The sequence below is a fragment of the Kerstersia similis genome, from assembly GCF_965139615.1.
In the GTDB taxonomy this organism is placed as follows: domain Bacteria; phylum Pseudomonadota; class Gammaproteobacteria; order Burkholderiales; family Burkholderiaceae_B; genus Kerstersia; species Kerstersia similis.
Genome location: NZ_CBCSIQ010000001.1, coordinates 1 through 57,671, shown reverse-complemented (window position 1 = coordinate 57,671; position 57,671 = coordinate 1). Strand labels below are relative to the sequence as shown.

46 protein-coding genes, 1 tRNA gene and 1 other RNA gene (1 of these 48 running past the window's edge) are annotated in these 57,671 nt (G+C 62.7%); 21 read left to right on the top strand and 27 right to left on the bottom strand.

From position 1 onward, the window contains the following. Both pstS and ppk1 read right to left on the bottom strand, forming a co-directional pair. Positions 1–243, bottom strand: the beginning of a protein-coding gene (gene pstS / locus ACNA1V_RS00240; RefSeq protein WP_415831557.1) for a phosphate ABC transporter substrate-binding protein PstS. Its footprint begins 801 nt before the window's first position; only the first 243 of its 1,044 coding nucleotides appear in the window; its start codon is at positions 241–243; its stop codon lies off the left edge, out of view. 93 nt (positions 244–336) lie between these two features. Beyond that, the gene (gene ppk1 / locus ACNA1V_RS00235) at positions 337–2,421 is read right to left on the bottom strand and encodes a polyphosphate kinase 1 (protein ID WP_415831556.1); all 2,085 of its coding nucleotides are present in this window, start codon (positions 2,419–2,421) and stop codon (positions 337–339) included. 266 nt (positions 2,422–2,687) lie between these two features. Here ppk1 and ppx point away from each other — a divergent pair, with 266 nt between their 5' ends. After that, positions 2,688–4,178, top strand: coding sequence for an exopolyphosphatase (gene ppx / locus ACNA1V_RS00230; RefSeq protein WP_415831555.1), 1,491 nt, complete (start codon positions 2,688–2,690; stop codon positions 4,176–4,178). A gap of 76 nt (positions 4,179–4,254) precedes the next feature. Here the strand turns inward: ppx and ACNA1V_RS00225 are convergent, their stop codons facing one another. The 5 genes from ACNA1V_RS00225 to ACNA1V_RS00205 all read right to left on the bottom strand — a co-directional run bounded on the left by ACNA1V_RS00225 (position 4,255) and on the right by ACNA1V_RS00205 (position 10,164). Continuing rightward, entirely contained in the window at positions 4,255–5,085 is an 831-nt protein-coding gene (locus tag ACNA1V_RS00225) for a GNAT family N-acetyltransferase (RefSeq protein WP_415831554.1), read from the bottom strand. Positions 5,086–5,147: 62 nt separating this feature from the next. Next, positions 5,148–6,497 carry a phosphoglucosamine mutase gene (gene glmM, locus ACNA1V_RS00220; protein ID WP_415831553.1) on the bottom strand — a complete coding sequence of 450 codons (1,350 nt, stop codon included), beginning with the start codon at positions 6,495–6,497 and terminating at the stop codon, positions 5,148–5,150. Beyond that, entirely contained in the window at positions 6,494–7,336 is an 843-nt protein-coding gene (gene folP / locus ACNA1V_RS00215) for a dihydropteroate synthase (RefSeq protein WP_415831552.1), read from the bottom strand. Before folP ends, glmM begins: the two co-directional genes overlap by 4 nt. Positions 7,337–7,361: 25 nt before the next feature. Then, positions 7,362–9,293 (bottom strand): ATP-dependent zinc metalloprotease FtsH, encoded by a 1,932-nt coding sequence (ftsH, locus tag ACNA1V_RS00210; protein WP_415831551.1) that lies wholly within the window; start codon positions 9,291–9,293, stop codon positions 7,362–7,364. A 235-nt stretch (positions 9,294–9,528) separates the two neighbouring features. Beyond that, entirely contained in the window at positions 9,529–10,164 is a 636-nt protein-coding gene (locus tag ACNA1V_RS00205) for an RlmE family RNA methyltransferase (protein ID WP_415831550.1), read from the bottom strand. Positions 10,165–10,182: 18 nt separating this feature from the next. On the opposite strand from ACNA1V_RS00205, the gene ACNA1V_RS00200 reads away from it, so the two are divergent. Continuing rightward, positions 10,183–10,740, top strand: a complete 558-nt coding sequence (locus tag ACNA1V_RS00200; protein ID WP_415831549.1) for a YhbY family RNA-binding protein — start codon at positions 10,183–10,185, stop codon at positions 10,738–10,740. Positions 10,741–10,847: 107 nt separating this feature from the next. Here ACNA1V_RS00200 and greA read toward each other — a convergent pair whose 3' ends face one another. The 4 genes from greA to carA form a co-directional block, all read right to left on the bottom strand. Further along, a complete protein-coding gene (greA, locus tag ACNA1V_RS00195) occupies positions 10,848–11,324 on the bottom strand; it encodes a transcription elongation factor GreA (RefSeq protein WP_415831548.1) in 477 nt (158 codons plus the stop codon). 484 nt (positions 11,325–11,808) lie between these two features. Beyond that, positions 11,809–13,131, bottom strand: a complete 1,323-nt coding sequence (locus ACNA1V_RS00190; protein WP_415831547.1) for a solute carrier family 23 protein — start codon at positions 13,129–13,131, stop codon at positions 11,809–11,811. A 266-nt stretch (positions 13,132–13,397) separates the two neighbouring features. After that, the gene (gene carB, locus ACNA1V_RS00185) at positions 13,398–16,646 is read right to left on the bottom strand and encodes a carbamoyl-phosphate synthase large subunit (protein WP_415831546.1); all 3,249 of its coding nucleotides are present in this window, start codon (positions 16,644–16,646) and stop codon (positions 13,398–13,400) included. A 13-nt stretch (positions 16,647–16,659) separates the two neighbouring features. Continuing rightward, the gene (carA, locus tag ACNA1V_RS00180) at positions 16,660–17,814 is read right to left on the bottom strand and encodes a glutamine-hydrolyzing carbamoyl-phosphate synthase small subunit (protein ID WP_415831760.1); all 1,155 of its coding nucleotides are present in this window, start codon (positions 17,812–17,814) and stop codon (positions 16,660–16,662) included. Positions 17,815–18,047: 233 nt separating this feature from the next. Between carA and ACNA1V_RS00175 the strand changes: the two genes are divergently transcribed. Beyond that, positions 18,048–18,512, top strand: coding sequence for a hypothetical protein (locus tag ACNA1V_RS00175; RefSeq protein WP_415831545.1), 465 nt, complete (start codon positions 18,048–18,050; stop codon positions 18,510–18,512). Positions 18,513–18,699: 187 nt separating this feature from the next. Then, on the top strand, positions 18,700–19,668 hold the full coding sequence (tal, locus tag ACNA1V_RS00170; protein ID WP_415831544.1) for a transaldolase: 969 nt from the start codon (positions 18,700–18,702) through the stop codon (positions 19,666–19,668). A gap of 131 nt (positions 19,669–19,799) precedes the next feature. Here tal and recR read toward each other — a convergent pair whose 3' ends face one another. The 5 genes from recR to ACNA1V_RS00145 form a co-directional block, all read right to left on the bottom strand. Continuing rightward, positions 19,800–20,411, bottom strand: a complete 612-nt coding sequence (recR, locus tag ACNA1V_RS00165) for a recombination mediator RecR (protein ID WP_415831543.1) — start codon at positions 20,409–20,411, stop codon at positions 19,800–19,802. Positions 20,412–20,424: 13 nt separating this feature from the next. Further along, the gene (locus ACNA1V_RS00160; protein WP_068370245.1) at positions 20,425–20,751 is read right to left on the bottom strand and encodes a YbaB/EbfC family nucleoid-associated protein; all 327 of its coding nucleotides are present in this window, start codon (positions 20,749–20,751) and stop codon (positions 20,425–20,427) included. Positions 20,752–20,801: 50 nt separating this feature from the next. Beyond that, positions 20,802–22,991, bottom strand: a complete 2,190-nt coding sequence (locus ACNA1V_RS00155) for a DNA polymerase III subunit gamma/tau (protein WP_415831542.1) — start codon at positions 22,989–22,991, stop codon at positions 20,802–20,804. 183 nt (positions 22,992–23,174) lie between these two features. Next, positions 23,175–23,272: signal recognition particle sRNA small type (gene ffs / locus ACNA1V_RS00150), an RNA gene on the bottom strand. Between the two features lie 103 nt (positions 23,273–23,375). Further along, positions 23,376–24,221: a DMT family transporter gene (locus tag ACNA1V_RS00145; RefSeq protein ID WP_415831541.1), complete on the bottom strand. Its 846-nt coding sequence runs from the start codon at positions 24,219–24,221 to the stop codon at positions 23,376–23,378. Positions 24,222–24,558: 337 nt separating this feature from the next. Here ACNA1V_RS00145 and ACNA1V_RS00140 point away from each other — a divergent pair, with 337 nt between their 5' ends. The 3 genes from ACNA1V_RS00140 to ACNA1V_RS00130 all read left to right on the top strand — a co-directional run bounded on the left by ACNA1V_RS00140 (position 24,559) and on the right by ACNA1V_RS00130 (position 26,881). Beyond that, positions 24,559–25,512, top strand: coding sequence for a sulfurtransferase (locus tag ACNA1V_RS00140; protein ID WP_415831540.1), 954 nt, complete (start codon positions 24,559–24,561; stop codon positions 25,510–25,512). 109 nt (positions 25,513–25,621) lie between these two features. Then, the gene (locus tag ACNA1V_RS00135) at positions 25,622–26,707 is read left to right on the top strand and encodes a YeeE/YedE family protein (RefSeq protein WP_415831759.1); all 1,086 of its coding nucleotides are present in this window, start codon (positions 25,622–25,624) and stop codon (positions 26,705–26,707) included. 12 nt (positions 26,708–26,719) lie between these two features. Then, a complete protein-coding gene (locus ACNA1V_RS00130; protein ID WP_415831539.1) occupies positions 26,720–26,881 on the top strand; it encodes a hypothetical protein in 162 nt (53 codons plus the stop codon). A gap of 216 nt (positions 26,882–27,097) precedes the next feature. Here the strand turns inward: ACNA1V_RS00130 and ACNA1V_RS00125 are convergent, their stop codons facing one another. From ACNA1V_RS00125 to ACNA1V_RS00100, 6 genes are all read right to left on the bottom strand, one after another. Next, positions 27,098–29,527: a PKD domain-containing protein gene (locus ACNA1V_RS00125; protein ID WP_415831538.1), complete on the bottom strand. Its 2,430-nt coding sequence runs from the start codon at positions 29,525–29,527 to the stop codon at positions 27,098–27,100. 157 nt (positions 29,528–29,684) lie between these two features. Continuing rightward, complete coding sequence (locus ACNA1V_RS00120; RefSeq protein WP_415831537.1) at positions 29,685–32,453, bottom strand: TonB-dependent receptor; 2,769 nt, start codon at positions 32,451–32,453, stop codon at positions 29,685–29,687. A gap of 100 nt (positions 32,454–32,553) precedes the next feature. After that, positions 32,554–33,594, bottom strand: coding sequence for a FecR domain-containing protein (locus tag ACNA1V_RS00115; protein WP_415831536.1), 1,041 nt, complete (start codon positions 33,592–33,594; stop codon positions 32,554–32,556). 57 nt (positions 33,595–33,651) lie between these two features. Continuing rightward, positions 33,652–34,185, bottom strand: a complete 534-nt coding sequence (locus ACNA1V_RS00110; RefSeq protein WP_415831535.1) for a sigma-70 family RNA polymerase sigma factor — start codon at positions 34,183–34,185, stop codon at positions 33,652–33,654. A gap of 183 nt (positions 34,186–34,368) precedes the next feature. Continuing rightward, complete coding sequence (locus tag ACNA1V_RS00105) at positions 34,369–37,794, bottom strand: UvrD-helicase domain-containing protein (RefSeq protein ID WP_415831758.1); 3,426 nt, start codon at positions 37,792–37,794, stop codon at positions 34,369–34,371. Between the two features lie 68 nt (positions 37,795–37,862). Next, complete coding sequence (locus ACNA1V_RS00100) at positions 37,863–40,535, bottom strand: PD-(D/E)XK nuclease family protein (protein ID WP_415831534.1); 2,673 nt, start codon at positions 40,533–40,535, stop codon at positions 37,863–37,865. A gap of 158 nt (positions 40,536–40,693) precedes the next feature. On the opposite strand from ACNA1V_RS00100, the gene ACNA1V_RS00095 reads away from it, so the two are divergent. Continuing rightward, positions 40,694–40,768, top strand: a tRNA-Arg gene (locus ACNA1V_RS00095). Positions 40,769–41,025: 257 nt separating this feature from the next. On the opposite strand, the gene ACNA1V_RS00090 is transcribed toward ACNA1V_RS00095, so the two are convergent. After that, on the bottom strand, positions 41,026–41,655 hold the full coding sequence (locus ACNA1V_RS00090; RefSeq protein ID WP_415831533.1) for a hypothetical protein: 630 nt from the start codon (positions 41,653–41,655) through the stop codon (positions 41,026–41,028). 270 nt (positions 41,656–41,925) lie between these two features. Here ACNA1V_RS00090 and ACNA1V_RS00085 point away from each other — a divergent pair, with 270 nt between their 5' ends. Further along, a complete protein-coding gene (locus ACNA1V_RS00085; protein ID WP_415831532.1) occupies positions 41,926–43,548 on the top strand; it encodes an FMN-binding glutamate synthase family protein in 1,623 nt (540 codons plus the stop codon). Between the two features lie 55 nt (positions 43,549–43,603). Here the strand turns inward: ACNA1V_RS00085 and rrtA are convergent, their stop codons facing one another. Further along, positions 43,604–44,164, bottom strand: coding sequence for a rhombosortase (gene rrtA, locus ACNA1V_RS00080; protein WP_415831531.1), 561 nt, complete (start codon positions 44,162–44,164; stop codon positions 43,604–43,606). A gap of 298 nt (positions 44,165–44,462) precedes the next feature. Here rrtA and ACNA1V_RS00075 point away from each other — a divergent pair, with 298 nt between their 5' ends. Further along, complete coding sequence (locus tag ACNA1V_RS00075; protein ID WP_415831530.1) at positions 44,463–45,098, top strand: methylated-DNA--[protein]-cysteine S-methyltransferase; 636 nt, start codon at positions 44,463–44,465, stop codon at positions 45,096–45,098. Positions 45,099–45,339: 241 nt separating this feature from the next. Here the strand turns inward: ACNA1V_RS00075 and ACNA1V_RS00070 are convergent, their stop codons facing one another. Both ACNA1V_RS00070 and ACNA1V_RS00065 read right to left on the bottom strand, forming a co-directional pair. Continuing rightward, the gene (locus ACNA1V_RS00070) at positions 45,340–45,945 is read right to left on the bottom strand and encodes a biliverdin-producing heme oxygenase (RefSeq protein ID WP_415831529.1); all 606 of its coding nucleotides are present in this window, start codon (positions 45,943–45,945) and stop codon (positions 45,340–45,342) included. A gap of 158 nt (positions 45,946–46,103) precedes the next feature. Then, on the bottom strand, positions 46,104–46,544 hold the full coding sequence (locus ACNA1V_RS00065) for a type II secretion system protein N (protein ID WP_415831528.1): 441 nt from the start codon (positions 46,542–46,544) through the stop codon (positions 46,104–46,106). Positions 46,545–46,880: 336 nt separating this feature from the next. Between ACNA1V_RS00065 and gspG the strand changes: the two genes are divergently transcribed. From gspG to gspF, 11 genes are all read left to right on the top strand, one after another. Next, positions 46,881–47,354: a type II secretion system major pseudopilin GspG gene (gene gspG, locus ACNA1V_RS00060; protein WP_415831527.1), complete on the top strand. Its 474-nt coding sequence runs from the start codon at positions 46,881–46,883 to the stop codon at positions 47,352–47,354. After that, positions 47,329–47,862, top strand: a complete 534-nt coding sequence (locus ACNA1V_RS00055; protein ID WP_415831526.1) for a prepilin-type N-terminal cleavage/methylation domain-containing protein — start codon at positions 47,329–47,331, stop codon at positions 47,860–47,862. The genes gspG and ACNA1V_RS00055 overlap by 26 nt, the downstream gene beginning before the upstream one ends. Then, positions 47,859–48,236, top strand: coding sequence for a type II secretion system minor pseudopilin GspI (gspI, locus tag ACNA1V_RS00050; RefSeq protein WP_415831525.1), 378 nt, complete (start codon positions 47,859–47,861; stop codon positions 48,234–48,236). The genes ACNA1V_RS00055 and gspI overlap by 4 nt, the downstream gene beginning before the upstream one ends. A 3-nt stretch (positions 48,237–48,239) precedes the next feature. Then, on the top strand, positions 48,240–48,857 hold the full coding sequence (locus tag ACNA1V_RS00045; protein ID WP_415831524.1) for a prepilin-type N-terminal cleavage/methylation domain-containing protein: 618 nt from the start codon (positions 48,240–48,242) through the stop codon (positions 48,855–48,857). After that, complete coding sequence (gene gspK, locus ACNA1V_RS00040) at positions 48,854–49,765, top strand: type II secretion system minor pseudopilin GspK (RefSeq protein ID WP_415831523.1); 912 nt, start codon at positions 48,854–48,856, stop codon at positions 49,763–49,765. Before ACNA1V_RS00045 ends, gspK begins: the two co-directional genes overlap by 4 nt. Continuing rightward, positions 49,762–50,781, top strand: a complete 1,020-nt coding sequence (gene gspL / locus ACNA1V_RS00035) for a type II secretion system protein GspL (RefSeq protein ID WP_415831522.1) — start codon at positions 49,762–49,764, stop codon at positions 50,779–50,781. Before gspK ends, gspL begins: the two co-directional genes overlap by 4 nt. Next, complete coding sequence (gspM, locus tag ACNA1V_RS00030; RefSeq protein ID WP_415831521.1) at positions 50,778–51,362, top strand: type II secretion system protein GspM; 585 nt, start codon at positions 50,778–50,780, stop codon at positions 51,360–51,362. The genes gspL and gspM overlap by 4 nt, the downstream gene beginning before the upstream one ends. Then, a complete protein-coding gene (gene gspN, locus ACNA1V_RS00025) occupies positions 51,362–52,108 on the top strand; it encodes a type II secretion system protein N (protein ID WP_415831520.1) in 747 nt (248 codons plus the stop codon). The genes gspM and gspN overlap by 1 nt, the downstream gene beginning before the upstream one ends. Before the next feature lie 236 nt (positions 52,109–52,344). Beyond that, on the top strand, positions 52,345–54,531 hold a 2,187-nt coding region (gene gspD, locus ACNA1V_RS00020; RefSeq protein ID WP_415831519.1), incomplete at its 5' end, for a type II secretion system secretin GspD. Continuing rightward, positions 54,528–55,949 (top strand): type II secretion system ATPase GspE, encoded by a 1,422-nt coding sequence (gspE, locus tag ACNA1V_RS00015; RefSeq protein WP_415831518.1) that lies wholly within the window; start codon positions 54,528–54,530, stop codon positions 55,947–55,949. The genes gspD and gspE, both read left to right, overlap by 4 nt. 72 nt (positions 55,950–56,021) lie before the next feature. After that, positions 56,022–57,233, top strand: a complete 1,212-nt coding sequence (gene gspF / locus ACNA1V_RS00010) for a type II secretion system inner membrane protein GspF (protein WP_415831517.1) — start codon at positions 56,022–56,024, stop codon at positions 57,231–57,233. A gap of 143 nt (positions 57,234–57,376) precedes the next feature. On the opposite strand, the gene ACNA1V_RS00005 is transcribed toward gspF, so the two are convergent. Further along, positions 57,377–57,671: CoA-transferase (locus tag ACNA1V_RS00005; protein WP_415831516.1), on the bottom strand; the 295-nt coding region annotated here is incomplete at its 5' end.

Sequence of the window (57,671 nt, the reverse complement as noted above, 5' to 3'; positions counted from 1 at the left end):
GGGGTCATCGGAAGCACCGAAATCCACCGTCTTGGCAATGATTTGCTGTTGACCGCCACCCGAACCGATGGACTGGTAATTCACCTGGTTGCCCGTCTGGGCCTTGTAATCCGATGCCCACTTGGCATAGATCGGATAGGGGAAGGACGCGCCAGCACCGGTGATGTCGGCGGCATGTGCGGACAGGGTGAACGCACCAAAGGCGACACCGACGGCCAGCTGCTTGAAAACACGTTTGAACATTGCAATCCCTCAGGTCTTGTTAGGAAGTCGCGGGCAGGTATCACACCTGCACGACCGCTATCGTAGAGTCTGCCGATGACAGAAACATGACAGTCATGACTTTCCCAGCAAGGCCATCAGTTTGTCGTGCAGGTTATACGGCTCACCGCGCCCGCGCACCCGCACATAATCGCCATCCGGACGCTGTTGCCAGGCCAGCTGGTTGTCGCGCAATGCCATCAGGAAAGCCTCGCTGATGACGCGGCGCTTGAGTTTGCGCTCCAGAATGGGAAAACCCAGCTCCACCCGCCGGAAAAAATTGCGTTCCATCCAGTCGGCCGACGACAGATAAACGGTTTCCTTGCCTCCGTCGTAAAAATAGAACACTCGCGAGTGTTCCAGGAAACGTCCCACGATGGAACGGACCCGGATGTTCTCCGATAGCCCCGGCACGCCTGAGCGCAGCGCGCAGGCGCCCCGCACGATGAGGTCTATCTTCACGCCGGCCTGACTGGCGGCATACAGCTCCTGGATGATGTCCGGTTCCAGCAAGGCGTTCATCTTGGCCATGATGCGCGCCTTCTGCCCGTCCGCAGCCGCCCGTGCTTCCGCGCGGATCAGCGACACCATACGCTCATGCAGATTGAACGGCGATTGCAGCAGCAACTGGAGATTACGCCGTGCGCCCAGCCCAGTCAGCTGGGCAAACACCTTGTCCATGTCGTCGCACAAGGCCGGGTTGGCGGTCAGCAAGCCGAAATCGGTGTAAAGGCGTGCCGTGCGCGGGTGGTAATTACCTGTACCGAGGTGGCCGTAGCGGCGTATCTGGCCGTTTTCACGGCGCAGCACCAGCGCCATCTTGGCGTGAGTCTTGTGGCCGACGACGCCATATACCACGTGGGCGCCGACCTCTTCCAGCTTGGCGGCCCAGTTGATGTTGGTCTGCTCATCAAAACGCGCCATCAGCTCGACCACCACCGTCACTTCCTTGCCAGCCTTGGCGGCGGCCATGAGCAAGCGCATCAGCTCGGAATCTTCGCCGGTACGGTAGATGGTCTGCTTGACGGCCACGACATCCGGATCCAGCGCTGCCGCAGTGAGGAAATCAATGACCGGCTGAAACGACTGGTAAGGATGATGCAATAGCCTGTCGCCTGCCGCGATAGCGGCGAAGAGTTCCGCCGGCTTGGCGCTGCGCTGCGAAAAGGGCTCGGGCACAGGCGCGCGGTAGGCCGGAAACAACAGGCCAGGCCGGTCGGTGACATCGCACAGACGCATGAGCCGCGACAGGTTCACCGGGCCGCTGACCCGGTAGGTATCCGCCGCCGTCAGCGCGAACTCCTTTTGCAGATAGATTTCCAGATCCTTGGGCGCGCGCGTATCCAGCTCCAGACGGACAGCCGCCCCAAAATTCCGCTGCGACAACTCCCCCTGCAAGGCTTGCCGCAGGTTGGTCACTTCCTCTTCGTCCACGAACAGATCGCTATTGCGGGTCACACGCCACTGGTAGCATCCCTTGACCTCCAGGCCAGGAAACAGCTCGCCGACAAATGCCCGCATCAGGGCGGTCAGCAGGACATAGCCATGCTGCATGCCGGAAATCGCTGCTGGCATGTGGATCAAACGCGGCAAGGCCCGGGGCGCCTGAACAATGGCGATGGAAGCATTGCGGCCGAACGCATCCGTGCCGGAAAGCGACACGATGAAATTGAGGCTCTTGTTATAGACCCTGGGAAACGGGTGGGCAGGATCCAGTCCGATGGGCGTCAGCAGCGGCATGACGTCGCGCAGAAACAGATCAAAGGCCCAGGCGCGCTGCTCTTCCGTCCAGCGATCCACCTGCAGCAAGGCAATCCCTTCCTGCTCCAGGCGCGGCCAGAGCTCTTCGCTCAACAGCTGATACTGGCGCTCGACCAGCTCATGCACCCGGCGCTGCACCAGCCGGAACGCTTCGTCCGGCGTCAGTCCGTCATCCCCCCGCAGATCGGGCGTCAGGCGCTGCTGTTCCTTGAGGCTGGACACGCGGATTTCGAAAAATTCATCCAGATTCGAGTTCACGATGCAGACGTAACGCAAGCGTTCCAGCAGCGGCGTATCTTCCCTATCCGCCATGCTGAGTACCCGCTCATTGAACTTGAGCAGAGACAACTCACGGTTCAGAAGCAACGCATCCGGCTGGATGGAAACAGTGTCAGGCATGGTGTCCCTTAAGAATGGTCAGCAGATCGAGAAAAACCCTGAGTTTTACTTCAATAGCATGACATAAATATGACCGCCCGCCAAAATGCGGCGCGCCGGAGACCCGCCCCCAGACAGGCGCGCCGCCCCGTTTCCACCAGATGGGCGATGCCACGACAGCATGGTCAATTCGTGCTCAATGGAAAAATTCCGCTGCCCTGCAGCATTTTGACGCTTTCATAAATCTATAATCCGGCAACTGCATATAACTGATAACAAGGGGAACCATGGATAACCTCCTGGCCGCCGTTGACCTCGGCTCCAACAGCTTCCGACTGTCGATAGGACGTGTCGCCCAGGAAGCCGGAGCGCGTCAGATCTATCAGGTTGACAGGCTCAAGGAGACCGTCCGGCTTGCTGCCGGCCTGGATGCTTCCCTGGTTCTGTCGGACGAAGCCATCACCCGCGCCACGGAAGTGCTGCGCCTGTTCGGTGACCGGCTGCGCGACTTCCGTCCGGAACGTGTCCGTGTCGTCGCTACCAACACCTTCCGCGTTGCGCGCAACGCGGATCAGCTGCTGAGCCGCTGCGAGGCCGCCCTGGGTTTTCCCATCGAAGTCGTCGCCGGCCACGAAGAAGCGCGCTTGATTTACTCCGGCGTCGCCCACTGCCTGCCCTCGTCGCAAGCCCAGCGCCTGATCGTCGATATCGGCGGCGGCTCCACCGAACTGATCATCGGCAAGGGCTATCAACCGCTGCAGGTGGCTTCCCTGCACATGGGCTGTGTCAGCTTCAGTCAGCGTTTTTTCCCGAACGGCCAGATCACGCGGGAAGGCATACAACAAGCCGATCTCGCTGCGCGCCGTGAAATCGAAACCATCACCCGGCGCTACAAAAAGGTCGGCTGGGCCGAAGCATTCGGCTCCTCCGGCACGGCCAAGGCCTTATACGCGATCCTGACCGAATCCGGACTATCGAGCCAGGGCATCACGCTGGCAGGCATGGAAGCGCTCAAAGCCAAGCTGCTGCGCGCGGGCCAGGTCATTCCCTCTGAACACCCTGGCATCAAACTGGAACGCGCCGACGTTCTGCCGGGCGGACTGGTCATCATGGCAGCCATTTTCAGCGAGCTGAAAATAGAATCCATGCGTACGGGCGACGGCGCTTTGCGTGTCGGCGTCCTGTATGACCTGCTGGGACGCGAGGACGAACATGACACCCGCCAGGAAACCGTCGATCAGTTCATGCGCCGCTACCATGTGGACCACAGCCAGGCCGAGCGCGTCCGCGATGCAACGCTGGCGCTCTTTGAACAATGCCGCCCGGCAGAGGTCGATCATGAACTGGTACTGGCACTGAAATGGGCCGCCAGCCTGCATGAAATCGGGCTTTCCATTGCACACAACGGCTATGCCAAACACACTGCCTATGTCCTGGAAAATGCGGAAATGCCCGGTTTTTCCAACGATGACCAGCAGTTGCTTGCCCAGCTGGCGCTGGCGCATCACGGCAAATTGTCGCGCCTGCCAGGAAAACCGAAAAATGATGTGAAATGGCGCGCCATTCTGTGCCTGCGCCTGGCTGCGCTGCTGTTCCGCCGCCGCCAGTCCATGACCCGTCTGCCCTTGACGCTGGCCGTCAGGAACAGCAGCATCAATGTCAGCATGCCGCACGGCTGGCGCCGCACCAATCCTCTGCTGGAATACGCCCTGGAAGCCGAAGCCTCAGAATGGCGCAAAGCGGGTTTTTCTTTCGAAATCCTTGAGCGTCAGGCGTAAGCCACGCGTTGCCCGCAAGCAGCGGCGCAACACCAAGCGGCGCAGCCGTCGATAAGACCGCTGCGCCGTTGCCATTTCAGGCCTTCCCGCCTGTTTGCTTGCCCAGGGCAGGCAAACCTTCCGCCAGCAAGGCATCCAGGCCGAAATGCTTGCGATACCGCTCATCCATTTCATCGACCGTCAGCAGCATGGGGAAGTCCGCTGTATTGAAATCCGGATCCCAGGCCGGCTCGCCGCACACCCGCGCACCGATCTTGAGATAGCCCTTGATCAACGGCGGCAGCTTGGCCGGCAGGCTGTGGTTCAAACGCTCGACCGGATACCGGTGCCACGGCGCCACTTTAGGCCCCGGGCCGCGAATCTGCGTCTCGGCCTGCCGATATACCTCGGCAGCCGTGACACCGTCGTCACGCAGGGGAACGCTGGCACACCCCAGGACATAGCGGAACCCGCCACGCACCAGGAACTCCGACAAGCCAGCCCACAACAACATAATGACCGAACCGCTGCGGAAATCCGCATGCGTGCAGGAACGGCCGAACTCGACCAGCTCCTGGCGGATTTCTCCGAGGCCGCTCAGGTCGAATTCCGATTCGGAGTAATAGCCGCCGGCGCCGCGTGCGCCTTGCGGCGTCAGGATACGGTAAGTCCCGACCACCCGCCCGGTCCCCAGTTCGCGCACCATCAGGTGTTCGCACCAGGGATCGAAGCGATCGCGATCCAGGCCGTCCTCGCAGCCATGCAGGACGGCGCCCATTTCCTCGGAGAAGACCTGGTAGCGCAGCCGTTGCACTTGCTCGATTTCTTCAGCCGTGCTGGCCAGGCCCGCAACCAATCCGGCCTCCCCACTGGGGGGCCAGGACTCTCCCGCCTCCTGTGGCGTAGAAATTCGGGCTAATTCGAGCATGCATAAACTCCTTGGCAAGGCACCACAGTGTCGCTCAGCGACATTTCAAGTCATTGACACTTTCATGAAGCCTGGATGAAGTTTACGCTGGCCAAGTGCTGCGCGCACGAACGAGCCAGCTCCGCTTCCTCGGCTTCCACCATCAACCGCAGCTTGGGTTCGGTTCCCGACGCGCGGATCAAGATCCGGCCGCGGCCGGCCAGGCGCGCTTCCACTTCAGCCTGCGCGGCCTTCAAACCCGGATGCGTCTGCCAATCCGTCCCAGGGGTCAACGGCACGTTGATCATGACTTGCGGATACATTTTCAGATCGGACACCCAATCTGCCAAGGTGACATTATGGCGGGTCAAGGCGGCCATGACCTGCAGGGCGGCAATAATGCCATCACCGGTACGGTGGCAATCCAGGCACAGCAGATGCCCGGAACTCTCGCCGCCATAGAGCCAACCGCGCTGCAGCAACTGTTCCAGCACATAGCGGTCGCCCACCTTGGCACGCACAAAAGGAATGCCCAGCTTCTGCATTTGCAGCTCAAAGCCGTAGTTGGTCATCAGCGTGCCGACCACGCCTGCCACCGGGCCGTTCTTGAGGCGATCCAGCACAATGGCGTACAAAAGTTCATCGCCATCATAGATGCGGCCATTGCCATCGACCATCTGGATGCGATCGGCATCGCCATCAAGCGCAATGCCCATATCGGCGCCACGCACCAGCACTTCGGTCGCCAGCGCTTCGGTATGCAGCGCCCCCACGCCTTCATTGATATTCAGGCCATCAGGCGCGCAGCCGATGGCATGCACGGTGGCACCCAACTCACGGAACACATGCGGCGCAATGTGGTAGGCCGCGCCATGGGCGGCATCGACCACCACCTTCTTGCCGGCCAGATCCTGGTCGTTCGGGAAGGTGCTTTTGCAGAATTCGATATAGCGGCCAGCTGCGTCTTCCAGACGTTGCGCCCGCCCCATCTTTTCCGACTCCACGCAGCCGATGGGCTGCTCCAGTGCGGCCTCAATGGCAAGTTCCGTTTCGTCGGCCAGCTTCATGCCCTGGTCGGAAAAGAACTTGATGCCGTTATCGTAATAAGGATTGTGCGAAGCGCTGATCACCACACCTGCCGTCAGGCGGAAAGCACGCGTCAGGTAGGCAATCGCCGGCGTGGGCAGCGGCCCGGCCAGCAGCACATCAATACCGGCAGCCGCCAGGCCGGCTTCCAGCGCCGATTCCAGCATATAACCGGAAATTCGCGTGTCCTTGCCGATCAACACGCGGGGACGGCCGGTTCCGGCGTAATTCTGTGCCAGCACCTTGCCTGCCGCATAACCCAGCTTGAGCGCGAACTCGGCATTGATGACCGGACCACCGACCTTGCCACGTACCCCATCGGTACCGAAATACTTGCGTTTCGTCATTTTGAGATAGATCCCTGTTCCGCGGCCAACCACACATTCAGCGCGTCGCGCGTGGCCGCCACGTCGTGCACTCTGATAATCTTCGCGCCCCGCGCCACGCATGCCAGCGCACCGGCAATGCTGCCCGCCATACGCTCCGTCACGGGCCGGCCCGTGGCCGCCCCGATCATGGTTTTGCGCGACAGGCCGACCAGCAAGGGCATGCCTGCCGTCAGCAACTCGGGCAGGCGATGGAGCAATTCATAGTTCTGATCCGCCGTCTTGCCGAACCCGAAACCGGGATCCAGGCAAATACGTTCGCGGGCCACACCGGCAGCTTCCAGCGCCGCCACCCTTTGCGCCAGCATCGCGGCGATATCGTGAACGACATCCTGGTACACCGGCGCCTGCTGCATGGTGCGCGGTTCGCCCTGCATGTGCATCACGCACAGGCCGCAATCACTTTGGGCAACGGCTGCCACGGCCTCCGGGGTACTGAAACCGGCGATGTCATTGATCATATCTGCGCCGGCATCCAACACCCGCCGCATCACTTCCGGCTTGCAGGTATCGACAGACAGCGGCACGCCCGCTCCCTGCAAGGCCCGCACCACAGGCAGCACCCGTTCGAGTTCCTCTGCGGCAGCCACCGGCTGCGCGCCCGGCCGCGTCGATTCTCCGCCGATATCAAGAATATCGGCCCCGGCTTCCAGCAACTGCCAGGCATGGGCGATAGCCTGCTCGGGCGCGTCGTGCAAACCGCCATCCGAAAAAGAGTCCGGCGTGGTATTGACGATTCCCATGACAAGCGGACGCTTGAGCACCAGCTCAAAGCGTCCGCAAAGCAGCGTATCTACCATGTGTTGCAGAGCAATACCGCAGAGATCAGACCGTCGGCGACGAGGGTGCGCTGCTGCCAGCGGCGTCGTCTTCTTCGGGCTTGGCACCGCCAGCCGAAGGCGCGCCAGGAGCGGCGTCATTGCCATTGCTGTCCTTGGGCGCATCCGGCACATGCGGCGGACGCGGCGGACGACCGGCCATGATGTCTTCGATCTGATCGAAGTCGATGGTTTCCCACTCCAGCAGCGCCTTGGTCATGACTTCCACCTTGGCACGATTGTCTTCGAGGATCTTACGCGCCACGGCGTACTGCTCGTCGATGATCTTGCGGATTTCGGCATCGACCTTCTGCATCGTGGCTTCCGACATATTGGTCGTCTTGGTCACGCTGCGGCCCAGGAACACTTCCCCTTCATTGTCCGCATAGACCATCGGGCCCAGGGATTCCGTCATGCCGTAGCGGGTCACGATGTCACGGGCGATGGCGGTAGCACGCTCGAAGTCGTTCGACGCGCCAGTGGTCATCTGGTGCATGAAGATCTCTTCGGCGATCCGGCCACCGAACAGAACAGCGATGGTGTTGAGCAAGCGCTCTTTATCCATGCTGTAACGGTCGCCTTCCGGCAACTGCATGGTGACGCCCAGGGCACGGCCACGCGGAATGATGGTGACCTTGTGCACGGGATCGGTCTTGGGCAGGCAACGCGCCACGACGGCGTGGCCGGACTCGTGGTAAGCGGTGTTGCGGCGCTCTTCCTCAGGCATCACGATGGAGCGGCGTTCCGCGCCCATGATGATCTTGTCCTTGGCCTTTTCGAAATCGACCATGTCCACGGTACGGCCATTGCGGCGGGCGGCGAACAGGGCGGCTTCGTTGACGAGGTTCGCCAGATCGGCGCCCGAGAAACCAGGCGTACCGCGGGCCAGCACGTGGGCATCCACGTTGGGCGCCACCGGAACCTTGCGCATGTGCACCTTGAGGATCTGGTCACGGCCACGCACATCGGGCAGCGGCACCACGACCTGACGGTCGAAACGGCCCGGACGCGTCAGGGCGGGATCCAGCACATCAGGACGGTTGGTGGCGGCGATCACGATCACGCTCTGGCCGGATTCGAAGCCGTCCATTTCCACCAGCATCTGGTTCAGCGTCTGTTCGCGCTCGTCGTTGCCACCGCCCAGGCCGGCGCCACGCTGGCGGCCGACCGCATCAATTTCGTCGATGAAGATGATGCAAGGCGCATGCTTCTTGGCATTTTCAAACATGTCGCGCACGCGGGCCGCGCCCACGCCGACGAACATTTCCACGAAGTCGGAACCGGAGATGCTGAAGAAGGGCACCTTGGCTTCGCCTGCGATGGCCTTGGCCAGCAGCGTTTTACCGGTACCAGGCGAACCGACCATCAGGACGCCACGCGGAATACGGCCACCCAGCTTCTGGAATTTGCTCGGGTCGCGCAGGAAATCAACGATTTCCTGCACATCTTCCTTGGCCTCGTCGCAACCGGCAACGTCGGCGAAGGTCACCGTGTTATTGCTTTCATCGAGCATGCGGGCCCGCGACTTGCCAAAGCTGAAGGCGCCCCCACGCCCGCCGCCTTGCATCTGGCGCATGAAAAACACCCAGACTCCGATCAGCAGAAGCATCGGGAACCAGGAAATGAAGATGCTCATCAGCATGGACGGCTCTTCACGCGGCTTGCCCGACACCTGTACCCCGTACTTCATGAGGTCAGGCACCATCCACAGGTCGCCTGGCGCCGTCAGCGAGTACGGACGACCGGCATCCGGCGTCACGATCAGCGTGTCGCCCTGCACATCGACCGAGCGGATGCGGCCCCCGCGCGCATCCTCCATGAATTGCGTATAGCTCACGCGATCCTGGCTAGGCGCGCGGCTATCGAATTGTTTGAAGACCGTGAAGAGGACGAGTGCAATCACCATCCACACGGCCACTTTCGAAAACGAATTGTTCAAGGTCGATCTCCTGCTCTGATTCCGACCAGATGACGCGGCAAGCCCCCTCGCTGCGCCGTCATGAGTTTGTCAATATGTCCATTCTACCCTGCCTGCGAAATATCGTCCGGAATCGACCATTTCAGATCCCTTCAGCCTGCTTTCACTGGCCAGGCCCCCTGTTCCCGCCGATCAACAGCGAAATTCACTGCATTTCAGGGGCAAAGCATGGTGCGATGCATGGTAGAACGCCGTTTTACGCCTTCAAGCCAATGCCGACGATAAAGGTTTCCGAAGATTTGTCGCGCGATGCCTTGGGCTTGCGCTCCACTACCCGACGAAATACCTGCTTGAAATCGGCAACAATTTGTGAAAATCCGCTGCCGTGAAAAGCTTTCACGATCAACGCACCTTCCGGCTTGAGGTGCGCCTGGGCAAATTCAAGCGCCAGTTCGCATACGTGCTGGATGCGTGCGGAATCCGCAGCACCCACACCCGATAGATTGGGGGCCATGTCGGAAATTACAAGATCTACCGCTGCACCTTCCAGTTCGGCTTCCAGTTGATGCAGCACCGCATCCTCACGAAAGTCGCCCTGAATGAAGGTCACGCCGGCAATCGGCTCCATGGGCAGCAAGTCCAGCGCGACGATACGGCCGTCCACCATCCCTCCGGAACCCACCAGCCGCTCACGCGCCACCTGAGACCAGCTGCCAGGGGCAGCGCCCAGATCCACGACGACATCGCCACGCCGCATCAGCTTTTCCGTATCCAGAATCTCGATCAATTTGAATGCGGCGCGCGCGCGATAGCCCTTCTGTTGCGCCATTTTCACATAAGGGTCGTTAATATGCTGTTGCAACCAGCTTTTCGAAAATTTATTCTTAGCCATTCTCGTACAATCCGGTTCATGCCGAATCTAGAAATCACACCACGCGAGCGCAGCGCCCTGCGCGCCGCCGCCCACTCCCTGCACCCGGTCGTCCTGATCGGTGACCGCGGGCTGACTGACGCCGTTATTCAGGAAATCGACCGCAATCTTAACGCCCATGGGCTGATCAAAGTGCGCGCCGGCGGCGAAGATCGCGAAAGCCGCGAAGAAATCATCGCCACGATCTGCGATCAGCTGTCCTGCGCCCTGGTTCATCACCTGGGCAAGATGCTGATCCTGTATCGCCCCGCCCTCGAAAAAGAAGGCGAGGCTCAAGCGGGCCGCCGTCGCGATTCCGACGTCTATATTCCCAAGAAGCAGGCTGCCGCAGGCCGCAGCGCACCCAAGGCGGCTCCGCGCCGCCCTGCCGAAACCGCACCGGCAAAACCGGCGCGACGGGACCCCTATGATAACGAACGCCCTGCCCGCCCGAGTTTGCACAAGAGCAAAACCGCTGGCCGAGGCGGCAGCCTGGGCGGCAGCGTAAGGCGCGGCAGCTCGATGACCTTGCGCGCCGGCGCCCGTCGCGGACGCTGAAAACGCCACAGCGGCCCTGCCAATAAAAACGGGCCTTGCGGCCCGTCATTCTTGCGCTGGCGGCGAGCAATCATGCCGCCAGCAGTGCTTATCAGGTGCGCTTACCCTCAGGCGTAGCGTACGCTGATAATTTCATACTCCTTCACGCCGGACGGCGCGTGGACTTCCACGACGTCGCCTTCGCTCTTGCCGATCAGGGCGCGAGCCACCGGGCTGGACACAGAAATACGGTTGGCACGGATATCGGCTTCCACATCACCGACGATCTGGTACACCACACGCACTTCGTTTTCCAGGTCTTCGATTTCAACGGTCGCGCCAAACACGACGCGTCCCTCGCCGTCCAGCTCGGACGGGTTGATGATCTGCGCGTTCGACAAAGTGCCTTCCAGCTCGGCAATACGGCCTTCAATGAAACCCTGGCGTTCGCGCGCCGCATCGTATTCGGCATTTTCGGACAGATCGCCCTGAGCCCGTGCATCGGCAATCGCAGCGATCACGGTGGGACGTTCAACGGTTTTCAACTGATGCAATTCGGCTTGCAGACGTTCTACGCCACTCGCAGTCAACGGAATAGCAGGCATGTCTCTTCCTACACAACAAACAGCACCTTGCCCCATCAGGTAAGGCGCATAGACTAGAACCGTACCGGTCTGAGCCTGTACGGGCGTTCATCACCAGGCGACGAAACCCCTCGCCACCTGGAAAAAACCCGATCTGCCAAGCAGATCGGGCCAGCAAAATCGCGGGCCGGCGTTACCGCCAGCCGCGAAAGAAATCGGAGAAAATCACGTTCCACCTGACTGGTGGAAGCCGGGGCATTCTCTGCGCAACCTTCATGGCGCGCCTATGCGCTGGCCACAGGCCAGCAGCAGGCCCCAGGCATTCAGGAGAACCCTGAACGCCGCAAAACAAAACCCCGGAACGTACTGAACCGGGGTGTGCGTTAACGACATTGTCGGCAAACTTGCAGGGAAAAGCAAGTGCCAGGAGTCATTTTAACGTCGTTTCAGGCAAGTGCGCCGCCTGGACGAGCCCCCTTCGCCCAGGCTCATGCCGCAAACCCGCTCACGCCGCGGTAGCGGCGCCACGGCGCCCCAGCAATGCATACAGAATGATGGCGCCGAAGGTTGCGGTGCCTATGCCATTCAACGTGAAATTGCCGATGGACAGGGCAAAATCCCCAGCCCCCATCACCAGCGTAACTGCCGCCACGATCAGATTGCGGTTATCGCTGAAATCCACCTTGTTGACGACCCAGATCCGCGCACCTGCCACCGCGATCAGGCCAAAGACCACCACCGACACCCCGCCCAGCACCGGCCCGGGAATGGTTTGAATCAGCGCACCGAACTTGGGCGAAAACCCCAGCACGCAGGCAAACAACGCAGCAACCACAAAAACCAGCGTGGAATAGATGCGCGTCACCGCCATGACGCCGATGTTTTCGGCGTAGGTCGTGACCCCCGTGCCCCCGACACTGCCGGACAGCATGGTCGCCACGCCATCCCCAACAAAGGCCCGCCCCATGTAGCTGTCCAGATCCTTGCCCGTCATGGCACTGACCGCCTTGATGTGCCCCAGGTTTTCCGCCACCAGAATCACGGCAACCGGCGCAATCAGCCCCATGGCCGTCCACTGGAACTCAGGCGCATGGAAAGTCGGCAGTCCGATCCAGGCCGCCTGCGAAACCAGCGTGAAATCAATTGGCGTGCCCAGCCCGGCGATATTGGTCAGCACGAAATACAGCACGCAGGCCAGGAACAGGCCCACCAGGATCAGCAAGCGCTGAATCATGCCACTGGTCCAGACTGCCACGCCGCCCACGCAAAGCACGGTCGCCAGCGCCATCAAGGCATCGAAAGTCGAGCCCCCCATGGCCCCCTTGGCCGCGATAGGCGCAAGATTCAGGCCGATGACGGCAACCACCGCTCCCGTCACGACGGGTGGCATCAGCTTTTCGATCAACACGCTGGCGCCGCCGCGGGTCTTGCTGTTGTACCACCAGACCAGCAAGCCGATCAGCGTATAGACCAGGCCGCAGGCAATGATCGCCCCCAAGGCCACTGCAATATTGGGATTCGGCCCGCTGCCCGCATAGCCGGTCACCGCAATGACGCCGCCGATAAATGCAAAACTCGAGCCCAGGTAGCTGGGAACACGCCCGCCGACAAACAGGAAGAACAGCAGCGTACCGACGCCAGACATCAGGATCGCGACGTTCGGATCAAAGCCCATGAGCAACGGCGCCAGCACCGTCGAACCGAACATGGCGACCACATGCTGCACCCCCATGGCCGCAGTCTGCGGCCAGGGCATGCGGTCTTCCGGGCCGATAACCGACTGCGAGCGATCGGCCAGGCGCCAGCGTGGAAAATAACGATCAGACATGCTGAAACTCCAGATTTTTTCAGGAAACCCTTGCTGCCACCAGACGCATCACACTTTCCACCAGCGCTGGCAGCAACATACTCAAACCCATACCACCAGACTCACCCGACACGCGCGAGCCATGCGCCGCCACCCGTCTCGGACTGCGACGCCAATGTCGGGCCGCAAAAAAGCGGCGAGAAGAAAATCCTCATCGCCGCCCTTGCAGCACACCGGCACCAAGCCGGTGCAGCAATGGTGCGGGCCAACACCCGCACCCCGCCCTATCAGGCTTGCTGCTTGCGCAGTTCCTCATGCAGGCCTTGCAGGGAATACACCTGCAGACCGCCGCCCTGGTGCAGATACTGCAGACCTTCCACTGCGGCGCGTGCACCGGCAATGGTCGTGAACTGCGTGACCCGCGCTGCCAACGCGTGCGTACGGATGGCACGCGAATCGGCGATCGCATTGCGGCGCTCTTCCACCGTGTTGATCACGAGGTTGATTTCACCGTTCTTCAGCATGTCCACCACGTGCGGACGGCCTTCCGTCACTTTGTTAACCACTTGCACGGGGATGCCGGCAGCTTCCAGCTCGGCAGCCGTACCACGCGTCGCCAGCAGCTTGAAGCCGAGGTCATGCAGGCCACGCGCGACTTCGACGGCACGCGCCTTGTCGCGGTTGCGCACGCTGATGAAAGCCGTACCCGATGCCGGCAGGCGCTCGCCCGCGCCCAGCTGGGCCTTGACGAAGGCTTCGCCGAAGGTGGCACCAACGCCCATGACTTCGCCGGTGGACTTCATTTCCGGGCCGAGCAACGTATCGACGCCGGGGAACTTCACGAAGGGGAACACCGCTTCCTTCACGGAGAAGTAGGACGGCACCACTTCGCGCTCGACGCCCTGGGTGGCCAGCGTCTTGCCTGCCATGACGCGTGCGGCGATCTTGGCCAGCTGCAAGCCGGTAACCTTGGACACATACGGCACGGTACGCGAAGCGCGCGGGTTCACTTCCAGCACATAGACGTCGCCATCCTGAATGGCGAACTGCACGTTCATCAGGCCTTTGACGTTGAGCGCCTTGGCCATCAGCGCGGTCTGGCGCTTGATTTCCGCCACGGCCTCTTCGGACAGCGAATACGGCGGCAGGCTGCAAGCGGAGTCGCCCGAGTGCACGCCAGCCTGTTCGATGTGTTCCATCACACCGCCGACGAAAACGGTCTCGCCGTCGGAAATGCAGTCCACATCGACTTCGGTGGCGTTGTTCAGGAAGTGATCCAGCAGCACCGGGGAATCATTGCTGACCTTCACGGCCTCGCGCATGTAGCGCTCGAGGTCCTGTTGCTCATGCACGATTTCCATGGCGCGGCCACCCAGCACGTAGCTCGGGCGCACCACCAGCGGATAGCCGATTTCGCCGGCATGGGCCAGGGCTTCCGCCTCGGTGCGCGCCGTGCGGTTGGAAGGCTGGCGCAGGCCGAGCTTGTTCAGCAGCTTCTGGAAGCGTTCGCGATCTTCGGCAACGTCGATGGATTCCGGGCTGGTACCGATGATGGGCACGCCATTGGCTTCCAGCGCACGCGCCAGCTTCAGCGGCGTCTGGCCGCCATACTGGACGATCATGCCGGCCGGCTGTTCCTTGTTGACGATTTCCAGCACGTCTTCCAGCGTCAGCGGCTCGAAGTACAGGCGATCGGAAGTGTCATAGTCGGTGGAGACGGTTTCCGGGTTGCAGTTGACCATGATGGTTTCATAGCCATCCTCGCGCAGCGCGAGCGCTGCGTGCACGCAGCAGTAGTCGAACTCGATGCCCTGGCCGATACGGTTCGGCCCACCACCCAGCACGATGATTTTCTTGCGATCCGACGGTGCGGCTTCGCACTCTTCCTCGTAGGTGGAGTACATGTACGCCGTGCGCGTGGCGAATTCGCCAGCGCAGGTATCGACGCGCTTGTACACCGGACGGATATCCAGCTGGTGGCGCAGCTTGCGCACTTCGCCTTCGGAGGTATCCAGCAGGAAAGCCAGACGACGATCGGAGAAACCGCGACGCTTCAGTTCGCGCAGGCTGACGGCATCCAGATCGGCCAGCGTGCGCTGTTCCAGCGCCAGCTCGATATCGACGATTTCCTTGATCTGGGCCAGGAACCACGGGTCGATGCTGGTCAGCTGGTGCACTTCTTCCAGGCTGAAACCCTGGGCAAAGGCGTCACCCACATACCAGATACGTTCCGGGCCGGGCTCGCCCAACTCGACCTGCAGCTTTTCGCGGTCAGTCGTTTTCTGGTTCAGGCCGTCCACACCGACTTCCAGGCCACGCAAGGCTTTCTGGAAGGACTCCTGGAAGGTGCGGCCGATGGCCATGACTTCGCCGACCGACTTCATCTGCGTGGTCAGGCGCGAATCCGCCGAGGGGAATTTTTCGAAAGCGAAACGCGGCACCTTGGTGACCACGTAGTCGATGGTCGGCTCGAAGGAGGCCGGCGTCGCGCCGCCGGTGATTTCATTGCGCAGCTCGTCGAGCGTGTAGCCCACGGCCAGGCGCGCCGCCACCTTGGCGATCGGGAAGCCGGTGGCCTTGGAGGCCAGCGCCGAGGAACGCGACACGCGCGGGTTCATCTCGATGACGATCATGCGGCCGTTCTTGGGATTGACCGCGAACTGCACGTTGGAACCGCCGGTATCCACACCGATTTCACGCAGCACCGCGATGGACGCGTTGCGCATGATCTGGTATTCCTTGTCCGTCAGCGTCTGGGCCGGTGCCACCGTGATGGAGTCACCGGTGTGCACGCCCATGGGATCCAGGTTTTCGATGGAGCAGACGATGATGCAGTTGTCCGCCTTGTCGCGGACGACTTCCATCTCGAATTCCTTCCAGCCCAGCAGCGATTCTTCGATCAGCAGCTCTTTGGTCGGAGAAGCTTCCAGACCGCGACGGCAGATGGTTTCGAATTCTTCGGCGTTGTAAGCAATGCCGCCACCGGTACCACCCAGCGTGAAGCTGGGACGGATGACCACGGGGAAACCGGATGTGCCGATATCGGCCGCGATGCGGCGCTGCACATCCCAGGCTTCGTCCATCGAGTGCGCCACGCCGGACTTGGCCGACTCCAGGCCGATGTCGGTCATGGCTTGCTTGAACAGCTGGCGGTCTTCGGCCTTTTCGATGGCCTTGGCATTGGCGCCGATCAATTCGACACCATGGCGATCCAGCACGCCTTCGCGCGCCAGGTCCAGGGCGCAGTTCAGCGCCGTCTGGCCGCCCATGGTGGGCAGCAGCGCATCGGGCTTTTCACGCTCGATGATTTTTTCCAGCGCCTGCCATGTGATGGGCTCGATGTAGGTGACGTCGGCCGTTTCCGGGTCCGTCATGATGGTGGCGGGGTTGCTGTTCACCAGAATGGTGCGATAGCCATCCGCCTTGAGGGCCTTGCAGGCCTGGGCGCCGGAATAATCGAATTCGCAAGCCTGGCCGATGATGATCGGACCCGCGCCGATGATGAGGATGCTTTTAATGTCTGTACGCTTGGGCATGGTAACGCTGTCTTCAGGATTTGGCGGTCATCAGGCTGACGAATTTATTGAACAGCACGACAATGTCGCGCGGCCCGGGGCTGGCTTCCGGGTGGCCCTGGAAACCGAAGGCGGGCCTGTCGGTCAGTTCCACACCCTGCAGCGTGCCGTCGAACAGCGAGATATGCGTGACCCGTGCGTTGGCCGGCAGAGAGTCGGCATCGACGGCGTAACCGTGATTCTGGCTGGTGATATAGACGTTGCCGGTGTCCAGTTCCTTGACCGGGTGGTTGTTGCCGTGGTGGCCGTGGCTCAGCTTGATGGTGCGGGCGCCCAGCGCCAGACCCAGCAGCTGCATGCCCAGGCAGATGCCGAACAGCGGCACGCGGGCGTCGAGCAGCTCGCGCACGGCAGCGATGGACTGCGTGCAGGCGGCAGGATCCCCAGGCCCGTTGGACAGGAACACGCCATCGGGCGACATGGCCAGTACTTCGCTGGCGGGCGTGGTGGCCGGCACCAGGGTGACGCGGCAGCCGGCATCGACCAGCAGACGCAGAATGTTGCGCTTGACGCCGTAATCGTAGGCCACGACATGAGGGCGCTGGTTGTCCAGGACGGGGAAGCCCTCGCCCAGGCGCCAGGTACCTTCATTCCAGTTCTGCACTTCCTTGGTCGAGACTTGCTCGCCCAGATTCTGCCCATCCATGCCAGGGAAGGCACGGGCCAGCGCGATGGCCTGTTCGGCGTCATCGCCAACCAGGATGCAGGCGCCCTGGGCACCGCCTTCGCGCAGGATGCGCGTCAGCTTGCGGGTATCAATGCCGGAGATGGCGACGACATTCTGCTCGCGCAGATAGGCCGGCAGCGACTTTTCCGAGCGGAAATTGGAAACGCGCAGCGAACAGTCGCGCACGATCAGGCCGCCGGCGCAGACTGCGGGCGATTCGCAATCTTCGGCATTGATGCCGGTATTACCAATGTGCGGGTATGTCAGGGTAACGAGCTGCCCGGTGTAGGACGGATCGGTCAGCACTTCCTGGTAACCCGTCATCGCGGTATTGAAAACTGCCTCGCCAACAGCATGGCCCGGCGCGCCGATGGAAACACCCCGGAAAACCGTGCCGTCTGCCAATGCGAGAATTGCAGGCGCAAGCTGGTTTACGCCCTCGGGAAAAATGGACGGCAACAAGGTCAAGATAAGCCCCAGTTCAAAAACGGTAAGTAAACCTTTGGATTATACCTTGCGTCCGGCTTCCGTTCGCAGAGTTTTACAGCCATCTCTTCTTCAGAACAATACGAAAAACACGGAGCTCCCACCGAATTCCCATCGCAGCGCACCATCACCCGCCCGCAACGACCCGCGCTGCCGATGAACACACTGCGATTCTCGGCGCCAGCCCCGCACATACCAGAACATAGCAAGTGCCGGCCGACAACAATGCACCGGAGTTCTTCGTGGTGGGCGCACAGGAAATCGAGAGCCAGCAGAGAGGCGATTTCACCGTTCGCTATGCCGCCGACGATTGGCAGTGCGTACACTGGCTGGGACTGATGCCTGCGCATGCACAGGCGCTGCGTTACCTGAGCCGCGTCGCGTATGCCGATACGTCCATACCGGACAACGACCGCTCATTGCTGGTGGTCTGGATCGGCATCGACACCCGGCATGGCCACACTGAATACATACCAGGCGTGCTGCAAATGAGCTTCCCCGAAGATGGCTCGCTCCCGCCTGCATTTCTGGCACAACTGCAGCAATGGAATGACGACCGCATCGAACAGGTCATCGCCGAGTATGTCGGGCTTGCACACGACACCACCGCCCCTGGCACCCCGGCCTTCCCCACGCACGGCGGCCAGGCTGCGTCTGACACAGCCAAGCCGTAAACCTACCGCCGAACAGGAGCGAATAAGGCCAACCTTCCAGACCCTTGCCCACGCGCACAAGCCCCTACACGCTGGCTGGCGCCCGCATCAGCCGGCCACAAAAATGCTACGCTTCCGATAGCGCGCCGACATGACTGACCTGCCGTGCCATAGCGCCCCAGAACATTTTTACCGGAGTTCCGCCACCATGCCTTCGTTGCTAGAATCCCTGCGCCGTCACACCACCGTCGTCGCTGACACCGGCGATTTCGCCGCGCTGAGGACCCTGCAGCCCACCGACGCGACCACCAATCCGTCCCTGATCCTCAAGGCCGCCCAGAAGGACGAGTACCGTCCGCTGCTGGAACGCGTCGTCGCCCAGCGTCCCGATGCCGCCACGCCGGAACTGCTCGACGACCTGCTGGTTGCCTTCGGCCGCGAAATTCTTGCGCTGATTCCGGGCCGTGTCTCGACCGAAGTGGATGCCCGCCTGTCCTTTGACACCCAAGCGACCGCCGAACGCGGCCGGCGTATCATCGCCCGCTACGAAGAAGCCGGCATTCCGCGCTCGCGCGTACTAATCAAGATCGCCTCCACCTGGGAAGGCATCCAGGCCGCCCGCATCCTGCAAGCCGAAGGCATACGCTGCAACATGACCCTGTTGTTCGCGCTGCCGCAGGCCGTCGCCTGCGCTGATGCCGGCGCGCAACTGATTTCTCCGTTCGTCGGTCGTATCTACGATTGGTACAAGAAGCAAGCGGGCGCCGCCTGGGATGAGGCCGCCAATGCCGGTGCCAACGACCCTGGCGTCAAGTCGGTCAGCAACATCTATGCCTACTACAAGACCCACGGCATCGAAACGGAAATCATGGGTGCAAGCTTCCGCAATGCCGGACAGATCCTGGCCCTGGCAGGCTGCGACCTGCTGACCATCAGCCCCGAACTGCTGACCGAGCTGGCCGGCAAAGAAGGCGAAGTCGAAGCGCACCTGAATGCAGACCTCGCCCGCGAACAGGCGCCGGCACTGCTGCCGTGCAACGAGATTGCCTTCCGCACGCTGCTCAATGAAGACGCCATGGCAACGGAGAAACTGGCCGAAGGCATACGTGCGTTCTCGGCCGATGCGGTCAAGCTTGATGCCATGATCGAAGCCGCCCGCCACCGCGCCATCGCCTGAGCGGACGCCAGGCACCGGCACCAGCCTGCCCGGCCAGCACCAGCCGCGCCGGCACCCCAAACAACAAGGCCATCATGTCATGATGGCCTTGTTTCATGATCCGCATGCGGCAAGACCGCAATATCCGTCATTCACTCGGCGCTGCGTCGCTCCATCAGCGCCCAGGCGATGGTACCGGCATCCACATATTCGAGTTCGCTGCCCGCGGGCACGCCACGCGCCAGGCGCGTTACCTTCAAGCCGCGCGCCGTCAGCGCCTCGGACAAAAAGTGCGCCGTGGTTTCCCCTTCCGCCGTGAAATTGGTCGCCAATATCACTTCCCGCACCAGGCCATCGCTTGCCCGGCGCAACAGCCGGTCAAAATCCAGCTCCCGCGGCCCGACACCTTCCAGCGGCGCCAGGCGCCCCATCAAGACGTAGTACAGGCCCCGGTAGCCCTGGCTGGCTTCTATCGTGTTCTGGTCTGCCGGCGTTTCCACTATGCACAGCAAACCCGGGTCGCGCCGGGGATGGCTGCAGATTGCACAGGGATCCGTTTCGGTGAAATTATTGCAGCGAGAACAACGCCGCAAGCGAGACAAGGCGCCGCCGATGCTGTCGGCCAGCTGGCGCGCCCCGTCCTGGTCGTGCTGCATGAGGTGATACGCCATGCGGCGCGCAGAGCGCACCCCGACCCCCGGCAAACGCCGCAGGGCATCAATCAGTTCCCGCAGGGGAGCGGGCTCACTGGCTGGCGTATCCATGACTACCCTATCCTCAGAAAGGCAGCTTCATGCCCGGCGGCAGCGGCATGCCTGCGGTTGCCGCAGACATCTTTTCCTGGCTGGCCGCTTCGGCCTTGCGCAGCGCATCATTGAAGGCAGCAGCAACCAGGTCTTCCAGCATGTCCTTGTCTTCGCCCAGCAGGCTGGGGTCGATGGTTACACGGCGCACATCATGGCGGCAGGTCATGGACACCTTGACCAGACCGCCACCCGAAGCGCCATCCACAACCAGCTCGGCCAACGCTTCCTGCGCCTTCTTCATGTTTTCCTGAACCTGCTGCGCCTGGCGCATCAGGCCGGCAATTTGACCTTTCATCATGGTGCTGTCATTCCTTGCTTGCTTGGTGAAAATAGGGGCGCCCGGTACGCTCACGCGCCGCCGTTCGCCTCGGGCATGACTGCCCTGACCGAGCCCGGATACACCCGGGCATCGAAATCTTTTTCAAGTTCCTGGACAAAAGGATCCGCCTGCACGGTTTCCTCTGCCACACGCTGGCGTTCGACCCGAACCGCCTCGTCCACCGCATAGGCTGTGCCTTCTCCGGTTTCCGCCACCTCGATATCGAGATTGACCCGGCAGCCGAAATGCTCTTCCAGGCATTGACGCAGGCGATCCCGGCCATTGACCTCCGCCAGCGTGCGCGCGGCCACCTTGAGCCGGATCGTATTGCCCTGCACGCCCAGCCATTCGCTATGGCGCGCCAATTCAGAGGCCAGGCCCGTGACAGGCAAGGACGCGGCCAGTTCATACCAGGGCTGATCCAATGCGATCACACCCGGCCTGGCCGCTCCGCCCCTGGCAGGCCGGGGGGTGGAATGCGCAGGCGCAGCGGAGGGCGTACGCAAGGCCGGGCCGCTTGCCCGGCCCTGGCGCGCCGGCCGCACTGGCGCTTCCATCTCATCATAGACCGGCAGATCGTCACCGGACGGCGGAAAAGCCGGAATATCCATATCCCAGGGCGGCATGTCGTCGTCCGGTGCGGCCGCCGGTGGCGCCGCACGGGTCTCGACCGCATCGGCTTGCGTCACCGCTTCCGCCTGGACCCGCGCTTCCGCCTGCGCGGCGTCAGCCGGCACTGCATCGTTGGCCGGCACAGAGGAACCTGCCGCCACTGCCGGAAGTTCGTCTCGGGTCGTCGCGACCTCGACGCCCTCTTGTGACGGCACGACGGGCGCGTCAACTTGACGCGGTTCGGCCTTGGCATCCGAAGGCGCAGGCACCGGCGGAACAGCCGGCTCCGCCGGGGTTGCCTGGATCGCCAGCGCATCATTGACAGCTTGCGCCGCCTCGGCGGCAGCGGCCGGCGCGACAGGAGCAGACTCGGGCTGCGGTGCAGCCGCCGGACCGCTGGCCGCAGACGTTCCGGCCATGACCGCCGCCTGCCCGCCCTCTACGACCGGAGCCGGAGCCACTACCGCAGGCGCTTCGGCCCGCACGTTCCCTGGCGCCGGCGCTGCGCCTGCCGCCCCACCCGCTGACGCCGACAGCGACAGCATGCGCAATACCGTCATGACGAAGCCGGCATACTCATCTGGCGCCAGCGCCAGCTCGCTGCGGCCATGCACCGCAACGGTATAGAACAGTTGAATGGCATCAGCGTCCATCCCTTGCGCCAGACGCACGATATCCGCCCCCAGCGGATCTTCCGGCGAAATGGCCGAAGGCACGCGCTGCGCCACCGCAATGCGTGACAGCAGCACCGCCAGATCCCCGAGCGCGCCGGCATAGGACAGGCCGCGCACCGAAAGTTCGTCGGCAATCGCCAGGATGGCCGAGCCGTCTTGCGCCAGCAGCGCCTCCAGCAGACGAATCAGATGGCGCTGGTCTATGGTGCCCAGCATGCCGCGCACGGCTTCGTCCGTCATGCTGCCCGCGCTGTAGGCAATCGCCTGATCTGTCAGCGAGAGCGCATCGCGCATGGACCCCGAAGCCGCCTGCGCAATCAGCCAGAGCGCCTGGGTTTCAAAGGGAATGCCTTCTTCGCCCAGCACATGGCTGAGGTGCCCCACAATGGCATCCGCCGACATCTGCTTCAAATTGAACTGCAGGCAACGGGACAGCACGGTGGGCGGTATTTTCTGCGGATCGGTCGTCGCCAGAATGAATTTCACGTAAGGCGGCGGCTCTTCCAGCGTCTTGAGCATGGCATTGAAGGCATGCCCGGACAGCATATGCACTTCGTCGATCATATAGACTTTGAAACGCGCTGCGCTGGGGGCATATGCCGCCTGCTCCAGCAACTGCGTCATTTCATCCACACCACGATTGGATGCGGCATCCAGCTCGACATAATCGACAAACCGCCCGGCATCAATTTCCGTGCAGGCGCGGCACTGGCCACAGGGCCGCGCCGTAATGCCGGTTTCGCAATTCAGCGACTTGGCCAGGATACGCGACAGCGTGGTCTTGCCCACCCCGCGCGTACCTGTGAACAGCCAGGCATGGTGCAGGCGCTGCGTCGTCAGCGCGTGCGTCAGGGCACGCACAACGTGGTCTTGGCCGACCAGAGTGTCAAAGGATTTCGGGCGCCACTTGCGGGCAAGGACCAGGTAACTCATTGCGCGATTGTAGAGCCTGTTGGCCCGGGTGCAAGATCACATTGCCAGATTATCCGGCCACGCCCCGGCCAGCGGGCGACACGCCAGGATAGAACTAGCCATATCGCTACGGCAAGCCTGATGGCGCCTTCAGAAAACAAACAAGCCCGGTGGCGAAAACGCCACCGGGCTTGTGAAAATTCAAAAGGCGAGCCTGACTCCGGCACTGACTCTGCACGACTATGGCTGCTTCGTTCCCGACCTGACCAGGTTCGCCGCCGAACCATGCGGAGGGGCCCGCCAAGCCGAATTCTAGCAGAGTTTCATTTTATCCGCTGCACGCCAGCAAAACCGCAATACGCCCCCCCGATGGCCCAGCGCCACAGCTGCCCGCCGGTTCATGCCTTACTGCCTGCGACGGCGGAACTGGGTCGTTACCAACAACAAGGCCAGGGCGATCAGCCCCCCGCCGCTCAAGTGAGCCAGCGACAGTTGCTCGTCCAGAAACACATAACCCCACAACACACCGAACAAGGGGATCAGAAACGTCACGGTCGTGGTGCGTACCGGGCCCACTTCTGCCAGCAAACGGAAAAACAGGATGTAGGCCAAGGACGTACAGACAAAACCCAGTGCAATCAGGGCCAGCCACGGCTTGATCCCTGCCCCGAGAACGGCCCCGCCCTGTTCAGGGTGCCAATACAGGGAAACCAGCAGCATCGGCAACAGGAATATTGTCGCCCCAACCTGACTGCCGAAAGCCAGCAGCCGGTTATCCATGCCCCCCTGGCGCGTAATCCATACGCGCGTCAGATAACCGACCGTCCCATAGCAGACGGTCGCGATCAGACAGGACAGCATACCGATCAGGACTTGCCAGTCCAGCGCGACCGGCCCGCTCTGCATCAACACCCAAACCCCCGCCAGGCCAGCGAAAATCCCCAGGATCTTGCTGATACTCACCTGCTCGCCAAAGAACAAGCCCCCCACCAGCACGCTCATCAGCGGCGTGTTGGCATTCAAAATGGCGCTATAGCCGGCAGGAATATAGAGGGAAGCAATGGTATAGCAAAGAAAAGGAATCCCCGACCCGATCACGCCCAGCACCAGCGCCGGGATCAGCCTGCCATCAAAAGAGAGCTTGATACGGGTGATTTTCAGCAGCGCATACAACCCCACTGCGGCGATGAACACACGCCCGAACACAGTCGGCATGACCCCCATCACCGGCGTACTGATACGCAGGAACATAAAGCTGCCTCCCCATACCGCCGCCAGCAACAATAACCTTGCCCAACTGTCCGCCTTCATTGAATTCCGCCTTTGCCACGACCAGCATCTCGTTATCCGTCCGCCACTGTATCGCCCGGCCTGGCTGCGCCTGGAAGAGCCAGTGCTTATGTCATGGGAATTGCTGCATTCCCGCCACACCTTTTCTCCCTGCGCCCCAGTGGCATGCCGCGCCCGGCCCACCCTGGCGGCCTTATGCCTCAGCCTGATTTTATTATCACAAAAAGGAATAACGACATCAAAGTAACATCACCGATACACATATAAACTGGCGAGGATCCTTCGGAACTCCTCCCCCATGAAACACGCAATCTTCACTACCGCCCTGAAAAGCTGCGCCGCTCTCGTGCTGGCCGCCTGCAGCCTGCCGGTCTTTGCCAATCAGCCCGTACTGGATGCCGCTGCGCTAGAGGCGCTGCGCAATTCGCCCGACGTACGCGTCATCGACATCCGTCCGCCTGCCGATTACGGCCAGGGACATATCCCCGGCGCCCTCTCCGCGCCCTATGGTTCCTGGCGCGGCCCGGCACATAGCCCCGGCCAGTTGCCGCCCTTGACCCGCCTGGCCGAACAGGTGCAGCAACTGGGCCTGGACCAGAACAGTCATGCGGTCGTGGTCTCCAGCGGTGCCGACATCACCGATTTCGGCGCGGCTGCGCGTGTTTACTGGACACTCAAGTATCTTGGCCTGGAAAACCTGTCCGTCCTCAATGGCGGCATGCAGGCTTGGCAGGAAGCGGCGCTGCCGCTGGAACAGACGACCGCCAGCGTTGCGCCCAGCCAATACGAACCCGTGCTCAACACCGCCATTCTGGCGACGCAAAGCGACGTTCAGGCACAAATCGGCAACCCTGACGCCCGCCTGGTCGATGCCCGTCCCAAGAACTTCTTCCTGGGCGAGGTCAAAGCCCCCACGGCTTCGACACCGGGCACCATCCAGGGCGCCGTCAACATCGAACACAGCCTTTGGTTCGAACCCGGCACGACGCGTGTCGTCAGCCAGGAAAAGGCACGCGAAATCGCAGCCCGCCAGTTCCCGGAAATGGTCGATGACACCATCGCCTTCTGCAATACCGGCCATTGGGCTGCTACGGACTGGTTTGCGCTCTCCGAGCTGGCCGGTGTGCCAAACGTCCGCATGTACCCGGAATCCCTGGCGGACTGGACCAATGCCGCCACCCCGCTCCCCATGGATAACGAACCCAGCCGTGGCAGCCAGATCAGCAACAAGCTCAAGAGCCTCTTCAACTGAGTCTTTCGCAATCTCCTGACAGGGCGGGCTTTTCCCGCAGCGGGCCGACATGACTGCCAACCCGCTGCCCGCCTGGCCCTTGCCCTCTTTCCTTTTCGCCTTTTCCACTATGTCACGCCTACCTCTCTCCCTTGCCATCGCAGTCGCATTTGCTGCGCTGGCCTGGTTCGTTTCGCTGCGCCAATCCCTGCTGTTCGTGGTCGGGCTGGGCATGGGCGGCATTCTGGCCGGCGCCCGCTTCGGTTTTACGACCGGCTGGCGCAAATTGATCGAAAACCGCGATGCCACCGGCGTGTTCGCGCAGTTGGTACTGCTGGCCGTTGCCGCCGCCATTTCCATCCCCTTGCTGGCCGCCTTCCCGACGGATCTGATGGCGGCCCTGGGCCCGCCCAGCTTCAGCCTGCTGATCGGTGCTTTCATTTTTGGTGCCTGCATGCAGATCGCCGACGGCTGCGGCTCCGGCACGCTGTACAAGGCAGGCATGGGCGTGCCCCTGAATATGGGTATCCTGCCGCTGTTCACCCTGGGCAGCTTCCTGGGTTCGGCACAGCTGGACGAATGGGTGTCGCTGGGCGCGGTCCCGCCTATCGGGCTGGTCAGCACCTATGGCCCCGGCAAGGCCTTGCTGCTGACGTTCATCGGCCTGCTGCTGGTCGGCGCGCTGGCTTTCGCCTGGGGCAAGCGTGGCGAACGCACATCGCGCTGGTTGGATCGCAAACTGGTGATTGCCGGCATCGGACTGGCGCTATTGGCCGTCCTGAACCTGATCATTGCTGGACAGCCCTGGGGTGTCGTTTATGGTTTCGGCCTGTGGGGCGCGAAAATATTCACTTCCCTGGGCGTGTTTGACCCCGCCGCGAACCCCTTCTGGGGCCAGCCTGGCAACTTCCATACCTTGTCACAGAACGTTCTGCTGGATGTCACGACCATCACCAACCTGGGCATCCTGGCCGGCGCGCTGTGGATTTCCGCTGGCAAGCCCGGTGCAGGCAAAGCCCTGACAGGCAAGCAATGGGTGATCGGCCTGATCGCCGGCTTCTTGCTGGGCTACAGTTCACGCCTGGCTTTCGGTTGCAACGTCGGCGCCATGGTCAGCGGCATCAGCACGGGCAGTGTGCATGGCTGGATCTGGATCGTGCTGGCCTTCGGCGGCTCCATTCTGGGTGTGCGCCTGCGCCGCCGCTACGGTTTCTAAGGACAGTTCATCATGCAGCGCAAAATTTCCCTCACGCTTTTCTGGGTTGTCCTGGCCGTATTCCTGGCCTGGGACTGGTCGGCTTCCGCCCCCATCAACCTGCGCAAGGAACCCGCCATCATTGCATTGGGGTCTGGCCAGGCGCCGACCGGCGGGCACTGCTCGGCGTTCTGAGCCCGCAAAACGCAATGCCTGCACCCGCCAGGCCCCCGGCAGCCCGGATCGCGCGGCAGCAACAGACTGCCGGCCACTGAACCCATAAAAAAAGTCGGTGTGAAAATTTTCACACCGACTTTTTTCTTGGCCGCCGCCCGTGATCCTTAAGCATCAGGGGGGTGGGCCTCAGGACGACTTTCAGTTCAACACTCGCTGCGGCACTCGGCCCTGCGCTCAGTACAACTGATAACGCTGGCGGTAACGGAAGGTTTGTTCAGGTTTTTCGGCAATGCGGAAGAACCATTCGATTTCCGTTCCGGGATCCAGGGTGCCGTTCGATGCCTGGCGGGGGTCATAAACCAGGAAGTAAACGGTTTCCCCACGCTTGATCCGCTGACCATTCGCCAGGCCGACAAAGCGCGGCAGTTCCGGACGATCGCCATCGGCCTGTACTCGCATATCCGACACGGTGTAGTCCCTGTCATGGGCCGTCATGCTGAACAGGACGCCCGCATTCCATGCTTTGCTGCCAGCCGGATCCTGCTGGTTGACGGCCACGGTATTCATCCAATCATGCGGCCAGCCCAGCTGCGGCTGAACGCCCCCACGGGTGGGGTACAGATTGTCGGGGTCATCATAGGCGCCATGCGTCCTGAGCAGCAGCCCGGGATAATCCTGCTCTTTCACCACCTCGACCGCCACCTGCTGAGGCTGGGTCTTGACGATGCCATCGCTGGTAATGAACTGGTAAACATAGCGGCCAGGATACTGGGGCGTGAAGCTCAAGTTCTCGGTATCCACCGCCTCGACCTGTGCGCTGCCTTTTGGCTGCTCGATCAGTGTCCAGAGCGGATACAGCTTGTCGCCATCGGGGTCGCTCATGCTGATCGGCATCAGGTCGATGCGCTGTCCGACGAGATAAGGTTGCGCTGCGGTGCCCAAATGACTGCCCACCTGCTTGTTGGCGATGGACGTCCAGAGTATCGAGAACTCGCCATAGGCGTAATGATAGAGCCCGGCATATACCGGCGGGTTGTTGACTGCCTTGACATGGATGCTACCAGACGCGGCCTGGCTACGTACGCCTTTGCTGTCCACCACCACCAGGTCAACGACATACCGCCCCGGTTTATCGGCTTTCATGCTGGCCGTTTTGCCGTCGTTCAGTACCTGCAACGTCGCTGCGCTGCCGTCTGGCGTATCAGTCACGGCCCATTCGCATGTCAGTTCATCGCCATTCTGGTCGCTGCCGCCGCACCCGAACTTGATATCCTGATTGACCAGAGCGGTTGCAGCCGTCACCCCGACACTTGCCTTCGGCCTGTAATTGGCGCCACGCTTGGCGGTATAAACCGCCTCGACCGGCAAGCTGTCCGCCTGACCATCGTTGGCGATCAAGCGCACGCGATAGTCGCCCAACACCGTAGGCGTGAACTGTGTCGTGCTCCAGATGGGCGCGGACCAATCTGGCGGCGTGAACCCTTGCGGATAGTCCAGCAACTCCAGTCTATGCTTGCCCCAAAGCTGATCCCCATCAAGATCGTAGGATGAAAACGCGCTGATATTGGTGAGTTGGCCCAGCTCCATCTCATAGGTCTCGGTCGTCGTGACCGGATCCAGTCGCGCGACGGGCGGCGTATTGGCTGCCCCCGCGGGCTTGACCACATTCAGCAGCGCAGAAGCCTGGCTGTAGAGCTGGCCGTCGAAGACTTGCAGCGACACCGCCCAATCACCTGCCGCGATATCCGGCGTCATGCGGAATTCGACCTGCTTGCCTTTGAGCTTGTTTGCAATCTGGGAGCCTTGCGTCCAGCTCGTTGCGCCCCAGCGGTAGCTGAGTTCGTCACCATCGGCGTCCGTGCTTCCGCTTGCGCTGAACACGACTTCCTGACCACGCTCGACCTGATATTTTTTATTCCTGCCAGTCAAGGGTTCCACCGGCGCGCCACCGATAGACACCACGGTGATATTTGCTACCGGGGCGACATTCCCTTTCGACGCGCGCACCAGCACCTCACGCGGCTGGCTGACCTGGTCACCATAGTTGACGATCAGCAAAGCCAGGTATTCCCCCTCCACATCCGCATGGAAGCGCGCCTTGGCCGTCGTCGCATCTGTCAGTGCGGCCTGGGAACCCGCGGGTTTGGACAGCAGCGTCCAGCGATACACCAGCGCACTGGCGTCACCGTCGCTGGGCGCAACACTCTGGCTGCCATCCAGCACCACCTCGGCGCTCAGCGGCACATCCTGCACCGGGGCGGCAATTGCCACCGGCACCTTGGTCGTTGCCGTAATGGTCACGCTATCGGAGGCGCTATCCACCACTCCATCGTTGACCGTCAACGTCGCGGTATAGCGGCCCGGCAGATCAGCCATGAAGCTGGGATTCACGATGCCGGCATCGGCATACACCGCGCTGCTGCCCATCGGTTTTTCAGGCAGGCTCCAGGTGTAGCGCAAGCTGTTGCCATTGGTACCGGGCGCACTGGCGCTGCCGTCAAGCTGCACGACGGTTCCCATCGGTACCACCTGATCGGCCCCGGCATTGGCTACCGGGCTTTTCGTTACCGGGCGCTCACCCCCATCGCCATCCCCGCCGCCACCGCCGCACGCGGCCAGCACCAGAGGAAGGCCAAGCAACATCATGTACTTGTTCAGTTTCATGCTGGTCTCTTTCTGTTCAAAAAATCGGATTTATCCATTCAGCCGGCAAAACCGGGTCCTTGCGCACCCGCTTTGGGCGAATGCGTACTTGCTGCCTTTGTTATCTGGCATCAGTCCTTACGTCGCAGGGGTGCATCCAGGAACGGCAGACACGATGTCAAAAATTCAGGGTCATCCCCAGCCTGGCGGTTCGCCCAGGTGCCGGCACCATGCCCAGGCTGAGAGGATCAACGTAGTAACGGTCGGTCAGGTTGTCGATGTTGAAATCCACCGACACGGCCTCGCTGTACTGATAGCGGGCGTAAATATCCACGACCTTGTAGTCCTGCCAGAGCGTCGGCCAATTGAAGGCGCGCTTGGTGTCATCATTGAATTTCGGCGTCGGGTTGCGTTTGCCCATCAGTGTCAGGCGAGCGCCCAGGTCCAGCTTGCCGTCCAGCCAGCGCGTGCCCAGCAACACACTGGCATGCCATTTCGGCGGAATCATGTCGTTGAAATAGGACGCCGCAACACCATAGTTATTGCAGTCATCGCTCCGATAGCTGCCCTCATGGCAGACTTCGATGAAGTTGTAGCGGGTGCCGCTCAGGCGGGTATAGATACGCCCGGCGTCATAATCCAGGGTGGCTTCGAAACCGCGCAGCTTGACGCTGCGGATATTGCGCATCACGAAGTCCTGCTGCAGGTTTTCCCACTCGTTGGGCGAAGTACGCGTCAGGTAATCGCTGGTCTTGTTGCGGAAGTAGGCCGCCTTGAATGCCAGCCTGTCGTTGCTGCGCAGCACATCGTTGGTCAACAGGTTCAGGCCGAATTCACGATTGCGGGTATGCTCCGGCCGCAGCGGCACGCCGGGCGCAGGTTGTACCGACCAGCCCTGGGTGGCTTCGAACAGGCTGGGCATGCGCAGCGCTTCGGCATGGCGCGCATAGAACTGCAGGCCATTGAGCCAGGGCTCCCAGCTGATGCTGTAAACCGGCACCGTTCCGCTATTGCGGGTTTTATAGTGATAGGCGCAGGCCACGCCATCGCACAATTCCATCGGCACGGCGACATATTGCTGGCAGGTTTCTACGCCCTGGGCATTCATGGCCCATTTGCCGCACTCATAGCGCATGTCGGTACTCAGCTTGCCGTCCCGGGTACGGGAGTTCTGGTAGCGCAGACCGTAATTGATCTGCCACTCCGGTGCAGGCTGCCAGTGCCAGTCCATATACAGGCTGTACTCCCGGCGGTTGCCCTCGCGCCCTGCGGCGTCATCCAGCGCCCCGGTGGACGGATCGGTCGAGATTTTCTCGTGCTGGAAGGTAGCCCCATAGCTGAGCGTATGTTCGCCCCAGACCTCGAATTGCGAGGTATTGCCGAGTTCCGCTCCGATGCGCCGGTATGTCTCAGGTTCCGGCGCTCCCCCCGCCTCTGCACCGGCGGAGGCCTGGTCTTCCGAAGCGTAGTTGCGGTTCAGGCTGTCCGTATGCGTCATCCAGACCTTGGTACGCAAATCCAGCCAGGATTGATCTGCCGGCTGCCAGTGATGCGTCAGCGTGGCTGTCTGCGCCGTCACTTCGCTGTTCTGCGTCTGGTAAATCTTGTTGAACCACATCAGCTGCGATGGCATCAGTTCGCCATATTCGCTGTGGTAGCGCAGGTAGCTCAGTTCGATATCCTGCGCCTCTGACAGCTGCAGCTTGCCTTTCAGCAGCTGTGAATTGCTTTCGTTGTTGCTGTTGAGCACGCGTTCGCCGGTATAGAAACGCGTGGTGCCGCCATTCGTAATGGTGGCCGTGTCGTAGTAGATGCTGGGGGGCGGATCGGTCAGGGTAATGACGGGCTCGGCGCCTTTGCCGTGTTTGCCGGCAAAATAAGTCCCCTGGCGGCGGGTGGAGAGCGCCGCCACCAGCTCCAGTTTTTCGCTGCGCCAGGCACCAGCAACGCTGGCAGCATAGCTGTAAGGGTCCAGCGTGCCGGGACGGTCGAAATTCTCGTCGTTGCGGAACGTATCCGGCATCTGGTACTGCCCGCCACACAGGGCTGCCGGATCGCAATTCAGCCGGTAGGTGCCAGCATTGAACATGCCCCCCGCCGTTCCCGGCGCGGGCGCGGCGCTGCTGTTGCCCGAGGTACTGCCGCGCACGCGTATGCCCCAGCTTTCATCATCATTCTTGATAATGTCGCGGGCATTGATGGTGCGCATTGCAACGACACCGCCCGTGGCACCCGTGCCCAGCGCGCCGGCTACCGGCCCTTTGCTGATTTCTATGCCGCCGATCAGGTCGGGATCGACATAGGAGCGTGAGGCCACGCCTGAGTACCCGCGATAGACGGTGGTTTCCTGGCGTGCGCCATCCACCAGCACCGGTACGCGGCCCTGGCCCTGCATCCCGCGGATATTGATATCCAGGCCACCGGAATTGCGGTTTTCACCAACCAGCACGCCGGGAATGCCCTGGAAGATGTCGCCCACCGAAGTGCCGCGAAAGCGCTCGATATCATCCTGGGACAAGTAATTCACGCTGGCCGCCGTGCGATAGACCTCATCGGCGGGCTTGGGGTCGTTTCCCAGGACTTCCACCGCATCCAGTTTCGCAACCCCCTCGCCGTCAGGCGAGGGGGCCAGCCGCAAGCGATAACCGCCATCTGCCGCACGATAGGCCTGCAAACCTGTTCCAGACAGCAGACGGACCAGCGCGACATCGACGCTGTAGCGGCCACGCACGCCCGGGCTGCTGCGCCCGGCGGTCAAGCGCGTATCGGCCAGCACCATGACGCCAGCCCGGGCGCCGAAACGGCTCAGCACATCATCCAGACTTCCTGCCTGGATCTCGAAGTCGCGCTCGGCCTCGGCGGCAACGGCCGCAGCCTGGGCATGGACGCCGTCCGGCGCGTAGGCTGCCAACAGCAGCAGGCTGACAAGAGAAACACGGAACCGCATTGGCATTCCTGAAAAGTGGTCACCAGGCCCCACCGCAGCCATGCTCGCGGTGGGGCTTACATATGGGTTAACACTTCAGAAATGAGAAAGCGCCTCGTTGTTACACTTTTTCTTGTTGGACACGTACCCAGTAGCGAGACACGCGCCGTATCTGCAGCGACAAATCCCGCGCCAGGGCGTCCAGGATAAGATCGGTGTCGCGCAAGGGAAAAGCGCCTGTCACCGTCAGATGAGCGATATCGGGATCGCACTGGATGATGCCGCTGCGATAGCGCGCCAACTCTTCCAGGAAGCGATCGAGCCGCATCCGGCTGACCGCCAGCATGCCTTGCTGCCACGCCGCCGGATCCCCCTGGATGGGCTGAACCTGCTGCTGGACATTGAGCCCGAAATCCAGTTGCTGCCCGGCGGCCAGCTCCTGCGCCTGCGGCAAGGTGGGCCCGGTCACGCGCACGCGTTTTTCCAGTACGCTCAAACGCGTCGCGGCGCCATCATCCAGCAAACGGGCCATGAAACGCGTTCCCAGGGGCTGCATCACACCCGCAGTGGTATGTACGGACATGGCCTGCTTCAAGGCTGGGTTGGCGGCGGTTTGTACCAGTATCTCGCCGCGCTGCAACCATAAACTATGGCCAGCCTCATCCGCCGTGATATCCAGCGCGGTGTCGGTATTGAGCCAAACACTGGCTCCGTCCGCCAGAATGATTTCGCGGGTTTCCCCCTTGGCGGTGCGATAGGCCGCATTCCAGGCCGGCCACGATTGGGTTCCATGCCAGACTGCGCCGGCACCCAGTGCAAACGCGCCGCCCAGCATCAAGGTCTTGAGCGCGGCGCGGCGGCCATGCCCCACACCCGCCTGGTGCAAGACCCGCACGGCCGCGCGTGGCGCCAGACTGGAGGTATTGCCGCGCAAGCGTGCTCCCACCGAGACGACCCCCTGCCAGGCACGTTCATGATCCGGGTGTTCGGCCCGCCAGCGCCGACAGGCCGCTTCGGCCGCTCCGCTGGCATCGTCATTCACCCGCAACAGCCAGTCAATCGCCTGATCCAGCAGCTTTTCATTCATCGGCAGAACCGCCCCCGCCGCGTTTTCGGTACAGGCATCCAGTCCGGCAGCCTGCGGCGCCGTCCTGCGACCCATGCCCGATGCTCCGGCCTGCCGCCCGCTTCCGGTACCTGTTCGTAGGGTCATGCCGACTTATCCCAACATCGCGAAATAGCAGTGCTTGATCCCCTGCGCGACGGCTTTCTTGACGACATTCACGCTCAGGTTCAGCTCCTCGGCTATGGCCGTGCTGGTCAGGCCTTCCAGTTGGGACATCAGGAAAATCAGGCGCGTGCGCGCAGGCAGGCCATCCAGGACGGCACATGCCTGCTCCAGCGCCTGCACTGCCATCAATTGCTCTTCCGGCGAAGGCGACAGGGGCTCCGGCAGACTTTGCAGGGATTCCTGATACGCCTGCACAATCCGCTCGTGCCGGGCATGGTTGAGCAGGACATTGCGCGCGACCGTTGTCAGATAGGCGCGCGGGGCTTTCAGCACCTGGGCCAGATCGGCGCGCATGATGCGCTCAAACGTGTCATGCGCCAGATCCTGAGCCTGGGAAGCATCCGGCAAACGCCGACGCAGCAAGGCTACCAGCCAGACATGATTATCCCGGTATAGATTATGAAGATCGGAAGACGAGGACGGCGTGGCAGCCTGCCCAAGACTGGAGGCGGAAGAGGTCATGGAGATACCTGGCCGGCGGCGGCAAGCAAGCTCCCGCACCGAATTAATGTAAATCAATCTCAGTATTGGAGCATAACTGGCCTCTCAGCAAAAGAAAACAACTGCCGCCGGCCGCTGCATGCGCGCAACAACCCAGCCGGACGGCAGCGCCTTGCGCGCCTGCCGTCCGGCGATTGAAAGCCATCAACGGGCCGGTGCGCTGCCCATGTCCAGCCAGAGATCGAGCCTTGGGAAGTACAGCGCAGCCTTCGCAGCACTGCGGGTAAGCGCCGTCACCTGATCAAGGTAACGGTTCATCTGGGGCTGGTAGCGCCCTCGCATGCGGCGGGCAAAGGCAGCCTCATCCTCATCCGGCCAGGGCGTGCCGGTTTTGTAATCGACAATCAGCCAGGTGCCATCGTCCTCGAAGGCCAGATCCAGTATGGATACTTTGCCCGAGGCATCCAGCAGCGGCCACTCCCGGCGTGCCGCCGCACGCTGCAGCAGCCAGCGGCCGCGCCCGTTGCGCAAGGTCGCCAACAGGATTTCCAGGACTTCGGCCGCGTCTTGCGCTGCATGCATGGTGCGCGTCCCTGCCCGCGTCAACTGCCGCGCCATGATGCCCAGACTGCTGCGCAAGCGCGCTTCCGGCCATTCATTCAGGCCATCCTGGCCCAGGCGCGTCAACCAGCCGTGCACCAATGTACCGATGGCTGCCTGACGGCTCTCCGCTTCCCCCCACTGCACGCCCTCCCCTACCGGCGCAGGCTGGCCGCCAGACGTTTCCGCATCTTGCTCCCGGGTCGGCGCCGCTCCTGGCAAGGCCAGCAAATCTGCATGGGCAATGCGCTGCAGCATGGCGCCGTGCAGCCCTTGCGCCCCATCCTGCCCGGCGTCGGCTTCGGGCAAGCTCACCGGAACCGCTTTGTCGGCCTCATCCAGCAAAGGCCACAAACGTCCCAACAAGCTGCTGCCGGCGGGCTGACGCAACTGCCCGCTGTCATCCAGCATGACACTACCGACCAGATGCAGGCGCTGGCGCGCGCGCGTGGCGGCCACGTACAGCAGTCGATCCACTTCATAATCGCCGCGCACCTTTTCACGCCGGCCGATATAGCGCGACAAAGGATCCGGCTCGACCTGCGCGCGCGGCTTGGCCGGCCCGAACAGGACATTGCCCGCCACATGCTCGAAACTCAAGAGCGGCGTCGAAGCGGCCCGAGGCACCCGGTGCAGGCCATAAAGAATCACCGTATCGAACTGCAAGCCCTTGGATTTGTGCATGGTCATGATTTCCACGACCGGGCCACTTCCCGGCTCAGGCTGCCCTGAGGCGAACAAGCGCGCCAGGGCGGCATCCAGCGCCGCGACATCCAGTTCCCCATAAGGCGCCAGCTTTTCCAGCAACACAAACACACTCTCGGCATCCTCGGCCGCACTGCTGCCGGCATAAAGCCGGGCCCCCCCGAGCCGCTGCCAGATCGCCTCCACCCAGGCCGCCCAGGGGAGCGCACCGTTATCGTTGCCGCCATCAAGCAAAATGGCCGCGACTTGCAACAGGCGGTCGCGCTCCTGCGGCGGCAATGCCGCCACTGCCGCACCCAATGGCGTATCGGGTTGCGCCACCAGGCACTCCCTCAGAACTTGCGGCACCGGACGCTCGTGGCGGCTGCCGAACAATGCAGCCAGGGTATTCAATGTCAAACCGCACCAAGGCGCCCGCAATACCGCCAGCCAGGCCAGACGGTCTCCCGGATGCACCAGCGCTCGCACCAGCTGCACCAAGTCGGCTACCACATGCCGCTGCGCCAGCGGTACCAGTTCTACGGCCCGGCAACCGATGCCGGCGCGTGTCAGCGCCCGCACCAACTCGCCCAGGTGGGTTCTGGCGCGCACCAGCACAGCCACGGTCTGCGGTTTGCCCGCGCTGGCGTCCAGGGCTTCGCGCACCAGCCGTTCCGTCACCGCCAAAGCTGCGGTATCTGCTTGCGCCGCATGTTTACCCCAGGCGGCATGAAAACGTACCGCCCGGCCCGGCAAGGCAGGGTTGAACGCCACCGAGCGCGTATAGGCCACGGCGCCGAGTTCAGCCGTCTCTTCCTCACGAGAAGGCAACAAACTGCCAAAGCGCTGGTTCACCCATTCCACCACCCCTGCCTGGGAACGGAAATTGTCAGTCAGATTCAGGGATTCCAAGCGCAACTCCCCGATTCCGTTCTTCCGTACCTGCAGGAACAATCCCACTTCTGCCTTGCGAAAACGATAGATCGACTGCATCGGATCGCCCACCAGGAACAGCGTACGGCCATCGGCCTGCATCCAGCCGGACGTCAGCTTTTCCAGCAGCCGTACCTGCGACAGGCTGGTGTCCTGGAACTCATCAATCAGTAAATGCCGGATCGACGCATCCAGCTTCAGCAACAGCTCTCCGGGATCCTCCGCAGAGCCCAGGGCGGCTTCGGCACGCTGGGAGATTTCCGTGAAATCGACCTCTCCCTCCTGGGCGAAACGCACGCGCAATTGCGCCGCCGCCAAACGCAGTACGCGCCACTGTGCCTCCAGGATTTCCCACTGCGCATCGGAAAAACGGGCCGGCGGCAACTCACGCAGCGCAGCCAGGGCAGGCGCCCAGGCTGCATCCTGCGCCTGCGCTTCCAGCCAGCCCCCCAGAATGTCTTTCTGCACGCTCTTGGGCGGGCACCCGAGATTCTTATTGAGCCCCCTGGGCGAGCGCGGCCTGCCCTCGCTGGTCAGCAACAGATCCGCCAGCGCCACCCAGGCCTGCACATCGTCCACCGATCGCCCCAAGGGCGGCACCCAGTCGCGTAGCGGCGCCAGGCGGTGATCCGGGCTGATTTCGTCCAGGCTGGCAGCAGCCAGTCTGGCAGCGGGCGCCAGCACCTCTTCCCAACCAAGTGGCAAGCGCTTGGCGGCGGCTTCGATATCCGCATGGATAAAATGCGCCAGTGTCGCTTCCTGCCCTTCCCTATCCAGCCCATGACGCAGCAACGGCATCCACTGATCGCGCTGCGCCAACATGCTGGCGATGGCCTCCACGGCGGCGGCGACATCCACATCCATATGGGCCAGCAGGCGCCGCACAGACGTCTCGGAATCCGCCATGCGCAGTGTTTCCAGCGCCGCCGCTTCGTAATGGCTCCACGCATTTTCTGCGATGCCCGGCATCCCGCCCAGCTCGGAGAGCCAGGGCATGCTGCGTACCAGCCGCGCGCAGAAGGAGTCAATGGTCTGAATGGCCAGCCGCGCCGGATGCTTGAGCAATTGCCAATCTTTTTCCGCATCACGAGCCAGCGCCTGGCGGGCCAGACGCCAGCTGGCGCGCAGATGCGGCGCCTCGGGCTCGATAGCGCTGGCCGCATGGCGCAACTTCTCCAGCACTCGCGCATGCATTTCCGACGCCGCGCGGCGGGTAAAGGTAATGGCGACGATTTCCTCGGGACGTTCCACCGTTGCCAGCAACGCGAGGATACGATCCGTCAGCAACTCCGTTTTGCCTGAGCCGGCTGGCGCCTGCACCACAAAGGAGTGCGTGGGATCCAAAGCCTGACGGCGCTGGGGTGCATCCGCCGGTTCACGTACCGACGCCGGGTTCAGCGCAGGCGTCGTCATCGGCGGCGGGGCTGCCGGACGGCTGGTGTCATCGGAATGGTCAAAATCAAACCCCTGTTGCATCGTACTCATGCTTCCTCCTCCCGTTGCAGCCGGAGGAACGGCAACGCGTCGCAATACACCAGGTCCTGCGCCTGCAGGACGAAATTGGCGGCATAGCCGCGCCCGAACTCATCGGCCAGCGTGCCGATGGCCGCCTCCCAGCGCCGCAGCACTGTCGGCCAATCCTGCCCCTCAAAGGTTTTGCTTGCCTCGACCGGCGTCACACCCTTGATGCCCAGATCCTCCGCACCCAAGCCTTTGGCGCGGATGTGCCGGGCATGCACCTGCGCCAGCATCAGGCCGGCGATGCCCACTTCCGCCGTCCCCGCCTGCGCCGCCAGGATGGCCGCATAGAAAGGCAACTGCAGATTGACCGGCCGTTGGCGCGACCAGTCCGCTTCTGGAAAGGCCTCGCCCATGCCGGTCTTGTAGTCGATGATCAGCAAGCTGCCATCACCCAGCTGGTCGATACGATCCACCCGGGCATTGAGCGCCAGTCGGCCATGCTCCCACTGATAACGTTCCTCACGCTGGTAAATGGCAAAGGGCGGCCTGGCCGCTTCCGCATCGCACCAGTCAGCCAACAGGCCGCGAGCCCGTTCGCACTCCAGTTCACGCAGCGCCGGTTCATAGCTGCCCAAATGCGCCTCTGCCGCCTGCTGCACGATTTCGGCCAGCAGCGCCGTCAGGCGTCCCTCCGCCAGCGCGGCATGCAGGCTATCCTGATCCGGCAGCATATGGCCCAGCAATTCCAGCGCTTCATGCAGGAACTGGCCTCGCACATTCATGCCTGCCACCGGCTCATAGGCAGGCAGCTCCCGCCCGCCCAGCCTGTGCCGCACAAATGCCCAGAGCGGATTGCGCGCCTGGGTATCCAGCACATCCAGCCCGCCGGTCACTCTTTCGCCTTCGGCCAAGGGCGGCCCTTGGCTATCATCCAGCTCATCGAGTTGCAAGGCAGGCAGCCCCCCCCCTCCCGCCTGCGGTGTCGCCAAGGGCAAGGCGGCAATGAAAGGGGATGGCCGCAACTCCCGCTCGCCCTCCCGCTCGGCATGACTGAATATCACCTCGGGCGCGCCGCGCAACAAGGCCTCATAGATCTGCGCAGCCCAGGCACGCTCGCGGCTGGCTGTTGCCCGGGGCGCCCCAGCACGCCGCAGGGCGGTCGCAGGAATCAGCGGATTGGGTTTGGGAGAAGCCGGTAACACCTCATCGGTCAGCCCCATGACCCAGAGGCCATCCCAACGCCCCCCTTCGGCCTCCAGCAGTCCCAGGACATCCAGCCGCGCGCGGAAATCACGCTGCGGCTGGAACTGCATGCTGTCCGCCAAACGTTCCAGCAAGGCCACGGCCATACGGCCACCCAGGCGTCCGGCCACGGGGTCCAGGGCGGCAAAGCGTGCCAGCGCTTCGCCAAACGCTTCCAGTACCTGATAGCTCACGCTATCCAGGGCCTGCCGGCCCGGAAAGCCCAGTGCATCCAGCACACGCCTGATGGCCGCAGCCCAGACAGCCGCGCTGGCGCTGCCTTGTGGTTCGCGCCAGCGCTCGCAGGCCTGAGCCCAGCGGGCGGCAAATGCGGGGCTGCCTTCCTGCAAGGTCTTGTTCCAATAGGCCGGACTGATCACACTCCAGCCGCGTCGGCGCCACTGCGCATCCATGGCGGCAGGCGGCCAGCGCAGGCCATCCCAATCCACATGCCCGGCCAGCAAGGCGGCCCCCAGCACCGGCGCCGCACCACCGTTGTACTCATCCCAGCCTGCCACCGCGTTCAACCAGGCCAGGGCGGCACGCACGGCCGGCCATTGCGGCAAAGGCCGCGCCACGGAAATATTGAACCAGGCCGATTCAGGCAAAGCGGGATCCAGCGGCCGCAGGGCACGCGCCAACACGCGCCGGGCCAGCGGCGCATCCGCCTCCAGGCCCGAAGCCACGATGGCAAACCGCCCTTCCGGTTTGGCAGCCAGCTGTTGCGCAGCCCAGGCCGCCGCTTCGCGCCACTCAGCCGCATGATCTACCGCCATCACCCGCCTGGCCTGCCCGGCCTCCGCCTGGGCTTCGGTCAGCGCCAGGCACTCGGTGCCCGCTTCGCGCGCCAAGGTCAGGATCCGTTGCAGGCGCGGCGACTGCTCGGTAAATCCAGCCAAGACCAGCACACGTGGCCAGCGGATCGCTCCCTGCCGCATGGCTTCCAGCACCCGGACAATGGCTTGATTGGCATCCTCCGCATCCAGCGCCCGCAGCTTTTCCAGATAAGCGGCGCGCCACACGAGAAAACGGCGATATTCATCCGTTTCCTCCGGGCCCAGCACCTCGATCTGCCATTCATCGAGCAGCGCATCGGCATCACGAGCCAGCGCGGCGGCCTGGGCGGCATCCATCAACAGACGCTCTGCTTCCGCTTCGTGGATCACATCCATCCAGACCATGGCCGATGCGAAGGTATCCAGCCAGTGCGCCGGCAGCCAGGCATCCGGCACAAACGCCAGGCTCTCGGCCGCTTCGCGGTACCAGGAAGCCAGCGGCACAATATGGGGCAGCTCACTGACCTGCCGGGTACTGCGCAGCCCCTCGGCCAATGCCTGCGTCAAGCGGCGCGCCCAACGATTATTGACGGTCAGAACCAGCGTTCCGGCGGCCGGCAACTCGGCCAGGGCCGGGATGTCGATACTGGGCAGGATGTGAGGAAAATCGGACATGGCGTTTGGTTTCACAGCAGGCAAAGGCAAGCCGGGATCATAGCGCGCCAGCCTGAGGCCAGCACCCCGCGCCAGGCCCGCATACGCCCACCACCCGCATGCCTCACGTGCAAAGATACGTGTTTAGCAGTTACAATAATGGATTACCGTGCCGTTCCGTCTCCATAGTTCAACGGATAGAACAAGAACCTCCTAAGTTCTAGATACAGGTTCGATTCCTGTTGGAGACGCCAAGCGCAGGCACAAGCCTTGGATTCCATCCGCGCCTCGGCCCCGGCGTTTTGAGCCATATTGGCTTGGAACACATATCGTCCCAGACAAAGCAAAAGCGCCCGCTGCCAGCCAGCGGGCGCTTTTTTCTTGGTCTTACCCGGCCTGGCGCCTGGCGCACAGTTCCTGAGACGTTTCCGCCGTACCAGACGGGATGGGCCAACTTTCCCGGCCACCCGACGGCCGCAGGAAACAGTCTTGGGCAAACGCTGAACCCTGCTTAATCCTGCACCGGGGCGCTGATCGCCGTTTCTGTGGAAATCGTGATGCGCTCCGTGGAAACAGATACAGGTGCGGCTACAGGCGCAGGTGCGGGTGTGTTTGCAGAAACCGCTGCAGGTGTAGCAACAGATGCAGGCACAGGTTCGCTGGCAACGCCTACTGCCTGGGCGGCGGCCACCTCGACCAGCTGGCCTTGCATGGGTTGACCGTCCTTGTGATGGCTGCGGTCAAACGTAAAGATGCGGCCAAATACCACCTGTACCCATTCGGGATAGTTGTATGCCGTGCCCCGGTTATGGTCGATGATCGCTCCGATTCCGCCACCAAAGAGGATATTGCCGAACATCCCCGCGCCTGCCCGGGAAATGGCAACGCCGCTTGCCTCATCGCTGCGCTGGGCGGAGCGGCAGCTGATATTCAGGTCTTCCCCTGATTTGTTCACCATTGCATGCTTGCCCGAGTCTATCTCGTACACCCCTTTGTCGTTGGTCAGCTCACATTTGGCGTCCGCGACCACTGCCCCCTGTTCATCCAGGGCATCCACGCGCACCAGTTGCGTTTTCTCAGCCGTGATGGAAGCGCATGCCTGTAATAAAACAATAGGAATCAAAATCAGAACTTTTTTCATTTTTAGTTAGAAAATCTGGAGGTTTGCGAATAATACACAGTTTGTTACCAGACCTCTACGGAGACCCTTCCGTCTATCTGCGCAACGCGCCCCTTTTTTTCTGACGATGCTTTCATTACACCGTATTACCCCCATACGCCAAGGCGGCAGCCTACGCCGCTGAAACCGCTACCATGTCGGTTATCCATTTCGCTGCCTGCCTTATGGCACCGGCCTGGATCAAGGCCGATATACGCAGCGGACATTTCCGGATTTTCCAAAGGAACTGCCATGAACCTTTCCGTACTGGGCCGTTATGCCGTTTTCCTGGCCTGTATTGCCTATACCGTGATTTCGCTGCCGCTATTGCTGGCCGCCGGTCATTTTTCCTGGGCCTGGCTGCCAACGCTGATCACGTTGGCACTCTGTATTCTGGGCATTTACGATTTACGGCAGACTGCCCACGCCGTGCGGCGCAATTATCCGGTTTCCGGCAATGTCCGTTATCTGGTGGAAAGCTTCCGCACGGAAATCCGCCAATATCTGATCGAAGGGGATAACGAAGCCCTGCCGTTCTCACGCGCGCAGCGCGCATTGGTCTATTCGCGCGCCAAGCAGCAAAGCGCTGACAAAGCCTTCGGTTCCCTGCTGGATGTGTACCAGGCCAGCTATGAATTCATGGCGCATTCGATCCGGCCTGCGCCACTGGCCGACCCTGCCAGTTTCCGTGTCGATGTCGGCGGCCCGGCCTGTCGCCAGCCCTACTCCATTTCCGTTTTCAATATTTCCGCCATGAGTTTCGGCGCACTGAGCGCCAACGCCATCCGCGCGCTGAATCGTGGCGCACGCCTGGGCAATTTCATTCATGACACTGGCGAAGGCGCCATCAGTCCGTATCACCGCGAATATGGCGGCGATCTGACCTGGGAACTGGGCAGCGGCTATTTCGGCTGTAGGAACGCGGAGGGGCGCTTCGACCCTGCCCTCTTCGCCAGCAACGCCGCCGATCCCCAGGTCAAGATGATTGAAATCAAGCTGAGCCAAGGCGCCAAGCCCGGCCATGGGGGCATTCTGCCCAAGGAAAAAATCACACCGGAAATCGCCGCGACCCGTGGGGTACCGATGGACCGTGATTGCGTATCGCCATCGAGCCACAGCGCGTTCAGTACACCGCTGGAATTGCTGCAGTTCATCGAACAGCTGCGAGAACTGTCCGGTGGCAAGCCCGTCGGCTTCAAGCTCTGTATCGGGCATCCCTGGGAATTCATGGCCATTGCCAAGGCCATGCATGAAACTGGCATCCTGCCCGACTTCATCGTCGTGGATGGCAAGGAAGGCGGCACGGGCGCAGCTCCCCTGGAATTCATCGACCATATGGGGCTGCCACTGCGTGAAGGCCTGCTGTTCGTTCACAACACCCTGGTCGGCCTGAACCTGCGGCAGTCCATACGAATTGGCGCCAGCGGCAAGATCATCAGCGCCTTCGATATTGCCAGTGTCATTGCCATGGGCGCGGATTGGGCCAACTCGGCACGCGGCTTCATGTTCGCCATCGGCTGTATTCAGTCGCAATCCTGCCATACCAACCGCTGCCCCACCGGCGTCGCCACCCAGGATCCGCAACGGCAGCAAGCGCTGGTGGTACCGGACAAGGCCGAACGCGTCTTTCACTACCACCAGAACACGCTCAAGGCCCTGGCCGAGCTATTGGCTGCCGCCGGCCTGTCGCACCCTTCGGAAGTGCAGGCCCGCCATCTGGCCAGGCGCATGACGGGGACGGAAATCCGTCTTTATTCCCAGTTGCACCATTTTCTCAAGCCGGGAGAACTGCTTTCCGGCCAGATCGGCAGCGAGTTCTATGACCGCATGTGGCACATGGCCCGGCCTGACAGTTTCGAACCGGTTCAGGTGTAAGCTCACGCCGGCAGTCAGATCACGCCGGCAATTGGCATGGTCAGATTGTGCCTGGTCATGATTGCGGATGGCGGCGCACGGCCGTGCGCCACCGCCGCCCCAGCCACGCCAGCCCGACGCCCGCCAGGCCCAGGCAAAAGCCATAGACATGGGCAATGCTGATGATTTTGCCGCCTATCATCTTCTCTTCCGAGGCAGCAGGCGCCACCAGCCATTGCCACAGCATCCAGGCAAAGATGCAGGCCAGCGCCAGCCAGGCGCTGCGGTCGCCACGCAAACCTTGCGGCAACAGACATAACACAAACATGCCATACAGCACCCCGGACAAGCCGACATAGTCCGGCACCTGCGGCGACAACCACCATAGCCCCAGCCCCACTGCGAGGGCCAGACAAGCCAGCCGGCGCCACAGGCCACGATCGAACCGTTCGGGTGCCAGCAGGCAGCACAACAGAACCCCTGCGCCATTGAGCAAGGCATGATTCCAGCCCAGATGCACAAAATGAGCACTGCCCAGCCGCCAAAGCTCTCCTGCCGCAATGGCGCCACGCTCGAAGCGCAATCCGGCACGGACAGTTTCTCCCCCCCATTGCAACAACAACAGCAATACAACCAACCCGGCCGCCCTGCACCACGCGGCCCTTGTGCCTTTCTCCATACCCCAACCTTTATGTCGCCTGCTCCGGTGCCCGTCATCGGCCCCCTGCCGAACTGAGCGGCGGCGCACCCAGACAGAAATGATAAAGCAAAGGATTCCGCCTGCCCGTTTTCCGTCACCGGCTTGCGAAAGAGGCGTGGCCGCAGCCCCTGGCCGGCCACCCTGCCGGCCATCCCCTGTCAGGAGCAGAAGATGGGATAGCATCTATGACTCGATGACCTCCCACGCTTTCTGGCCGTCCGTTTTTCTGCCCCCCATGACTTCCCGAACCCTGCCCACCACAGCCGACCTTGCCCGCCCGTCCGTCACGGAACCGCTACCCGCCAGTCCGCCCGGCACCGCGCCCTGGCTACTGTTTCGCGCTGCCACGCCCTTGGGCCAAGCGCTGCTGGTTACCGACGGTGAAGGCCGGTTGCGGGCACTGGACTGGCACGATCATGAACCGCGCATGCGCACATTGCTGGCCCGCCAATATCGCCATGCCTCGCCGGAACTCCAGGAAACCCGCCAGGCGCCTGCGGCGCACGCCGCCTTGCTCCGCTATTTCAGCGGCGAGTTGCATGTCCTGGACACCCTGCCTGTCGCCCTAGCCGGCACAGACTTCCAACGTCTGGTCTGGCGGACCCTGCGTGATATTCCACCTGGCCAGACGCTCAGTTACGCTGAACTGGCGCGGCGCATCGGGCGTCCTGCGGCCATCCGTGCAGTCGGACTGGCCAATGGCGCCAATCCCATCAGCCTGGCGTTGCCCTGCCACCGCGTCATCGGCAGCAATGCCGCCTTGACCGGCTATGGCGGCGGACTGCATCGCAAACAATGGCTACTGGAACATGAGCATGCCCTGCCGCTACGCCCCGCCTACCCGCTTAACGGTACGCTGCCGGGCTTCTGAGGCCGGCGCCTGAACCCCCGGCACGCCAGACCAGCCCCCCCCACCGCGGCAGCCGGGCGCGCCCTGACCGGACAGTCACCCGCGCTGCTCCGGGCAAGCAGGCAATAAAAAACCGGCAGTCCTTAAAGGACTGCCGGCTGTGGCAACTCACGGGGCACGGAAACACCGCGCGGGCCCAGGCCCCTGGCATGAGCAGCAAGCGCCGCCCGGAACCTCGATGGCCCCAGGCTGCCGCCCACTATTAAGCCAGTTGATAATGCGACGTCAGCAGATCGCCGAAGCGGTCGTAGGCGGCATTGGCGCCGGCGACCACACGATCTTGCTCTTCCTGGCTCAGGCCGCTTTCATTCAAGGCATTGACGAAGCTCTTCCAGGCCTTTGCGCGGCCTTCCGGATAAGCGGCCAGGTTGCGAGCACCGTGCTCAGCCGTCAGGCCCAGCTTTTCACCCGCTTCCTTGAACAGGAAAGCAGCGCCCAGCGTGGAGCCTTCAGACACATACAGCCAGCCCAGCGCTTCCGGCGACACCACGTTGGCGGTGGCAATGGCGATATCGGCCGGGGCGTCCGCGCCGATATCCTTCAAGTCCTGCAGCGCAGCTTCCTGGCGGCCACGGATGTCCAGATCCGGCACCAGTTGCTTCAGGCGTTCGTCGCTGAACAAAAACTCGACATCACGCTGGAAAAGGTATTGTGCTTGAACAAACTTTGCATAACTTTGGACATCAGCAAAGGGATTGGCGCGCGCCATCAGGCCGTGCATGCGTTGGTGCTGTGCACCAGTCTCGGTTTGCAGGCGCTTGGACAGCGTGACTTCGGTCGAGACGGCTTCCTGGGTTACTGCGGACATGTCTGGCTCCTTGCGGGGAAAGATGACTGGATACTGCTCGCCAGCCCTGGCCCGGACGGGGTCGCTGCCGCGCCGCGCCGATACCTGACTGGTACGCTTCCAGTGTATCGAAGCCGCCAGAAATGCAATCTCAAGAATGTTCTATCAAACTCAACGGCTCAGGGCTGCGCCGATGCACCCGCTGCTGCCGCTTCCGGCGCAACCTTGACGAAGCCCTGAATCAGCGGGCGAGGGTCTGCCGCCATGCGTACGGCTTCGACCGCACCGTCCTGATCGACCGAAACCTCGTCGCGCCCCACCGCCGCCAGCGTCACGCCCGGCGCCAGCGCTTCGCCGACACGATAGGCGCGGGGCGTCGCGCCATCCACGCTCAGCACCGCTGCGCCACGGTCATTGCCGGTGGCGATAATGCCGGCCACCGTCACCCGCACACGCTGATTGCCACCACCGAACCAGCGCGCCACCGGCTGCACATCCGTACCGGCAACCGTTTCAAACGTAATGGAAGGCGGAATGGCCCGAGGCGCCGGCGCCAACAGCAAGGCCACCCAGACACCCAACCCGACGGCCAGGGCAAGCGCCGCAACCAGGCGCATCATGCTGGCCGGATTCAGATGAATCTGAGGAAATCGCAATGCAGGAAGACGAAAATTCACAAATGCACCGTGACAGTGACAAAAATTCAGGGCCGCAACCGGCGGACGGCAAAGAGAGATAGTAGGTCAGGACGTCTGCCGCCTGTCTGGCAGGTGCCGCATAAATGACAAGGGCTGTCATCCCAACGCAACAGAACGGGGGTTATCGTACGGAATTGTCCCGATCACGCACAATCATCGCTTTCTATATGATGTGCGGGTTCAATCCTCTCCTATCGGGGATCGACAAAGTATAAACTAATGCTATTCTCATTTATTTGACAGTTTGTTGACGTCACCATGATATCCACCGTCTCCCGGGCTTTCCGCCCTGTTTCGCGCCAGCGCTCCTTCCGCCGCGCCGGCCGGCAATCCGGTTTCTCCCTGATCGAAATCATGGTGGTGGTTGTCATCATGGGCATTCTTGCCGCCCTGGTCGTGCCCAACCTGCTGGATCGCCCTGACCAGGCACGCATCGTCGCCGCGCGCCAGGATATCGGCGGCATCATGCAGGCGCTCAAGCTCTATCGCCTGGACAACGGCCGCTATCCTACCCAGGCCCAGGGCCTGCAGGCGCTGGTGCAGCGTCCCGATGCCGCGCCGCTGCCCAACAACTGGCGCTCCTACATGGATCGCCTCCCCAATGATCCCTGGGGCGCTCCCTATCAGTACCTGAATCCCGGCGTACATGGCGAGATCGACGTATTCTCGTTCGGCGCCGACAGCCAGGCCGGCGGCGAAGGCAACGATGCCGATATCGGTTCCTGGCAATAGGGCCTGGACTGGCCGCTCCGGCAGACAACACGGTTTTTCCCTGCTGGAACTGCTGGTCGTGCTGGCGATCATCGGTATTGTGACCGCCACGGCAGGACTGAGCGCATTTCCTTCTTCCCGGGATCGCGCCTTGCAACAAGACGCCCATCGCCTCGCGCAGCTGCTGCCCGTCGTGCAGTCGGAAGCCCGCAGCGGCGGGCGTCCCATTGTTTGGGAAGTCGATGCCCAAGGCTATCGTTTCGCCCGTCGGCCCCATACCCTGGCGCTTCCCGTCGGAATGAGCGCATTGGCGCCCGTGGAATCCGAATATTTCGAAAACGACGATCTGCTGCGCCCGCGCCGCTGGGACAGCGAAACGCCTGTGAGTGTCAGAATTTCGCCGAATTCCGCCAACGTTTTCAACGTGGAGTGGATGCCCGACCCCATGGTCATCGAACTCGATAATGGCCAGCAACGCCTACGCATCGAACGCGATGCCACCGGGCGTTATGAGGTCGTGCAGCCATGATCCATCGCTTCCGTTCCCGCCACAAGGGCTTCACGCTGATTGAAGTTCTGGTCGCGCTTGCCATTGCCGGCGTGGCGCTGGCGGCCTGCGTCCGCGCACTGGGCCTGAGCGCCAGCGGCACGCAAGCCATGCGCGAACGCAGCCTGGCATTGCTCTCGGCCGAGAACCGCATGGCCGAACTGCGCCTGCTCAATGCCTTCCCCGGCCCCGGCAGGCAAACGGAAAACTGCCCGCAAGGGCCGCTGCAACTGAGCTGCGAGCAGGAAGTACGGAACTCCAACAACACCAATTTCCGCCAGGTCACCATCCGTGTGCGCAATGCCGATGGCGTCGTCCTTGCCGATTTGCGCGGCCTGTTGTCCTCGCTGAGATAAGCCATGTACAGCCGGCAACGCGGATTCACCCTGATCGAAGTGCTGGTCGCACTGATGCTCATCGCGCTGGTCAGCCTGATTTCCTGGCGCGCCCTCGACAGCGTGGAACGCACCAGCGAACGGCTGGAACAGGTCTCCGACGATATTCTGGCCCTGATGCGTGTGTTCGGCCAGCTCGACCGAGATCTCCGCCTTCATGCGGACAATGCCATATTGCCCGAATTCCTCCCTGCCGGCCAAACAGCCAAAGTCCAAGCGCTGCCTGCCGGTATTCAATATGTCAAAACCGACGGCGGCGTGCCCTATCTCCAGATCGTGCGCGCCGCGCCGGCCGACAACGGCACCTGGCAGCAGGTACGCTGGTGGCTGGAAGGCAACAAGCTGATGCGTGCCATCGCACCGGCGGGCAAGCAGCTGCCCTTGCCGGAACCCCCGCAAACCGGCACGGTCGTCCTAGAGGGTATCAATCTGTTCGAAGTGCGCGCCTGGCTGCCCGGGCGCGGCTGGACAGCCCTGCCCGCGCCCGACGGCTCGCCCCAGGCGACAGGCATGGAAATCACCCTGGATCGCGCGGCAGGTACCGATGCCGGGCGTTACCGCAAAGTGGTTCTGCTGCCATGATGCGCCGTTTTCTCCCCAACTGGCGCCAGCGCGGCATGGCCGTCATCAGCGCGTTGATCGTCGTGGCGGCGGCTGCCATTGCCGCTACGGCGATTCTCGAACGCCAGGCCTATCTGGCGCGTACCCTGGCCAGCGAACGGGATCGCGCCCAGGCCGATTGGCTGCTGCGCGGCGGGCTGGATTGGTCGCGCGTCATTCTGCGCTGGGACGCCCGGCGCAATGCCATCACCCGTCCGGACTCCGCCTGGGCACGCCCCATTACCGGACTGGAAATTTCCGAACCTGATGATCCGCGCACGGCCTTGTTCTCCGGCCGCGCTGAAGACGAACAGGGCAAATACAATCTGAATAACCTGGCTGCGCAGGGTGTCATCAAGCCTGATGAACGGATGGTTCTGGAACGGCTGCTGAGCTACCTGCGCGTACCTACCCACGTTGCCAACAGCATCGCCCAACGCGTTGCCGACAGCCAGCCTGCGGAAAACAAACCCGCCAGTGCTCCGGGCCTGCGTACGGTCAATGATTTGCGCGGCATCGACAATATGGATGCGGCCATGGTCGATCTGCTGCGCCCTTACCTGACCGTGTTGCCCGCCAGCACCGCCGTCAATGCCAACACCGCGACCCCTGAAGTGCTGAGCGCCGTGATCGCGGGCCTGTCTCTGGCGGATGCCAGGGCGCTGGTCGTGCAGCGTGACCGTGGCCAATGGTTCAACAATAGCGGCGACTTCGTCAACCGCCTGCCCAATCGCGAACTGGAAGTGGGCAACCGCATTACCGCCAACAGCAACTGGTTCCGCGTAGCCGGAGAGGTTTCACTGGACAATGCCGTCGTCGGCATGGAAGCGCTGCTCAATCGCGCGGACCGCAACTCGCCGACGGTCGTCTGGATCAAGGAAATGAATTGAAGAATCACCTACGCCTGGCGCTGCCGCCCCTGGCCAGCCTGAGACCGGAAAGCCTCATCGCTTTCGCGCTGCTGGATCGCAATGCCACTGTGCTCCGCTCGGGTGAACTGCAGCTGTCCCAGCTGGCCAGCGCTGTCCCGGCCGCCGGCGTCCAGGCCATCCTGCATCCCGATGATGCAGTCATCGTTACCCTGAACGTGCCGGCCCTGTCCGGCAATCGCCTGGATCTCGCCGTGCAGTCGCTGGTGGAATCCATGGCGCTGTCAGATACCGACGCGCTCTGCATCATCCACGGGCCACGCCAGGAAAACGGTAGCGCCATCGTGGCCTGGACTGACCGGGAACCCCTGCTGCGTGCCTGGCGCACCCTGGCTGAAGCCGGCCTGAACATCCAGCAGATCACGCCCCTGCCGCTGGCCCTGCCGGCCCAGGACCCCGATCGCAACCGTCAGCTCACGCTGCCGGCGGATTCGCGCTGGAGCCAGCCGCTGCCGAAGTGGTCATTCGCGCGCCCAGAATGGCGCCCGGCGGCCGACCAGCGCCGCTGGCGCGCGCCCTTGGCCTGGACGGCCGTCGCCGCGGCCGTCTGGATCATCGGGCTCAATGTCTATGCCGCCCAGCGCAGCGCAGAAGCCCGGGCGCTGACAGTCAATACGGAACAAAGCGTCAGGCGCGCCTTCCCGGAACTGTCCGTCATCATCGACCCGCTGCGCCAGGCGGAGAACGCCCGCGATACGCTGCGCCTGGCGCGCGGCACCTCCGGCAATGACGATTTCATTCCCCTGGCCCTGGCCGCTGCCCGCACCTTGAACGGTGCCGAAGGCCGTGTCGCCCGCCTGGTCTATGACAAAGGCGAATTGCAGCTGGGTTTCAACGAGGGTTTCACTGCGCCGCCGGAAGCCAGCCTGGCCCAGGCTGCCGCTGCCCAAGGCCTGGATATCCGCAAGGACGAAACCCTGGAAAACACCTGGATCATCCGCCGCGCCAACGAGCGCAGCCGGGGAGGACAGCAATGAGCACGCCTAGCACTCCGCCGGCCGTACCGGCCTGGAGACAAAACCTGGAACAAACGGGCGAACGCCTGCGCGCCTGGTGGTCGCAACGCGAGCCACGCGAACGCAAGCTGCTGCAGATTGGCGGCACTGCGGTCGCGCTAGCCCTGATATGGATCATCGGCATCAAGCCCGCGCTCTCCACCATCGAACAAACGGCTCAACGGCTGCCGCAACTCCAGGCAACCGCGCTCAAGGTCGATGCCGTCATACGCGAAGCCCAGGCGCTGCGCCGCGGCCAAAGCGGATCCATTCCCGCCGCCGAACTGACGCCGGCATTGCAATCCAGCCTGCAGCGGGCCGGCTTGTCGGAGTTGGCAACGCTGCGCGAAGCGGAAGCCGGTTTTGATGGCGCCCGCCAATGGGAAGTGATGGTGGACAATGCCAGCGCAGGGCGCGTTATTGAATGGCTGGCGGATGTGCCAGCCCTGCTCCATGTCCAGGTACGCAGCCTGGACCTGTCCCGCACCCGTATCGACGGCCGGGACCGCCCCGGCTCCGTTTCCGGCAAGATCATCCTGGCCGCCCCGCAGGAGAATGCCTGATGCGCCGCAAACTGATTCTGAAAGTCATCGGTTTCTTTCTGGTTGCCCTGGCAGCCGCCCTGGCCGTCATGCCCGCCCGATGGGCCATGGTCTTGCTGCCTGCCTCCCTGCCGCTGGCCATCGTGGATGCCAGCGGCTCCATCTGGTCAGGTAGCGCCACCATCGCCATCGGTCCGGAAGGCCGCCGGCGCACCCTGCCGGATCCCCTGAGCTGGACGCTGAACTGGCGCCAAGGGCCGGTTGCAGACCTTCGCCACCCCTGGCTGGGCGGCCCCGTCACGCTGGCTCCCGGCTGGCGCGGCCTGGCCATCAATGCCCAGTCGCTGCGCCTGCCGGCCTCTACACTGACAGCCTTCCACGCGGCGCTGGATACCATCGGGCCGGGGGGTGAGCTCCAGCTGAACTGGCCCGCCACCCTGCTGGGCGCCGCCCTGCCGCCAGGCACCCGTTTGCTGGACATTCAATGGCGCAATGCCTCGTCCGATCTCACGCCAGTGAAACCATTCGGCAGCTATGATCTGACCGTTACCCAGGATACCGACAACCGTGTCAAGCTCACTCTGGCCACCCGCCAGGGGCCGCTGCGTCTGCAGGGCGACGGCACGGTCACCCGCAAGGGGCTGGCCTTCCAAGGCACGGCCGAAGTCGAAGCCAGCGCCAGCCCCGATGTTCATGGCGCCCTCAATGAACTGCTCGCCGCGCTCGGGCCGCGAACTGGCAACCAGACCCGCCTGAACTTCCGCTGAGCCGCCCCCAGAACCGAAACGAAATTGCCATCATGACCGCCAAGCGCCACGCTCCGACCTTTTCTTTCCCGCTGGTTCCCAGCACCCTGCTGACCCTGATTCTGGCCGGCTGCGCCACCGTGCCGCCTTCGACATCGCCAGATGCCTCCGAATTGCTGGTACGCACCAGCGGCGGTATCCAGCGTCCGGTCGATGACAGCCGCTTCCGCAACGACCCGCCCCCCGCCCCGCCACCNGCCCAGGCAACCCGCAGCAAGCCCAGCACGGCAGCCACGACGGCACCACGCGCCGTGCCCAGCCACGGCACCAGCGCAGACAATCAGGTCATGCTGAATTTTGTCGATGCCGACCTGCAAGGCGTCGTGCGGGCACTGGCCCGCTTCACCGGCAAGAATTTCATTGTTGACCCGCGCGTCAAAGGCCAGCTCACCCTGGTTTCCGAAGCGCCCGTGTCTCCGGGAACGGCCTACTCGATGCTGCTGGGCGCACTGCGCATGCAGGGCTTTGCCGTGGTGGAAGTCGATGGCGTCAGCCGCGTCGTACCGGAAGCCGATGCCAAACTGCAAGGCAGCCCGGTCAGTTCGGCCGATCAGGCTGGCGCAGCGGGCAGCGGCCTGATGACCCGCGTATTCTCCCTGCGCTATGAGAACGCCGCCAATCTCGTGCCGGTACTGCGCCCCATGATCGCGCCGAACAATCCGATCAATGCCTATCCCGGCAACAACACCCTGGTCATCACCGACTACGCCGACAATCTGGATCGTATCGCGCAAGTCATTGCCGGAATAGATACGCCGCATTCGATCAATACCGATGTCGTTCCGATCCGTTACGCCATTGCCGCAGATATTGCCGGGCTGGCCTCGCAACTGCTGGAAGGCCAGGGCGGCTCGGGCGACGCGACGCAGCGGATTTCCGTGGTTGCCGACCCCCGCACCAACAGCGTGCTGATCCGCGCGGGCAGCCCGGCTCGCCTGGACCTGGCGAAGGAACTGATCCAACGCATCGACAGCCCCACCACCAAACCCGGCAACCTGCACGTGGTGTATCTGCGCAATGCGCAGGCCACCAAACTGGCCGAGGTTCTGCGTGGCGCGCTGACCGGCCAGGGCGGCAGCAGCACTGGCAGCGACGGTCTGTCGAACACTTCGGGCATGTCGAACAGCTCGAACTCGTCGAGTTCCAGCAGCTCGCGCTCGTCGAACAATGCGCTCGGCCTGGGCAGCAGCACCAATACCGGTAGCAGCAGCAGCGGCAGCAGCTCAAGCAACCAGCAATCTGTCGCCTTTTCCGCTGGCGGCGCAACGATTCAAGCCGACCCTTCCACCAACACCCTGATTATTTCGGCGCCGGACCCGCTCTACCGCAGCCTGCGGGAAGTCATCGACCAACTCGACCAGCGCCGCGCACAAGTGCTGGTAGAAAGCCTGATCGTCGAGGTCAACGCAGACAACTCTGCAGAATTCGGTATTCAGTGGATGGTCGGCGGCGATAACATCAACAGCGGCAACACCACCTTCGTCGGCGGCTCCAATCTGGGCGGCTCGGGCATCACGGGCAAAGGCCCCACCACCATCGACGCTCTGGGCAAGGGCCTGAGCCTGGGCGTGGTAAAGGGCACCGTTGATATCCTGGGCAACGAAGTGCTGAACCTGGGCGTTCTTGCACGTGCGATGGAAGGCACAGGCCAGGCCAACGTCCTCTCCACGCCCAACCTGCTGACCCTGGACAACGAAGAAGCCAGCATCATGGTCGGCAGCACCGTGCCATTCGTGACGGGCCAGTACACGACATCCGGCGACGGCTCCAGCAACCCCTTCCAGACCATCGAGCGTGAAGACGTCGGCCTGACGCTGCGCATCCGCCCGCAGATATCCGAAGGCGGCACCGTCAAGCTTGCCCTGTACCAGGAAGTCAGCAATATCGACGAGAACGCCTCGGCCAGCACCAGCGGCATCGTGACGCGCAAGCGCTCGCTGGAAACCAATGTGCTGATCGACGATGGCCAGATCATCGTGCTGGGCGGCCTGCTGGAAGACCAGGTCTCCAATTCGACGGTTTCCGTGCCGATTCTCGGCTCCATCCCCTTCATCGGCAACCTGTTCCGCTACGACAAACGCACCCGCACCAAAACCAACCTGATGGTTTTCCTGCGGCCGCATATCGTGCGTGATGCGCGCGACAGCGCCAGCCTGACGCTGGACCGATACAACTTCATGCGCGCCGCCCAGAATGGCATGCCGCTGGAGTCTCGCTGGCTCACACCAGATGCTTCCCGCCCGCTGCTGCCTGCGCTGGAGCGCAACGATGAAGGGCTGCTGGATCTGCGTGATGAAACCGCCTCTTCCGCCACCTCTTCCACTGCCCCCGCAGGCGCTGTGGAAACCCGGGCCATCCTCGACAATACGGACGCCGGACAATGAATGTGCGCCTGCCCTATGCCTGGGCTCGCGCCCAGCGTGCGCTGATCCAGGCCAGCCCGAGCGGGCTGGCGCTGGTGCTCAGCCCGGATACGCCTGCCTGGGCCCGCGCCGAACTCAAGCGTCGCTATGGTGAACTGCCCTGCCGTGAGGTCAGCGATGCCGAGCTCGACACCCTGCTGGCAGCCGCCTACGCCCAGACTGATGACGCCGCGGCCGTGGTCGATGCAGCTGCCAGCGAAATCGACCTGGATCGTCTGCTGCAAGATATTCCCGAAGTAGAAGACCTGCTCGAAGCCCATGACGATGCCCCTGTCATCCGCATGATCAATGCGCTGTTCACGCAAGCCGCGCGCGATGGCGCCAGCGATATCCACATCGAGCCATTTGAAACGCACTCCATCGTGCGCTACCGCGTTGATGGCACGCTGCGCGATGTCGTCAGCCCGCGCCGCGCCCTGCACAGCGCCTTGGTTTCCCGCATCAAGATCATGGCCAGCCTGGATATCGCGGAAAAACGCCTGCCCCAGGATGGCCGTATCGCCTTGCGTGTCGGCGGCCGCCCTATAGATGTGCGGGTCTCCACGCTGCCCACCGGCCATGGCGAACGCGCCGTGCTGCGCCTGCTAGACAAGGAAGCCGGCCGGCTGCAGCTAGAAAAGCTGGGGATGGCCCCAGATGTGCTGCGTCAGCTGGATCGGCAGATTCGCCAGCCGCACGGCATCGTGCTGGTGACCGGGCCGACCGGCAGCGGTAAAACCACCACGCTTTATTCCGCCCTGGGCCGGCTGGATGCCAGCACCACCAATATCCTGACAGTTGAAGACCCGATCGAGTACGACCTGCCCGGTATCGGCCAGACCCAGGTGAACCCGCGTATCGACCTGACTTTCGCTTCGGCGCTACGCGCCATTCTGCGTCAGGATCCGGATGTCATCATGATCGGTGAAATCCGTGACCTGGAAACGGCGCAGATTGCCGTCCAGGCCTCCCTGACCGGCCACTTGGTGCTGGCAACGCTGCATACCAATGATGCCATTTCAGCGGTTGCCCGCCTGATCGACATGGGGGTCGAACCTTTCCTGCTGGCCAGCACCTTGCAGGGCGTCCTGGCCCAGCGCCTGGTACGGCGCCTGTGCCAGCATTGCTGCCAAAAGCATGAGAATGGCACGGCCAGCTGGACCCCCGGGGGCTGCCCGGCCTGCAGCCATACCGGTTACAGTGGCCGCACCGGGATCCACGAACTGTTCACCGTCACCGACGAAATCCGCGCCCTGGTGCACAACAACGCCGATGAGCTGGCGCTGCGCAGCGCCGCTCAGGCTGCTGGCATGCGCACCCTGCGCCAGGACGGCGACCGCTGGATCGAACAGGGCATCACCTCCGTGGAAGAAATCACACGAGTCACCAGAGATGCCTGAGCCATCCCTGCGCGCCGCCCTCCCGGCCACGCGCAGGCAGCCCGCTGAACCCCTCCAATCTCCTGCCCAGCCATGCCTTCCTACCAGTACGAAGCCGCCGATACCGCTGGCCGCATTGAACGCGGCCTGATAGACGCCGACAGCGAGCGCGGCGCCCGCCAGGCATTGCGCGCGCGCGGCCTGGTTGCACTGAAAGTCCGCGCCACGGGCGCTTCGCGCCAGGGCAGTCCGCGCAGCAGCCTGGGCCCGCGCATCAGCGACTCGGATCTGGGCTGGCTGACCCGCCAGCTCTCCAGCCTGCTGGCGGCCCGCCTGCCGCTGGAAGCCGCGCTGACCGCTACGCTGGAGCAAGCCGAGCGCCGCCATGTCGCGCACACCCTGGCCGCCGTACGTGCCGATGTACGCGCCGGCCATCGCCTGGGAGAAGCCCTGGCCGCCCACCCGCGCGACTTTCCCGACATTTACCGGGCGCTGGTCGATGCCGGCGAACAATCCGGCGACCTGGCGCAGGTCATGGAAAAGCTGGCAGATTACATCGAATCCCGCGGCGCGTTGCGCAGCAAAATCCTCACGGCCTTCATCTACCCCATCATCGTAACGATCGTCTCCATCGGCATCGTCATTTTCCTGTTGAGCTATGTGGTGCCACAAGTCGTGGGCGCATTTTCACAAGCCAAGCAGAAGCTGCCCGCGCTGACGGAAATGATGCTGAGCGCCAGCGGCTTCATCCGTGAATGGGGCGGCATCACTGCGCTGGTCCTGGCTGCCCTGTTCATTCTCTGGCGCTTCAGCCTGCGGCGCCCGGCGGCCAAGCTGGCCTGGCACAGCAAGGTGCTGCGCCTGCCGGTTTTTGGCCGCTATGCCATGGGCGTGGATATTGCCCGTTTTTCAGCCACCCTGGCCATCCTGACCAGCAGCAATGTGCCCTTGCTGGCCGCATTGGAAGCCGCGCGAAAAACGCTGCGCAACGAACGCCTGCGCAGCGCAATCAACGATGCCACGGTACGGGTACGCGAGGGCGCGCAGCTATCGGCTGCGCTGCAGGCACAGAAGATTTTCCCGCCGCTGCTGGTGCATCTGGTTGGCAGTGGCGAGCGCACCGGCGAATTGCCCGCCATGCTGGATCGCGCCGCCAAAACACTCTCCAGTGAACTGGAACGGCGCGCCATGACGCTGACTGCGCTGCTGGAACCCTTGATGATTCTGATCATGGGCGGCATCGTTCTGGTGATTGTGCTGGCCGTCATGATGCCCATCATCGAGATCAATCAATTGGTACAGTAAGCACCGGCTCAGACCGCCACTCAGCCAGCCCAGTCCCGGGACCGGAAGGCACCCCCACCTTTCCGGTCCCTGTCTTTCCCGGCCCTCCTGGCCATGCCGGCAATGACCGGGCTGCCCGCCAAGAGGCCAGCCCGGCGCTGCGTTCAGGCCAGTTTTGCAGCAGCAACATCCAGCCGGGCCGCCGTTTTTGCCTGGACTTCCTCGACCGTGACGCCAGGCGCCAGTTCCAGCAGGCGCAGGCCGTCAGGCGTGACTTCCAGCACGCACAGATCTGTGATGATCAGGTCCACCACCCCTACGCCCGTCAAGGGCAGCGTGCAGGCCGGCAGCAGCTTGAGGTCTTCGCCGCCATCCTTGCGCCGCGCCACATGCTCCATCAGCACCACCACGCGCCCCACACCGGCCACCAGATCCATGGCCCCACCCATGCCCTTGACC

What these genes read in the sequence shown, in the direction of transcription:
- ppk1 (WP_415831556.1), bottom strand. Translation starts at nt 2,421, where the DNA reads ATGCCTGACACTGTTTCCATCCAGCCGGATGCGTTGCTTCTGAACCGT.
- ppx (WP_415831555.1), top strand. Translation starts at nt 2,688, where the DNA reads ATGGATAACCTCCTGGCCGCCGTTGACCTCGGCTCCAACAGCTTCCGA.
- ACNA1V_RS00225 (WP_415831554.1), bottom strand. Translation starts at nt 5,085, where the DNA reads ATGCTCGAATTAGCCCGAATTTCTACGCCACAGGAGGCGGGAGAGTCC.
- glmM (WP_415831553.1), bottom strand. Translation starts at nt 6,497, where the DNA reads ATGACGAAACGCAAGTATTTCGGTACCGATGGGGTACGTGGCAAGGTC.
- folP (WP_415831552.1), bottom strand. Translation starts at nt 7,336, where the DNA reads ATGGTAGATACGCTGCTTTGCGGACGCTTTGAGCTGGTGCTCAAGCGT.
- ACNA1V_RS00205 (WP_415831550.1), bottom strand. Translation starts at nt 10,164, where the DNA reads ATGGCTAAGAATAAATTTTCGAAAAGCTGGTTGCAACAGCATATTAAC.
- ACNA1V_RS00200 (WP_415831549.1), top strand. Translation starts at nt 10,183, where the DNA reads ATGCCGAATCTAGAAATCACACCACGCGAGCGCAGCGCCCTGCGCGCC.
- greA (WP_415831548.1), bottom strand. Translation starts at nt 11,324, where the DNA reads ATGCCTGCTATTCCGTTGACTGCGAGTGGCGTAGAACGTCTGCAAGCC.
- ACNA1V_RS00190 (WP_415831547.1), bottom strand. Translation starts at nt 13,131, where the DNA reads ATGTCTGATCGTTATTTTCCACGCTGGCGCCTGGCCGATCGCTCGCAG.
- carB (WP_415831546.1), bottom strand. Translation starts at nt 16,646, where the DNA reads ATGCCCAAGCGTACAGACATTAAAAGCATCCTCATCATCGGCGCGGGT.
- tal (WP_415831544.1), top strand. Translation starts at nt 18,700, where the DNA reads ATGCCTTCGTTGCTAGAATCCCTGCGCCGTCACACCACCGTCGTCGCT.
- recR (WP_415831543.1), bottom strand. Translation starts at nt 20,411, where the DNA reads ATGGATACGCCAGCCAGTGAGCCCGCTCCCCTGCGGGAACTGATTGAT.
- ACNA1V_RS00160 (WP_068370245.1), bottom strand. Translation starts at nt 20,751, where the DNA reads ATGATGAAAGGTCAAATTGCCGGCCTGATGCGCCAGGCGCAGCAGGTT.
- ACNA1V_RS00155 (WP_415831542.1), bottom strand. Translation starts at nt 22,991, where the DNA reads ATGAGTTACCTGGTCCTTGCCCGCAAGTGGCGCCCGAAATCCTTTGAC.
- ACNA1V_RS00145 (WP_415831541.1), bottom strand. Translation starts at nt 24,221, where the DNA reads ATGTTCCTGCGTATCAGTACGCCGGTGATGGGGGTCATGCCGACTGTG.
- ACNA1V_RS00140 (WP_415831540.1), top strand. Translation starts at nt 24,559, where the DNA reads ATGAAACACGCAATCTTCACTACCGCCCTGAAAAGCTGCGCCGCTCTC.
- ACNA1V_RS00135 (WP_415831759.1), top strand. Translation starts at nt 25,622, where the DNA reads ATGTCACGCCTACCTCTCTCCCTTGCCATCGCAGTCGCATTTGCTGCG.
- ACNA1V_RS00130 (WP_415831539.1), top strand. Translation starts at nt 26,720, where the DNA reads ATGCAGCGCAAAATTTCCCTCACGCTTTTCTGGGTTGTCCTGGCCGTA.
- ACNA1V_RS00125 (WP_415831538.1), bottom strand. Translation starts at nt 29,527, where the DNA reads ATGAAACTGAACAAGTACATGATGTTGCTTGGCCTTCCTCTGGTGCTG.
- ACNA1V_RS00120 (WP_415831537.1), bottom strand. Translation starts at nt 32,453, where the DNA reads ATGCGGTTCCGTGTTTCTCTTGTCAGCCTGCTGCTGTTGGCAGCCTAC.
- ACNA1V_RS00115 (WP_415831536.1), bottom strand. Translation starts at nt 33,594, where the DNA reads ATGGGTCGCAGGACGGCGCCGCAGGCTGCCGGACTGGATGCCTGTACC.
- ACNA1V_RS00110 (WP_415831535.1), bottom strand. Translation starts at nt 34,185, where the DNA reads ATGACCTCTTCCGCCTCCAGTCTTGGGCAGGCTGCCACGCCGTCCTCG.
- ACNA1V_RS00105 (WP_415831758.1), bottom strand. Translation starts at nt 37,794, where the DNA reads ATGACGACGCCTGCGCTGAACCCGGCGTCGGTACGTGAACCGGCGGAT.
- ACNA1V_RS00100 (WP_415831534.1), bottom strand. Translation starts at nt 40,535, where the DNA reads ATGTCCGATTTTCCTCACATCCTGCCCAGTATCGACATCCCGGCCCTG.
- ACNA1V_RS00090 (WP_415831533.1), bottom strand. Translation starts at nt 41,655, where the DNA reads ATGAAAAAAGTTCTGATTTTGATTCCTATTGTTTTATTACAGGCATGC.
- ACNA1V_RS00085 (WP_415831532.1), top strand. Translation starts at nt 41,926, where the DNA reads ATGAACCTTTCCGTACTGGGCCGTTATGCCGTTTTCCTGGCCTGTATT.
- ACNA1V_RS00075 (WP_415831530.1), top strand. Translation starts at nt 44,463, where the DNA reads ATGACTTCCCGAACCCTGCCCACCACAGCCGACCTTGCCCGCCCGTCC.
- ACNA1V_RS00070 (WP_415831529.1), bottom strand. Translation starts at nt 45,945, where the DNA reads ATGTCCGCAGTAACCCAGGAAGCCGTCTCGACCGAAGTCACGCTGTCC.
- ACNA1V_RS00065 (WP_415831528.1), bottom strand. Translation starts at nt 46,544, where the DNA reads ATGATGCGCCTGGTTGCGGCGCTTGCCCTGGCCGTCGGGTTGGGTGTC.
- gspG (WP_415831527.1), top strand. Translation starts at nt 46,881, where the DNA reads ATGATATCCACCGTCTCCCGGGCTTTCCGCCCTGTTTCGCGCCAGCGC.
- ACNA1V_RS00055 (WP_415831526.1), top strand. Translation starts at nt 47,329, where the DNA reads ATGCCGATATCGGTTCCTGGCAATAGGGCCTGGACTGGCCGCTCCGGC.
- gspI (WP_415831525.1), top strand. Translation starts at nt 47,859, where the DNA reads ATGATCCATCGCTTCCGTTCCCGCCACAAGGGCTTCACGCTGATTGAA.
- ACNA1V_RS00045 (WP_415831524.1), top strand. Translation starts at nt 48,240, where the DNA reads ATGTACAGCCGGCAACGCGGATTCACCCTGATCGAAGTGCTGGTCGCA.
- gspK (WP_415831523.1), top strand. Translation starts at nt 48,854, where the DNA reads ATGATGCGCCGTTTTCTCCCCAACTGGCGCCAGCGCGGCATGGCCGTC.
- gspM (WP_415831521.1), top strand. Translation starts at nt 50,778, where the DNA reads ATGAGCACGCCTAGCACTCCGCCGGCCGTACCGGCCTGGAGACAAAAC.
- gspN (WP_415831520.1), top strand. Translation starts at nt 51,362, where the DNA reads ATGCGCCGCAAACTGATTCTGAAAGTCATCGGTTTCTTTCTGGTTGCC.
- gspE (WP_415831518.1), top strand. Translation starts at nt 54,528, where the DNA reads ATGAATGTGCGCCTGCCCTATGCCTGGGCTCGCGCCCAGCGTGCGCTG.
- gspF (WP_415831517.1), top strand. Translation starts at nt 56,022, where the DNA reads ATGCCTTCCTACCAGTACGAAGCCGCCGATACCGCTGGCCGCATTGAA.